Raw genomic sequence first — 54,840 nt, forward strand, 5'->3', positions numbered from 1 at the left:
GGTGGATATGGGCCTGGCCGACATGATCCTGCCCATCGAGATGGCCGACGCCATGGGGCGCAGCAAGGATCTGGCGCAGAAGGAAGGCGTCTTCGTGGGCATCACCGCCGGCGCCACCCTGGCCGGCGCCCTGCGCGTCGCGCGGGACGCGCCGCAGGGGGCCAACATCCTCTGCATGTTGCCCGACACCGGAGTGCGCTACCTCTCGACTCCTCTGTTCGCCGACATCTCCATCGAGATGACTCCCGAGGAGCTCGAGATCGCCCGCTCGTCCCCGATGTTCGCCGACGTCCCGGCGCCGGCCTGACGGCGACGTCGGTCCACCCCTGATGTTCGTCATGGCCGGGCGCAAGTCCCGGCCATCCATGACCTCCGAGTCTGCGGATTGTCCTGCGAGCCCTGAGCGTATCGATCCCCGACACGCGCATCGCGCGGTCGAGGATGACGAGCTTGAGGGTGCGATGCGTTCTTGGGCGCCCTACAGCTCGATGAAGCTCTCGAAGCCGCCAAAGATCATGCGCTTGCCGTCGAACGGCATGTTGTTCATGTCGTCCTTGATGCGGGGATCTTCCATGACCCTGGCGTTCACCGCGTCGCGCTGTTCGCGCGAGTCATAGGTGATCCAGGAAAACACCACCGTCTCGTCGTCCTTCGCCTGCACGGCGCGGGGGAAGGACGTCAGTTCGCCGTAAGGCACGTCGTCACCGACCGTCTCGACGTAGGATCTCGCCCCGTACTCCTTCCAGACCTCGCCGGCCTTGCGTGAGAACGACTTGTATTCCTCGATCCGGTCCTTCGGGACCGCCACCACGAAACCATCGACATAGGCCATCGGATATCTCCCTGGTCCCCAGCAGAGGAGGAAGTCCCGATGGCCCGGCCGGTTCCGGAACGGAGGTTTGTCAGCGCCCGTCCCGTCCGATGGGACGCATCGACGAGATGCGGTCGTTCAGCCGCCACTGCTCCAGGTTCCAGACGTCCTCACGGATGACCTCGCACTGGCCGCGGAACCAGGCGTCCGTGCAGACCTCCCAGGAACCGCGCAGCCGGATCGAACTGATGCGATCGTTCAGGCCGCTGCTGCGCAGATCGGGAATCTCGCGGCTGAAGCTCTCGGACGCGCCGCGGTACATGGCGTCCGCGAACACGGTGATCGAGGTGTTCCCCCAGCCACCGCCTCCGCCTCCGCCGCCGCCGCCGCCGCCGTCGAAGCGGCCGGGGCGAAGCGACGAGATGCGGTCGTTCATGCCCGCCGCCCGAAGGCTGCTGACATCCCCAGAAAAGCTCTGGCACTGCCCCCGGAAGTTGGCGTCGGTGCAGGCGGTCCATTGTCCCCGCATCCGCATTGAGCTGATGGCGTCATTCATTCCCACGCCGCGCAGGTCGGGAATGGCGCCGTTGAAGGTCCGGGACGCGCCCCGGAAGCCGTCGTCGCGATAGACGACGATCCCCCGGCCGTTCCAGTCGCCGTCGGGGTCCGGCCATCCGCCGCCGCCGCCGGGACGATCCTCGTACTGACCCCGGTTGGGTCCGCAAACCAGCAGGCCGTCGCGGTTGAGAATCTCGTAGTCCGAGCAGCGGTTCAGCTCGATCGACGTGCCGCGAATGCGGCCCCGGTCGTCGCGGCAGTCGGCGTAGAGCCGGCCGCGGTTCACATATTCGCCGCTGCAGCTGTCGCGATAGTCGCCGCGCGGCGCCACCCGGGCCTGGACCTCCCCATCCTGCGCCGCGGAAGCTCCACCCGAGACGGCCGCCACGGCGGCCAGCATTTCGATCAACATGGAAGTCCCTCCGGGAGTTGTCAGGACGCACAACGCGTCTGTGAGGGCAGTGTTCACCGGACCGGATGAACCTTGGCTGTACGGCGACGACGGCTTCCGTTTTCTTTTCCGGCGAATAGGCTTATATCGCCGTCATCAACGCCCGGTCGAAAGGCCGGGCGCCGTCGTATCCGGAGCCCGATTTTCGGGCTCCAAAGAAGAAACCGGAACGCCCCCATGACCGACATCCTGATGCCCAAGGCCACCGCGGTCTGGCTGGTCGACAACACGTCCCTGACGTTCGAGCAGATCGCCGACTTCTGCGGCCTGCACCCGCTGGAAGTGCGCGGCATCGCCGACGGCGACGTGGCCCGCGACATCCGCGGCGCCGACCCGCTGGTCAACGGCCAGCTGACCCGCGAGGAGCTGGACAAGGCCCAGAATGACGAGGCCTACCGCATGCAGGCGGTGGTAAGCCGTCACGCCGAATTGATGAAGGGCGGCAAGCCGGCTCCGAAATACACCCCCGTCTCGCGCCGCCAGGATCGCCCGGACGCGATCATGTGGTTCGTACGCAACCACCCCGAGGTGACCGACGCCCAGATCGCCAAGATGCTGGGCACCACCAAGTCGACCATCGAGAGCGTGCGCAACCGCACCCACTGGAACAGCCCCAACATCAAGCCGGTCGATCCGGTGACCCTGGGTCTGGTCGGCCAGCTGGCGCTCGACGAACTGGTCCGCAAGGCCGCCGACAAGAAGGCGAAGGACGACGCGAAGAAGGGCGGCGCAACCCTGCAGCCTGTCGACGCCGCCGAACCCGCCGAGCCGGAATTCGTCCCCGAGGCCCGCGAACGCCGCGGCGCCGAACCGACCGCCGCCTCGGTCTTCGGTTCCAAGGACTGAGCCTTTCCCCGACAAGAAAAACGGCCCCGGGATCGCTCCCGGGGCCGCTGTCCTTTCGGGAGACTGTCGCTAATGCGCTCGGGCCTCCAGGCTGGTGATCTGTTCCTTGAGCCGGAGCTTCTGCTGCTTGAGCTCCCTTACGCGAAGCGAGTCCGCGGACGGGTGGGTCGTCTCTCTCCGGATGGTCTCATCCAGGTTGCGATGACGGTTTCCCAGTTCGCGGATACGAGCTTCGATGGTCATGGCTTGCGCCTCCATGTCTAAGGGACCACTAGATTGAGCGCCCGGCTCGACCGGCTGTAGAATCACAATCCGGTGAGCCGCCGGCCGTCCGGACACGGACCACCCTGGAGCCCGAATTGGCCGAAGATGTGAACGGAGCGGTACGGAACCCGTCCTCGCCCGATCCCCGCCGCCTCGTGGTCGGGATTTCCGGCGCGTCCGGCGTGGCCTACGGCGTTCGAACCCTGGACGCCCTGCGCGACCTCGGGGTCGAGAGCCACCTGGTCGTCACCCGGGCCGCGCTCCTGACCCTGTCGCAGGAAACCGAAATCTCCGCCGACGACCTGATGGGCCGCGCCGATGTGACGCATCGTCTCAACAATGTGGGCGCCTCGATCGCCTCGGGTTCCTTCCGGACCATGGGGATGATCGTCGCCCCCTGTTCGGTCCGCACCATGAGCGAGATCGCCACCGGGGTGACCTCCACCCTGCTGACCCGCGCCGCCGACGTGGTGCTCAAGGAGCGCCGCCCGCTGGTGCTGATGGTTCGCGAGACCCCCCTGCACCTCGGCCACCTGCGCACGATGACCGCCCTGGCCGAGATGGGCGCGGTCATCGCGCCTCCCCTGCCCGCCTTCTATGCCCGGCCGGTCTCGATCGCCGAGATGATCGACCAGTCGGTGGGCCGGGCCCTGGACCTGTTCGGCCTCGACTGGCCGGCGGTGCGCCGTTGGGACGGACTGAAGGGCGCGACCGCCGAATGAGTCTCCGGGACTGGTCGCTCAAGGCCTGGGCCGCCGACGGCGTCGCCGACGCCTGTCTGGAGCTCCAGGACTCCGCCGGTCAGAATATTCCACTGCTGCTCTGGGCCGCCTGGTGCGCCACGGAAGGACGCACGCCGGACGAGGACGCGCTGGAGGCCGCCGCCGACACGGCCCGCGCCTGGCAGGAGACCGCCATCGCGCCCCTGCGCGCCGTTCGCCGGGCGCTCAAGCCGCGCGCCCCCGACCTTGACGACGCCGATCGGGAAGCCGTCCGGGCCCAGGTAAAGGCCGTGGAGCTGGAGGCCGAGCGCCGCCTGCTGGCCGCCCTGGAGGTCATCGCCCCGCCGCCGACCGGCCCCGCCCAGGCTTCGCTCGCCGCCCTCGTGGCCGCGGCCCGGATCTGGTCGCCGATGACGCCTCGCGCCGGACTGGTCAGGCTCGCGGAGCGCCTTCCGGCCTGACGCGACGCGCGCTATAAGCCCGCCTCCGGGGCACGACCATGAACGACGACGAACCCTTTCTGACCGAGGAAGAGCTGGCGCTCCACGCCCGTCTCAAGGTGCTGCAGCTCGAGCACGCCGACCTGGACGCCTCGATCGACGCCCTGGGCCGCATGCCGGTGCCGGATCAACTGATGATCGCCCGGCTCAAGCGCAAGAAGCTGGTCCTGCGTGACGAGATCACCAAGATCGAGGATCGCATCCTGCCCGACATCATCGCCTGAGCGTAAGTCAGCGCCCTTTCTTGCGCACCCACATGGCGGCGTCGGCCTCGGCCAGCCAGACCTCGGGATCGGTGTGGGCGGAGAAGGCGCGGACGCCGAACGAACCGCCCAGCCGGGCCTGCTCGCCCTCCCATCGGAACCCGTCGGCCTCCAGGGCCGCGGCCAGACGTCGGGCCTTCTCGCGCCCTTCCTCCAGGCCGGCATTGAGCATCAGCAGGGCGAATTCGTCGCCGCCCAGCCGCCCCACCGCGTCCGACTCGCGCAGATTGGCCTTCAGCAACTCGGCCACCTGCACCAAGGCGGCGTCTCCGGCGGCGTGGCCAAGGGAGTCGTTGACCTTCTTGAAGCCGTCGAGATCGAGATAGAGCAGCACCGCCGGCGTGCCGTGACGCTGGCAGAAGGCCATGGCGCTGCGCATGGCGGCGATGAATCCCCGCCGGTTCAACGACGGCGTCAGCACGTCGTGGTCGGCCGCCGCCTCGGCCGCCTCGGCGCGCAGGCGCAGGGCCTCGACCTCGGCGCGCAGGCGCTCGATCTCGGCTTGGGGGTCGATGACGGCCGCGTCGGTCACGAGCGAAGTGGGCTCCCCGGCCGGCGACTCAGACGCTCCGGCACACGACAAGCCTAGCGCGCTCGGTTGCGGGCGCAACGCGAGTCCTGTATCGCGCCGCTTTCGTCGGAAAGGGCTGCGACTCATGACGACCGGTACCCCGCCAGTGGCGATCATCATGGGCAGCCGTTCGGACTGGCCGACGATGAAGCACGCCGCCGACTCGCTGGACCGGCTGGGCGTGGCCTGGGAGGCGAAGGTCGTCAGCGCCCACCGCACGCCCGGACGCCTGTACGACTTCGCCACGGGCGCGCGCGGCGCGGGTTTCAAGGTCATCATTGCCGGGGCCGGGGGCGCCGCCCACCTGCCCGGCATGGCCGCCTCCATGACCGAACTGCCGGTGCTGGGCGTGCCGGTGGAATCGAAGGCGCTCAAGGGCATGGACAGCCTGCTGTCGATCGTCCAGATGCCCGGCGGCGTGCCGGTGGCGACCCTGGCCATCGGCGAAGCCGGGGCGAAGAACGCCGGCATCCTCGCCGCCCAGATCCTGGCCCTGTCGGATCCGGTTCTGGCCGGCCGCCTCATCGCCTTCCGCGAGGCCCAGACCGAGGCCGTGCCCGAGACGGTCGAGGACTGAGTGGCGACGCTTCCGCTGCCCCCCGGCTCGACCCTCGGCATCCTCGGCGGCGGCCAGCTCGGGCGGATGCTCAGCCAGGCCGCCTCGCGCCTCGGCTTCAACGTCGTCATCCTCGACCCCGAGGAGAACAGCCCCGCCGGTCGCGTGTCCCAGGGCCAGATCGTGGCCGCCTATGACAATCCCACGGCCCTGGGCGTGCTGGGCCAGACCTGCGCGGCGGTGACCTTCGAGTTCGAGAACGTGCCCGCCGCTTCTGTGGCCCGGCTGGTCGAAGGCGGCGCCGTCGTCGCCCCGGGACCGAAGGCGCTCGCCGTGGCCCAAGACCGCGTGGACGAGAAGACCTTTCTGAACAGCGTCGACGCGGCGACGGTGGACTTCGCGCCCGTCGACGGTCTCGACGATCTGCTGGCCGGGTTGGAGCGACTGGGCGCCCCCGCCCTGCTGAAGACCCGCCGCGAGGGCTACGACGGCAAGGGTCAGGTCTGGGTCCGTTCCGCGAGGATGGCGGCGGACGCCTGGGCCGCCGTCGGCGAACGCCCCGCCATCCTCGAAGCGAAGGCCCCGTTCCTGCGCGAACTGTCGGTCATCGCCGCGCGCGGCCGCGACGGCGCGATCGCCGTCTATCCTCTGGGCGAGAACATCCACAAGGGGGGCGTCCTCAAGACCACCATCGCCCCCGCCGCCGTCGATGCGAAGACCGAAAAGCGGGCCCGCGCCATCGCCAGGGCCATTCTGGAGGGCCTCGACTACGTCGGCGTGCTCGGCGTCGAGCTGTTCGATCTCGGCGACGGCGAACTGCTGGTCAACGAGATCGCGCCGCGCGTCCACAACACCGGCCACTGGACCCAGGATGGCTGCGTCTGCGACCAGTTCGAACAGCATGTCCGGGCCATAGCCGGCTGGCCGCTGGGCCCGACCACGGCCCATGCCCGGGTCGAGATGACCAATCTGCTCGGCGACGAGATCGAGCAGTGGAAGGCCCTCGCTCCGAAGGCCGACGCCCGCCTCCACCTCTACGGCAAGGCCGAGGCCCGCCCCGGCCGCAAGATGGGGCATGTGAACCGGGTGAAGCCGCTCTGAGCGGACGCCGGTCGAGGGGTCGAGAGTCTCGCATCTCCGCGAAAAAATATGGAACGCGGATTTAGCTGAACCGGCCATACCTGCAGAGGCGGCTCGCCGGCCCCTGGGGCGGTGGCGGCGACGGGTGACGGTGTCAAAGACCAGGCCCGGCGGGCATTTCACTATTGTGCACATGGGTGCGTCAGAAGCGGTCGCAGGGCCCGTGTGGAGCGGTGCGGAGACCCGGCCGATGGGGCGGAAGTAGCGAATTCCGGTCCCCGAAAGGGCGGATGGGAGGGGGCGAGAGTCCCCGTATCCCGAGCGTCCCTCTCCTGTTGGGAGAGGGTTTGCTACTCCGCCTTCGCGCCGTACCGCATCCGGGTCAGCGCCTCGCCCACCTTCCTCAGCGGCGCGTCGAAATCCTTGCCCGCCTTCCACTTCTCGAAGGCCATGACGTTTTCGATCCGCGCGGCGACGAAGGCCTCGGCGGCGTCCTTGCCGTCGAACCAGCGCATGGTCAGGGCCGGGATCAGGATGCCCGACAGGATCGCCCGCTTGGAATAGTGGTTCCAGTCGGTCGCCGTGTCCCCGGCCCAAAGCCACAGATGGTCGGCGCTCTCCCACGCCAGCTTCAGCCCCAGATCGGCGTTGGTCGGCAGGGCCAGGAAGGCGGCGCAGCGCCGGGTCGCCTCGAGGTCGGCCGCGCCCGCCTCCATCCGGGCCGAGACGGCGCGGGCGATTCGCTCGCGCATCTTCAGGGATCTGGCGTCGACCTCGCCCAGCGCCGCCAAGGCCCGGTCGTCGTGCCGTCGCGACAGCAGGGCCGCCAGATCACGCGGGCCGTTTGGCAGCAGCAGTTCCTCGTCGCCCAACGACAGGCCGCAGGCCTCGCAGGCCGCCCGGACCATCCGCCCGTTCCAGCCCAGCCGGGGCGCGAGGCCAAGGGCGGCGTCCAGCACCGTCTGCTCCATCCGGTCGCCCCAGTCGGCTTTGAGAGCCTCTCCCCCGGGCGTCTCGTTCGACAGGTGTGGCGCATCGGTCATGACGGCAGCATATCCCCGTCGCGCGGGGGTTTCGACCCTTCAGATTGAGGCGCGACGATCTGGACAGGAGGGGGGGGAACGTGTATCAGCCCGCCTTCATCCGCGGACCCCTGTCCGTCGGACCGAGATTTTATTTGTCTGCCCGTCTCCCTTTCGAGGTGCGCGGCGGGCGGCCAAAGGAGAGTTCAACCTGGTACAGATTTTCGTTCGCGATAATAACGTCGATCAAGCGCTCAAGGCCCTCAAGAAGAAAATGCAGCGCGAAGGCAGCTTCCGCGAGATGAAGCGCCACGTGCACTACGAGAAGCCCTCGGAGAAGCGCGCCCGCCAGAAGGCCGAGGCCGTGCGCCGCGCCCGCAAGCTGGCCCGCAAGCGCATGCAGCGCGAAGGCCTGCTGCCGCCGCCGAAGCCCCGGGTTCCGGGCGTGGGCGGCCCGAGCCGCGGCTAAACCCCGCTCGACAGCCGAACGAAAGGATCAAGGGCCGCCCCGGGAAGCCGGAGCGGCCCTTTTCTATGCTTCCTTCTCCCCTTGCGGGAGAAGGTGGCCGAGCGAAGCGAGGTCGGATGAGGGGTTGCGCCGGCGATTTTGCCTCATCGATAACTGATCGGCCGCAAACCCATCCAGCCGCGCGCCCCCTCATCCGTCAGTCCCGGCTGCGCCGGTCCTGCCACCTTCTCCCGCAAGGGGAGAAGGTCTCAGCCTACTTCCCCCCGCCCCGGATGGCCCCGGCGAAGCTCCGCCAGCTCAGTTTCACGTCGGACAGGGCGCCCGCCCGGAACGCCCGGCCGGCCACCCAGACCATCAGCAGGGCGAAGGCGAACATGCCCGCCATGGTGCCGACGACCTCGAACAGCGGCGGCTCGGACGGGGCCCGGGCGCTCATCAGGAAGGGCGTGAAGAAGGGTATCCACGACAGGATCTGCACCACCGGGGCGTCCGGCGTCCGCAGCGCCATCTGCATGACCAGCAGCGGCACCACCAGGATCATCATGATCGGCCCCATCAGTGTCTGGGCGTCGCGCGGCGTCTCGCAGAAGGCTCCGATAGCCGCGAACAGCACCGCGTACATCAGATAGCCGCCGACGGCGTAGGCGATGAAATAGCCGATCATCCCCCCTTCCATCAGCACCTCGGCGACCATGGCCGCCGTCTCCGGCGCCGCCGTGATCAGGCCGGCCGCGCCGATCCCGCCCCAGACCAGCATCACCGTGGTGGTCAGCATCGCCACGCCCAGCACCTTGCCGGTCAGGATCTCCGACGCCGAGGCCGAGGACAGCAGCACCTCGAGGATCTTGTTCGACTTCTCCTCCATCACGCTGTTCAGCAGGATGGAGGCGCCGGTGATGATCAGCGACCACAGGATGAAGCCCGAGGCCAGGCCGATGATCCCGGGCAGCTGATCGCGGAAGGACACCTCGCCGCCGCTCGCCGACCTCGGCGACAGCGCCGTCACGGCCGGGCGGAAGTGCTCGACCTCCTCGACCACGGCGGGGTCGATTCCCGCGGTATTGAAGGCCTCGCGCCGGTTGGCGCCCCTGAGCGCATCGCGGATGAAATCCTCGACCGTGTCGTCGGTGGCGCGGCGGGTCCAGACGCGCGCGGCCGGTTTGCCGTCGACGCGGTTGAGCAGGACGACCGAGTCCAGTTGATCCGCCTCCGGGAGGTCGTCGCCGAGATAGCGGCGGGCGATCGCCTCGCGGGCTTCGCCCGGCGCGGCGGCCTCCAGATCGGCCGGCGCGGCCACGATCTGAAGGCGCAGACCGCCCAGACGCCTGAGCGCGTCCCCGGCGGCCGAGGCCCCCGCCTTGCCGCCCTTCTTCTCCGCCTCGGCGGCGGCCTCGCGGCGGCGTTCCTCCCGCCGCTCCTGGTCCAGCCGCAGGGCGGTGTGGACCGCGGCGGTCAGGCCGGCCGCCTGCGGGCCTTCCTCGACCACCACGACCTGGCGCACCGGCTCGGACGACATCATCAGGGCCGGAATGGCCCCGCCCAGCACGCCGAAGATCGGAAAGGCCAGTAAGGACAGCCAGAATCCCACCGTCTTGGCGTAGGCGGCGAACTCGCGCCGCGCGATCAGCAGGACGCGCTTCATCGGACGGCCTCCGCGCCCGCCTTCACGGACTGGTCGATGTCGGGATTGTCTCCGGTCAGGCCGATGAAGGCGTCGTGCAAACTGGGCTCGCGCAGTTCGAACCGGCGCACGTCCAGTCCGCCCAGGAAGGCCGCCTTCAACGCCTCCTGCCCTCGGCCGCCCTGCCCCAGCCCGGCCCTCAGCACGCGCACGCCGTCGCTTTCAGAGACCACCTCGACCCCGCTGACGCCGGGCAGGGCCGCGGCCTGGGACGCGTCGATCGCGCCCTCCAGTTCCAGGAACCGCGGCGTGGTCGCCCGGGCCTCGGTCACCGTGCCCTCGAAGGCCTTCCGGCCCCGGGCCAGCAGCACCACCTTGTCGCACAGCCGCTCGGCGTGCTGCATCACATGGGTCGAGAACAGCACCGTCGCCCCGTCGGCCGCCAGCTGCCGGATCACCGCCTCCAGCCCCTGCTGATTGACCGGATCAAGGCCCGAGAAGGGTTCGTCGAGAATCACGAACTCCGGCCGGTGCACCACCGAAGCGATCAGCTGGACCTTCTGGGCCATCCCCTTGGACAGCTCCTTCATCTTCTTTTTCTTCGCCGCGCCCAGCCCCTGGGCGTCCAGCATCTCCCGGGCCCGTCGGCGGCCCTCGCCGGTCGGCAGGCCCTTCAGGGCGCCGAAGAAGGCGATGGCGTCGACAGGGGTCATCTTCTTGTACAGGCCGCGCTCCTCCGGGAGGAAGCCGATCCGGTCGCGCACCTTGCGGCCGTCGTCGGCCCCGAGGATGCCGATCCGGCCCGAGGTCACGCCCTGCAAACCCAGGATCATGCGGATGGTCGAGGTCTTGCCCGCGCCGTTCGGACCCAGGAAGCCGCAAATGGTTCCCTTTTCGACCTGGAAGCTCAGATCGCGCACGGCCTGGAAATCGCCGTACCGCTTGCTGACTCCTTCGAGCGTCAACGCCGCCGCCATGATCCCTCCGAACGCCCGTGTCTGTTCCTGACAGGGATAGGTGTGTAAAGGATGTTTGACAAGCCGGTCCCGGGCCCGCCGTGCTCCGTTGTCATGAATTCCATGTCATGTTCGCCGATACGAGTCGCGCGACCGACGAAAGCGTGAATGCCCTACGAAGTCTCTTCCTCTCCCGTGGCGCCCCCGGCCGGCTCCCGCCTGTGGACGGCCGGCGCCAGCGCGGGCGTCGCCATCGTGGTGCTCGTCGGCCTCGCCGTCCTTCACCCCGACCTGGCTCCCTGGCTGCTGGGCGGCGCGATGCTGGTCGGCCTCACCGCCTGGGCCCTGAACCGGAGCCCCGCCGCGCCGGTCCGCGCCGCCGACGGAACCGGGCCCGCTCCGGCCGCGGCGCCGCTGGAAAGCGACGCGTCGCTTCTGGACAGCGTCTTCGAGGCCCTGGCCGACCCGGTTCTGGTGGTTTCCGGCGGAGAAGCCGACGACATCGCCGGCCGCCGCATCGTGCTGGCCAACGCCGCCGCCCGCGATCTGCTGCGCATCCAGCGCGAAGGCGCCCTGCTGGTGCCGGTGCTCCGCGATCCCGCGGTGCTCGAGGCGATCGACGAAGCCCTGTTCGGCGGCCTGACGCGCACCACCGATTACGCCGGCGTCGGCGCCCAGACCCGGCACTGGCGAGCCCTGACCCGGCCGCTGTCCTCCGGGGACGGCGGCGGGCTGGCCCTGGTGGTCCTGCGCGACGAGACCGACGTACGGCGCATGGAGCTGATGCGCGTCGACTTCCTCGCCAACGCCAGCCACGAGCTCAAGACCCCCCTGGCCTCGCTCTCGGGCTTCATCGAGACGCTGAAGGGCCACGCCCGCGACGACCCCAAGGCCCGGGACCGGTTTCTCGACATCATGGCCGCCCAGGCCGACCGGATGAGCCGGCTGGTCGCGGACCTGCTGTCGCTCAGCCGCATCGAGCTGAACGAGCATATTCCGCCGGCCGGCCGGGTCGATCTGGCCCGCGCCGCCGCCGACGTGGTCGACGCCGTCAGCGTGCTGTCGGCCGAGCGCGGAGTGACCGTGCGGCTGCACGACCGCGAGACCAGCGCCCCGGTTCACGGCGACCGCGACGAAATCCTCCAGGTGGTCCAGAATCTGGTCGACAACGCCGTCAAATATTCGCCCCCGGGCGGCACGGTCGAGATCGTCATCCGGCCCGACATCACCCTGGACGAGGGTTCGGCGCCCTGGTCGGGCGAGAATCGCGGCGAGGGCGCGACGCGCCTGCCTCTCGTCACGCCGGACCGCGAGGTCGGCCAGCGCTACGCCGCCGTCACCGTGCGCGATCGCGGGCCCGGCATGGCGCGCGAACATCTGCCGCGCCTGACCGAGCGCTTCTATCGGGTCGAAGGGCAGAAGAGCGGCGAACGCCAGGGCACCGGCCTGGGCCTGGCCATCGTCAAACACATCGTCAACCGGCACCGAGGCGGGCTGACGGTCGAGAGCGCGCCGGGGCTGGGCGCCGTCTTCACGGCCTATTTCCCCGTCGCCCCGCGCCGGGACGTCGCGACGCCGGTGTGACGCTTCCGTCTCGACCGGCCCGACGACGTAACAGAACTGTCACGCGGCCGTCTTAATCCGCTGACCATTCGGGGGCAGGTTCCGCCGCGGGGCGAACCGGGCGACCGGCCGTTCCGATTCCCGCTCCCCGGACGCCCATGACCTGGCTTTTCCTGCCGATCCTGATCGCCGCAGCCTTCGCCGCCTATGTCGGCGGCCGGGCCGTGGCCGGTCGGCGGGCCGCCGGCCTGCCGTCCGGACAGCGCGCCCACTCCCGTCCCGGCCAACACGGCGCCTACGCCCTGATCTGGACGCTGATCCCGGCCCTGGTCGTGCTGATCGCGGCCTCGATCTTCTCGCCGGACATCGAACGCCAGCTCACCGCCTCCGGCGCGCCCGAGGCGGTGCAGCAGCTCGAACCCTTCCGCCGCGAAGCCTTCTTCGCCGACGCCCGGGCCGTGGGCGCAGGACGTCCGGCGGTTCAGATCTGGCCCGCGCCCCATGCGGAGCTCCTGCCCGCCGAGGGCCGGCGAGTCGCGCGCATCGGCCATATGCTGGACCTCGGCGGCCTGGTCGGGGGCGCTTTGGCCGCCCTGCTCGGCGCCCTGTTCGTCTTCGGCCAGATCCGCCCCGGCATGCGGGCCCGCAACCGGGTCGAGGGCTGGATCGTCGGCCTGCTGTTCGTCTGCTCCGCCGTGGCCATACTGACCACCGTCGGCATCATCGCCTCGCTGGTCTATGATTCGATCCGCTTCTTCTCCACCGTCCCGATCACCGAATTCCTGTTCGGGACCCAGTGGAGCCCGCAAACCGCCATCCGCGCCGACCAGGTCGGCTCGACGGGCGCCTTCGGGGCCCTGCCCCTGTTCGTCGGCACCTTCCTGATCATGCTGATCGCCATGGCCGTGGCGGCCCCGGTGGGCCTGTTCTCCGCCATCTACCTGTCGGAATACGCGGGCCCCGCCTTCCGCGCCGTGGTCAAGCCGGTGCTGGAGATTCTCGCCGGCGTGCCGACCGTGGTCTACGGCTTCTTCGCCGCCCTGACCGTCGGGCCCGCGTTTCGCGAATTCTTCAACGGCCTGGGCGCCCTGATGGTCGGCGGTCCGCTGGACGGCCTCGGCCAGTATCTGATGCTGGTCCAGAACCAGATGGCGCTCGTCGCCGGGGCGGTCATGGGCATCATGCTGATCCCCTTCGTCAGCTCCCTGTCCGACGACATCATCAACGCCGTGCCCCAGTCGCTGCGGGACGGTTCCTACGCCATGGGGGCGACGAAGTCCGAGACGGTCAAACGGGTGCTGCTGCCCGCCGCCCTGCCCGGCGTGGCCGGGGCCATGCTGCTGGCCATGTCGCGGGCCATCGGCGAGACCATGATCGTGACCATGGCGGCGGGCCTCGCCGCCCGCCTGACCCTGAACCCGCTGGACACGGTCACCACCGTCACGGTCCAGATCGTGACCTTGCTGACCGGCGACCAGGAGTTCAACAGCCCCAAGACCCTGTCCGCCTTCGGCCTGGGGCTGACCCTGTTCCTGGTCACCCTGCTGCTGAACATCGTCGCCCAGCGCATCGTCCAGACCTATCGGCAGCAATATGACTGACGTAACGCCGGAAATGCGCGCCGACCGCCTGCGCGCCGGGCTGAAGCGCCGCTACGCCCGCGAGGGCCGCTTCAAGCTGTACGGCCTGCTGGCCATCGGCGTGGCCGTCGGCTTCCTGCTGTTGCTGCTGGGCCGGATCATCGAGCAGGGCCACACCGCCTTCTACACCCACACCCTGACCGTGCCGGTCTACATGGACCCGGGCCGCGTCGACGTCGCCTATCCGCAGGGGACCAATTTCGAGCAGCTGGTCGCGGAGCAGCAACTGGCCCGCTTCGGCGTCGCCGACGACGCCGGGGGGACGAAGGCCGCGGCCATGCGCGGCCTGTTCTCGTCCGAGCTGAAGTTCGTGGCCGCCGCCCGCGTCGCCCGCCAGCCCGGCCTGATCGGCCAGACGCTGCCGATCGCCGCGCCGGTTTCGGACGACGCCGACCTGTATCTGAAGGGCGAGATCTCGCGCTCGACTCCGGCCGACCAGCGCCGTCTGTCCGACGAACAGCTCGACTGGCTGGACCGGATGAAGGCCGACGGCCTGGTCGCCGCCCACTTCAACAGCGGCCTGTTCACCAAGGGCGATTCGACCGAACCGGAGCTGGCCGGCGTGCTCGGCGCCGTAATCGGATCGGCGCTGATGCTGCTGGTCACCGCCGCGATCGCCATTCCGCTGGGCGTCGGCGCCGCCCTGTATCTTGAGGAGTTCGCGCCGCGCGGCCGGATCACCGACCTGATCGAGGTCAATATCAACAACCTCGCCGCCGTGCCGTCGATCATCTACGGCCTGCTGGGCCTGGCCCTGTTCATCAACTGGATGCACCTGCCCCGCGCCAGTCCGCTGGTCGGCGGTCTGGTCCTGGCCCTGATGGCCTTGCCGACGATCATCATCGCCACCCGCTCGTCCCTGAAGGCGGTGCCGCCCTCGATCCGCGAGGCCGCCCTGGCCATGGGCGCCTCGAAAACCCAGACCGTCTTCCAGCACACCCTGCCGCTGGCCATGCCCGGCGTCATGACCGGCGCCATCATCTCCATGGCCCACGCCCTCGGCGAGACCGCCCCCCTGCTGCTGATCGGCATGGTCAGCTTCATCCCGGGCATTCCCACCAGCATCGGCGAGCCGACCGGGGCCCTGCCCTCGCTGGTCTATATCTGGGAGAACGCCTCCGAACGCGCTTTCCACGAGCGTACGGCCGCGGCCATCCTCGTCCTTCTCGCCTTCATGATCGTCATGAACGCCGCCGCCATCTTCCTGCGCCGGCGCTTCGAACGCCGGTGGTAAGCTGAAATGAAGTTCAACATCTTTCGCGCGGCGGACGGCACCGAAGGCGGCGGCGCGGGCGGCGAAGCCCCGTCCGGCACGCCCGTCATGGCGGCCCCGCCGGTCGTGCACGGCTCCGCGCCGGTCGGTCCGACCAAGATCGCCGCGCGTGACGTCTCGGTTTTCTACAGCGGCAAGCAGGCGCTCTACGACGTCTCGCTGGACATCCCGGACAAGACCGTCACCGCCCTGATCGGCCCGTCGGGCTGCGGCAAGTCGACCTTCCTGCGGACCATGAACCGCATGAACGACACCATTCCGGGGGCCAGGGTCACCGGCCGCATCGAGATGGACGGCGAGGACATCAATGCGAAGTCGGTCGATCCCGTGCTGCTGCGCGCCCGCGTCGGCATGGTGTTCCAGAAGCCGAACCCCTTCCCCAAGACCATCTACGAAAACGTCGCCTACGGCCCCCGGATCCACGGTCTGGCGGCGTCCAAGGCCGAGCTCGATGTCGTGGTCGAGGCCTCGCTGAAGCGCGCCGGCCTGTGGGAAGAGGTCGCGGACCGGCTGCACTCGCCCGGCACCGGCCTGTCCGGCGGTCAGCAGCAGCGCCTCGTCATCGCCCGCGCCATCGCCGTCGAGCCCGAAGTCATCCTGATGGACGAGCCCTGCTCGGCCCTCGACCCCATCGCCACGGCCAAGATCGAGGAACTGATCGACGAGCTGCGCGAGCGCTACTGCATCGTCATCGTCACCCATTCCATGGCCCAGGCCGCGCGCGTCAGCCAGCGCACCGCCTTCTTCCACATGGGACGGCTGGTCGAGACCGGCGACACCGAGGACATCTTCACCAATCCGCGCGAGCGCCGTACGCTCGACTACATCACGGGACGGTTCGGATGAACCAGCACACCGTCAAGGCCTATGGGGACGAGCTGAACCAGCTGACCGCGGAGGTCGCCCGCATGGGCGGCCTGGCCGAGGCGCAGGTGGCCGACGCGGTGGACTCCGTGGCCCGCCGCGACATCGCCCTGGCCCGCGCCGTGGTCGATCGTGACGCCAGGCTCGACGCCATGCACCGCGACATCGAGCGCAAGGCCATCCGTCTCATCGCCCTGCGCCAGCCCGTGGCCTCGGACCTGCGCCGCGCCCTGGCCTCGATGAAGCTGGCGACGGACCTGGAGCGCACCGGCGACCTGGCCAAGAACATCGCCAAGCGCGGCCTGATCCTGGCCGAGGGCGAGCCGATGCCGCCCTTGACCCGCTCGATCGAGCGGATGGGCAAGCTGGTTTCGATGCGCCTGCGCGACGTGCTCGACGCCTACGCGGCCGCCGAGGTGGACCGCGCGGTGGCCGTCTGGAACACCGACGACGAGGTCGACGAGCACTACAACGCCCTGTTCCGCGAACTGCTGACCTACATGATGGGCGATCCTCGCACGATCACGGCGGGCACCCACCTGCTGTTCATGGCCAAGAACCTCGAACGGATCGGCGACCACGCCACCAACATCGCCGAGACCATCTACTACGAGATCACCGGCCAGGAATTCGCCGGCGAACGCCCCCGCTGGAATCCCGACCCGGACGAGGACGGTTCGCCTCCCGCGCCGGATCCGACGACGCCTGCCTGACTGGAGAGACCGCCGTGCAGCCCTATGTTCTGGTGATGGAAGACGAGGACGCCTTGGCGACCTTGCTCTCGTACAACCTGGAAAAGGAAGGCTATCGCGTCGTCGTCGCCTCCGATGGCGAGGAGGGGATGCTGCAGATCGACGAGCGTCTGCCCGACCTGGTCCTGCTCGACTGGATGCTGCCCAAGCTGTCGGGCATCGAGGTCTGCCGCCGGATTCGCGGCAAGGCCGAGACGCGCAACCTGCCGATCATCATGCTGACCGCGCGCGGCGAGGAGAGCGACCGCATCCGCGGCCTGGACACCGGCGCCGACGACTATCTGACCAAGCCCTTCTCGATGTCGGAACTGATCGCCCGCATTCGCGCCGTGCTGCGCCGCATCCGTCCGGGCCTGGCCGACGACAGCATCAACCACGGCGACATCGTCATCGACCGCGTCGCCCACCGCGTCCGCCGCTCGGGCCAGGAGATCCACCTCGGCCCGACCGAATTCCGCCTGCTCGACCATCTGATGCAGCACCCGGGGCGTGTGTTCAGCCGCGAACAGCTGCTGGACGCGGTCTGGGGTTCGGACGTCTATGTCGAGGCCCGCACGGTCGACGTCCACGTGGGCCGCCTGCGCAAGGCGCTCAACGTCGAGGGCACGGTCAACCCGATCCGCACGGTGCGGTCGGCGGGCTATTCGCTGGATCTGGGCGGCTAGGCGCCGATCAGGAGAAGGCGCCCGCGCCGGCGGCGTCCGGGGCGACGCCCCAGCCCGGTCCGGCGGGCGGCGGATCCATCATGCCGCGCCGGTCGAAGCTCACGGCCGGAACGAACGGGTCATGGGCCAGCAGGTGCGGCCCATAGCCGATCTCGACGGCCCTCAGCGCCTCCCCGCAGGCCGCCGCCGCCAGCAGGCCGGCGCGGGCGGCCAGGCTGGTCTCGCCGACATGGGCTCCCACGATGAGCGGCAGGCCGCGCGCCCGCGCCGCCGCGATGGCCGCAAGCGTACGCATCACCCCGCCGAGCTTCGACACCCGGACATTGGCGATCCACCGCGTCCCCGAGGGCGCCGCCTCAAGGTCGTGGAGGGTGAGAAAACTCTCGTCCAGGACAATGGCCAGACCGGTCCCGCGGGCCGCCGCGACCATGGCGGGCCAGTCGCGGGCCGCCACGGGCTCCTCGACGGCCCACGCGCCGGCCGAGGCCGCGACCGTCAGTCCGGCGATGGCCGATCGGGCGTCCGGCCACAGGTTGTTGGCGTCCAGCCGCACCGGCCCGCGCCGCGCCAACCGCCGCACGCGCGCACCGTCGATCTCCGGCCGTCCGGTCAGTTTCAGCTTGGCGTCGCCCAGGCCCGCGCGGCCGAACCGCCAGGCCAGGACGTGAAAGGCCATGTTCGACCGCACGCCGTAGACGGCCGACACCTGCATCGGCGTCGTCAGGGGCGCCACGCCCAGCAGCGCCTCCACCGAACGGCCGGCCCGGCGGGCGAACAGATCCAGCAGGGCCATTTCGAGCGCGCAGACGGCGCTGGGCCGGGCATCGACCAGAGGTTCGTGGGCGGCCAGCCAGCGGCGCAGCTGGTCGACGTCGCCCACCTCGGCCGCGATGGACGACGCCCGATCGGCGAGAAAGGCCATGGCCCCCTCCACGGTCTCGCCGGTCACATAGGCGCGGGGCGATCCCTCGCCGTAGCCGACGCAGCCCGCTCCGTCCTCGACCCGGACCAGCACATTCGCCGCGCGGCGACGCACCGCCGAGGCGTGGGCGAAGGCGTGGCGGAACGGAATATCCAGGCTGGCGAGGCTAACCTTCGGCGGCATAGGCCCCCTCCTCAAGCCGCCAGGGCGTGAAGTCGAAACCGCATTCCCGCGCGGTCTGCAGGGTCAGCACCTTGAACTGGGAATCCCGCTGCCCGCCGGCGACGCACCAGCGGCGATAGGCGGCCCCGGCCCCCGGCCGCAGGCGGCGCACCTCGACGGGGGCGAGCCGGCCGCTCCTGCGTTTGGCGGCATATTCGATGTTCAGCCGGACAAGCGCCCGCTCGACATCCTGCGCGAGGTCATCCCCGGCGCCCTCGACTTCCAGCCACGCGACATAGACAGCGCGATCCTCGTCGGCGAGGACGAGGTGGAACAGCACGTCGCACCCGGCCGGCGCCGCGGCCTCGGCCAACGCCAGGTTGATCTGGGTTTCCGACAACTTCTCGCCGGTGATGTTGGTCACGCCGCGGCCCTTGCGCTGGAAGGACAGGGTCGGGGTGGCGCCGATGATCGGGCCCGCCCGCAGGATGTCGTTGATGCGATAGCGGTAGAGGCCGCCCGTGGTGGTGATGATCACCTGATAGTCGCGCCCCGGCTCCAGTTCGTGCGCCAGCCGGGTGTCGCGGCGCCCCGCCTCCCAGTCGTCGGCCTCGACGAATTCGTAAAACGTATCCTCCAGCAGGGGCAGGGCCAGGTTCCGGCGCGCATCGACCACCACCGTGCCGCGCAGCTCGCTGGCGACGTAGCCCGCGTCGATCATCAGCGTCTCCGGCGCGAGCGAACGGCGCACCGCCGCCGCGGCCAGGGCGCAGCTGCCCCCCGTCCAGGTCACCACTCCCGCGAGGTTCGGCCACAGGGCGGCGATCGAGGGTTCGCCGGGCTCGGCCGCGCGGGCCAGGGCCCGGGCCCGCTCCGGCGCCGGAAACAGGGCGGCCGTCATCGCCCGGGCCTGCGCCGGCGTCAGCGATCCCGTCCCGGCGAAAGTCCCGTCCGCCACCTCGGCCAGCAGCTTGCCCCAGTTGGCCCGGCTATGGTCGCGCAGGCGCAGCAGGGTCGAGGGGTTGGCGGTGGAGACGGCGGTGAGGTCGGCGTGCTGCAGGGCCAGCCGGGTGACGGCGGCGTATTTCAGCTCCGCGTCGGCGATCGAGAAGACCTCGGGCGGGACGACGTATTTGCGGCGAACCACGGCCGGCATTGTCTCGTAGATCAGGCCGGTGACCGAGCCCGCCGGAACCCCGCCCGCCAGGGTCTCCTCGCAACGCGCGCCGCCCAGCGCCAGGATGCGTCCGGAGAACAGCCGGCAGGCCCGATGCTGGACGAAGCTCATGACCCGCTGGGCGCGCTTCATCTGCGCCAGGCCGGTCGGGGTCACCGGCAGGTATTTGGGCGCCGCCGTCGTGCCGCTGGTCCGGGCGTACATCAGCGGCCGTTCCGCGACCAGGGCCGCCTCGTCGGCGATCTGCCGCTCGATCCACGGCCGCAGGTCCTCGTATTCGACGATGGGCGCGGCGGCGCGCCAGGCGTCCGGACCGGCGATCCCGGCGAAGCCATGCGCACGGCCGAAGGTCGTGTCCCGGTTGGCTTTCAGGATCGCCGCCAGCGCCCCCGCCTGCGCCGCCGCCGGCCGCCCGGCTGCGCGCATGAGGCGGTCGAGGGCGGCGCGGCCGCTGACCGCCATGGCCGCCTCGAAGGCGAGGTCCGCGAAGGCCAGGGTCAGTCCTCCCGCCGCGGAGCCCGGAACGGCGCGAGCAGCTGGGTCCCGAAGCGGACCGGATAGTCGGTCCCGATCAGCCCCAGGTCGCCCACCTGCCGGTCCCGCGGCCGGTAATAGGTGCCGAAGAGCAGGTCCCAGACGACCAGGGTGTGGGCGTAGTTGTGGTTCGATATCTCCGGCTCGCGCGCATGGTGCCAGCGATGCACTTCCGGCCCGCTGACGAGATAGTTCAGGACTCCGAGGCGCAGGTCGATGTTCGAATGCTGGAACAGGCCGCTGACCGCATAGACCACGAAGTAGAAGGCCAGCACCTCGGGCCCCACGCCCAGCAGGATGAACGGCAGGGTGTCGGCGAGAAACTGCAGCGCCTTGTCGGCCGGATGAAAGCGGAAGACGTTGGCCGAATAGAGCTTGGCGGGCTGGTGGTGCGGCGCGTGCAGTCGCCACAACCACGGGACCTGATGGCACCAGCGGTGCAGCCAGTAGCGCAGCAGGTCCCCCGCCGCGAGCTTGAGCAGGACCTGGGCCCACAGCGGCCAGGCGACGGGCCATACCTCGAGAGTCAGGCCGGCGCCGGCCAGCAGACGCTGGCCCGGGAGGGTCAAGGCCCAGACCAGGACCAGCGGCACGAGCAATTGGACGAACACCAGATAGAGACCGTCGTCCGCCAGATCCGTCGCCGTCGGCGCCCAGCTCCGCCGGTACGGAATCCACAGCTCCAGCAACAGGATGGCCGCGCCGCCCGCCGCCACCGCCACATAGGGCGCCCAGGCCAGTCCGGCGCCCCGGTCCAGCAGGGCCCAGAGCAGCAGGACGGCCACGGCGACGACCGTCGGATAGGCCGCCCGCCGGGCCACGCGCCGCATGAGAGGCGTGACGGACGCGGTTTCGGGGACGCGGGCGGGAGCAGTCATGTCGAGCCGACGGAGTTCCCGGACGACGCGCGGAGGGGCGACGGCGGGAGGTTAGCGGGTTCCGCCCGCTTGGCCAGCCCGACGGTCGCCGCGCGCGCTTATCCCGCTTCACAGGCCACGTGAACGGGCTAGGGTCCTTTCGCACCCGACAGGAGTCCGCCATGCGCCGTCGCACCTTCCTTTCGACCCTCCCCGCCGGCGCCCTTCTGGCCGGCGCGACCGGTGCGGCCGCCGGCGCTCCTCCCGCGAATCCCGCCGCTCCTCCGCGCCAGGTCGAGCCCGCCGACCCGTTCGCCGACGTCGGCCCCGGCGACCGCAACAGCGGCCTCCAGTTCGTCAGCCGCTCGACCGTGTGGGGCGCGCACGGGGCCGCCGCGACGGCCCACCCGCGCGCCACCCTGATCGGCATCGAGACGCTGCGTCGCGGCGGCTCGGCCATCGACGCGGCCATCGCCATCAACGCCGCCCTCGGCTTCCTCGAGCCCACGGCCAACGGCATCGGCGGCGACGCCTTCTGCATGCTGTGGGACCCGGCGCAGAGGAAGGTCGTGGGCTTCAACGGCTCGGGCAACAGCCCCCGCGGCCTGTCGCTGGAGACGGCGCGGTCGAGGAAGGCGGAGGACGGCTATCTGCCGCCCTATGGCGCCGTCACCATCAACGTCCCCGGCACGGTCGACGCCTGGTGGAGCGCCCACCAGCGCTACGGCAAGCTGCCGTGGAAGGACGTCCTGCTGCCGGTCGCCGAGCTGTGCGAGGAGGGCGTGCCCATGCCCCAGCTGATCGCCTGGTACCTCGAGCGCAACATGGCCAATTTCGATCGCCGCGCCGCGATCATCGAGGAGAACGACAACCGCAGGAAGGTCTACGCCCCTGGCGGCCGCACTCCGGCGGTCGGCGAGGTCTTCGCCAATCCGGACCTCGGCCGCACGCTGCGACTGATCGCGGAAGGCGGGCGCGACGCCTTCTACGACGGGCCGATCGCCGACCACATCGAACGCTATTTCCGCCGCGTCGGCGGCTGGATGACCCGCGCCGACCTGGCCCCGCACCGCACGGAATGGGTCGAGCCGATCCGCACCGACTATCGCGGCGTCGACGTCTACGGCCTGGGTCCCAACACCCAGGGCCTGTCGACCAATCAGATCCTCAACATCTGCGAACAGTTCGACCTCAAGGGCATGGGCTTCCAGTCCGCCGCCTCGATCCACCACCAAGCCGAGGCCAAGCGGCTGGCCTTCGAGGACCGGGCGAAATGGTTCGCCGACGAACGCTTCAGCCGCACCCCGGTCGAGTGGCTGAACTCGAAAGCCTACGCCGCCGAACGCGCGCGCCTGATCCGCCCCGACCGGGTCATGGACCGGGTCTTCCCGGGCGACGCCCCGACCCAGGGCGACACCACCTATTTCAGCGTCGCCGACAAGGACGGCATGATGGTCAGCTGGATCCAGTCCAACTACCGCGGCATGGGCTCGGGCCTGGTGTCCGACGGCCCGGACGGCGGGACCCTCGGCTTCATGTTCCAGGACCGGGGCGAGCTGTTCAACCTGACCGACGGCCACCCCAACGTCTATGCGCCGGCCAAGCGGCCCTTCCACACCATCATTCCCGGCTTCGCCTGCAAGGGCGGCGAGCCGTGGATGGCCTATGGCGTCATGGGCGGCGGGATGCAGCCGCAGGGACAGGCCCAGATCATCATCAACATGGTCGACTACGGCCTCGATCCGCAGGAGGCCGGCGACGCCCCGCGCTGGCAGCACGAAGGCTCGTCGGAACCGAGCGGACACCCCGCCGAAGGCGTGGGGACCCTGTTCCTCGAGACCGGCGTGCCGGCAGCGTCGAAGGCGCAGCTGGAGGCCATGGGCTGGGTTCTGGGCGGACCCAACGGCGGCTTCGGCGGCTATCAGAACGTGGTGCGCCAGGCGAACGCGCGCGGTCCGTGGACCTACGGCGCGGCCTCGGAGATGCGCAAGGACGGGCTGGCGCTGGCGTACTGACCCGCCACGCGACCGCCGCAATCGGGCGTCAACCCTTGCACACGCACAGGTACGGTACGTGACCGGGGGGCTCATGATTGCACTGTTCGCCGCCGCGACGATTCTCGCCGCCGCTCCCTGTTCGCCTCCGTCCGGGCACGAGGCCTTGTGGACGCCGGAGACCCGCTTCGTGATCGTGGGCGAAATCCACGGCACCGCGGAGACGCCCGCCGCCTTCGCGCAACTGGTCTGCGCCGCGGCGGAACAGGGACCGGTGACCGTGGCGCTGGAGCTGCCTACGGAAATGCAGCCCCGACTGGACGCCCTCCTCGCGGCTCCGGACGACACGACGGCCGCGGAGGCTCTGCGGGACACCATTTTCCAAAATGCGACCGTGGCGGATGGTCGGACCAGCCTGGCCATGCTGGAGATGATGCAGTCGATCCGCCGGTTGAAGGCTGGCGGGGCCGATGTGGCGTTCCGCGCCTTCCAGCCCTCCAGCCCGAGGCCGGCCGCCTTCGACCAGAACTACTATGAGCTGGACATGGCGGTGGAGCTGTCGCGGGCGGCGACCGGCCGGCCGGAGTCCCGGGTGCTGGTCCTGGTCGGCAACATTCACGCCAGCAAGACGCGCTTCGACCGGTTTGACCTCATGCCTGCCGCGGCCCACCTGCCGCCCAAGGAGACCATCACCCTCAACGTCGCCCAGCAGGGCGGGCAGTCGTGGAGCTGTCAGACGGACGGCTGTCGGGCCCATGACTCCATGACCCGATACGACGCCGAAGCGCGGGGCGTCGTCATGGGCCCCGTCAGCGACGGCGCCTATGACGGCGTCATCGCCATCGGACCATGGACCGCATCTCCGCCGGTCGCGGCCCAGGCTTCAGCGGCTCCGTAGAGCCCTCTCGATCAGCCGGTCCGCCGTGGCGCCCCGGGGCGCGAACGCCAGGGCGGGCCAGTCCGGCGTCAGACGGTCGATGGCCAGCATGATCCCCAGCCCCTCGTCCTGGCTCCAGTGATGGCCTCCGCCCCGCACGAAGGCCGTGGCGTCGGACGGATCGAGACGGCCGCCGCGCGCATCGGTCAGCCACATCCAGGCCGCCCAATTGCCCGTGCCCTCCAAAGTCAGGAACACGTCGTCCGCCTCGGCGTAGAGCGCGTCCGCTTCACGGAACCATCGCCCGCGCCGGATCTCCATCGCCCGTGCGGCCGACGCGAGGCCCGCACGCGCGGCCTGGGCGTCGGGGACTGCGGCGGCCTGGTAAAACAGGTTCCGCTCGATCTCGTAGGCGGCCGGATAGTCCGGCCGCTCGCCGAACCGGTTCTGGATCACGTCGTCGTCGCTGTCCTCGGGCAGGCCTCGCGCCAGCAGGCCGTCGATCCGGACACCCAGGCTCGCGGCCTGCTGGGTGTGGGCGAACTCATGCATGAAGACGACCATCGACAGCCGGCTCCAGTCGCGCGGCTCGCTTGGGTCCGCGCGCCAGACAGACGGAAGGGCCATGATGAAGAACATCCGTCCGTCCGACATTGGCGAGGCGAAGGCCAGTTTCCGGGCTGGAACAGCCCCGCCGTCGGGCAGGCTCACCTGTCCCGAATGGGCGGCGCCGGCCGTGCGATAACGCCGCGCGCCGACGCGGAAATCGCCGCGGTCATCGGGGGTCAGCGTCCAGGCGCAGGCCTCGTCGAACAGGGTGATGACCGGAGTCACCGGTTCGGCGATCCGCAGCCGTTCACGATCCAGCCGGTCCCAGGACGCGAGGGCTTCGCTCGTCCAGGCGCGCGGCTCGCCCGCGAAGCGGCACGGCGGCGGCGCGGGCGTGGCGGCGGTCAGGAAGACGGAGGCGAGCGCGGCGATCATGGTTCGCCCAATGACGGGCCGGGACCGGGATTTCAAATTAACTCGCGGTCATGCCGTCGGACGATCAGCTCGCCGCGATCTCTTCCGGCTCCAGCTCATAGACAGTCGCGCAGTATTCGCAGGTCACCCGGATCTTGCCGTCGGCCTCGACCATCCCGGCGCGCTCCTCCGGCCCGAACGAGGTCAGCACCCCGGCGATGCGCGCGCGCGAGCAGCGGCATTGCGCCACCAGGGCGCGCGCGTCCTCCAGCCGCACCCCGTCCTCGTGGAACAGGCGGAACAGCAGGGTCTCGGGCGTGATGGTCGGGTCCAGCAGCTCGTCGTCGGCCAGGGTCTGGAACAGGGCCCGCGAGCGGTCCCACGCCTCCTCGGTCGGACCGCGCGCGTCGTCGCCCGCGATCAGCTGGATCAGCGCGCCGCCGGCGCGCCAGCCCACGCCCGCGTCGGTGACCACCGAGCCAACGGCCAGCCGCACCCTGGTCGGGATCTGCTCCGACTGCTGGAAATAGTGCTCCGCCGCCAGCGACAGGCTCTCGCCCTCGATCGGGGTGATGCCCTGGGTGCGTTCGAAGTCGGGGCCCCGGTCCAGCGTCATGACGAACACGCCCTGCCCCAGCAGCGAGCGCGCGCCCGGCCGGGCGAAGCCCTGCGAAACCGCCGCCACCTCATCCTCGTCGAAGCGGCAATAGCCGCGCATATGGCCCTGCGTGTCGTAGTCGGCGACGACATAGCGGACGGGACCGTCGCCCTGCGCCTGAACGATCAGCCGGCCCTCGAACTTGAGGCTCGATCCCACCAGCGCCGCCAAGGCGCAGGCTTCGCCGAGCAGGGCCGCCACCGGCTCCGGATAGGCGTGGGCCGACAGAATGGCGTCGATGGTCTCGCCCAGCCGCACCAGCCTGCCGCGCACAGGCCAGCCCTCGATCTGGAAGGCGGCGGCCAGGTCGTCGGACGGCGTGGAGTTCGAGTGTGCGTGATCGGTCAAGGACGTCCCTGCGAGGCGGCGATGGTCGGAAGCGCCGTCAGATAGGCGTCCGTATCGCGAATGGTAAGGCCTGCATGCTAGAGCAGGAACCGGCGCGGTCCCGACCCCGTTCCAGCAAGCCCGATCAAAGCCCACCGACCCGGCGATTTCATGACCAAAGCGACGCTCAAGCCCCTGAACGAACAGGCCATCGTCATCACCGGCGCCACCTCCGGCGTCGGCCTGGCCACGGCCCGGCGGGCGGCGCGGGCGGGGGCCTGCGTCTTCCTGATCGCGCGGGGGGAAAACGACCTGAAGGCCCTGACCGAAGAGTTGCAGGCGACCGGCGCCCGCGCCGCCTGGGCCGTCGCCGACGTGGCCGATCACGACGCCCTGGCCGAGGCGGCCGAAAAATGCGTCCGCCTGTTCGGCGGCTTCGACACCTGGGTCAACAACGCCGGCGTCTCCATCTACGGCGCCATCCGCGAGACCACGCTGGAGGACCAGCGACGCCTGTTCGAGACCAACTACTGGGGCGTGGTCAACGGCTCGCTGGTGGCGGCCGAGCACCTTCGGCAGCGGCCCGGCGGCGGGGCCATCGTCAATGTCGGCTCCATCCTGTCGGACGCCCCCCTGCCGATCCAGGGCGTCTATTCGGCCTCGAAGCACGCGGTGAAGGGCTTCACCAACGCCCTGCGCATGGAGCTGATGCGGGAACAGGCTCCGGTCACCGTCAGCCTGGTCAAGCCGGGGGCGATCGACACCCCCTACAGCAGGCACGCCCGCAACCTGACCGGCCAGGCCGTGCACAATCCCCAGCCGGTCTACGCCACCCATGTCGTGGCCGACACCATCCTGTACTGCGCGAGCCATCCGATCCGCGAGATCACCGTCGGCGGCGGCGGCCGGCTGATCGCCAGCTTCTATTCCGCCCTGCCCGGTCTGGCGGAACCTCTTTTCGCGCGGTTCGCTCCTTCCCTGATGCGGGACAGGGGTTCCGCCTATGAGCCGTACGACGACGGGCTGTACGACCCGACCGACGACGGTCTCGACGAAGAGGTCTACTATCCGATGGTCCGCCAGTTCTCCGCCCTCGCCGAAGTCCGCAAACACCCGGGAATCACCGGCGGCGTCATCGCCGTCCTGGCCGGGATCGGCATCGCCGCCCTTCTGCTGAACCAGCGCAGCGGCCCCACCCGCTACGAGCGCCTCCGGGGCCGCCTGGATCCGCGCGGCTGGATCGACGCCGGGGCCCTTCGCACCCGCTTCGACGACCTGACGGAAACCGTGCGCCACGGCCTGGCCGACGCCGGAGAGCGCGCGTCCGAGTTTGGCGACGACGCCCGTCACCGGTCGGAACGTATCCTCCACGGCGCTCGACATTCGTCCCGCAAGGCCTTGAAGAAGCACGGAAAGACAGCCCGACGCTATGCGCATGACGCCGGCGCCTACGCCAGGGACCATGCGAAGGAAGGCGGCGCCCTTCTGGCCCTGGCGACCATCGCCGCCGCCGTCGGCGCCGCCGCCCTGGACGCCCGCCGCCCCGACAGCCGTATCCGCAGCCTCGGCAAATTCTAGGCCCTGCAGCCGAACGTGGACGGCTTAGGGAACGGAAAAGTCCGTCACCCAAAGCTCCCATCCACCGAACTCACCCGCCGGTCGAAGTTCGCCGACGAAGATGATCGGTACGGCTATCCAGCCTCCATAGCGGCCGTTTCGAGCGCTGCTGAGATGCCCGTTCAAGGCCTCTCGCCGTTCCGGCGAAATGGCTCCCATTCGAACGCCGAAACCGAGGTTGGGGCAATCGGCTGAGGTAAAGTGGGTGTGCAGCTGGTCCGACTTGTAGACGCCTTCGACAGCGACGGTCCTTCCGCCAAACGACGCTCGTTCAGCATAGGCTAAACACAAGCTGATTGGAGCGGGAGCGGGAGGTGCTTGATCCTGTGTCCCAGCTCCGGCCGTCGATGCCACGACGTTTACGGCCGCGACGAAAGACACCAACGAAAGTCGCCTGTTCATGAGTCCGAACTCCGGGCGTCAAAAACGAGAAGCAGGGACACCGACCTTCCCGACTTGCCCAGCCTCGCATGGCTCGAGATCGCGCGCATCCCATTTCAGAGGGGCAACCTAGCCTTCCCCATTGCTGCAACTGCGAAGGTGAGCCAAGGTCGCCGGATGGCTGAGCCGACCACCTACGTCTTCGACTTCGATTCCACCCTCGTGCGCATCGAGACGCTGGAGGCCCTCGCCGACATCGCCTTGGCCGGCGCGGCCGACGCCGCGGCGGTCCGCGCCGAGGTCGCCGCCCTGACCGATCAGGCCATGACCGGCGACCTGCCCTTCGGCGAGGCGCTGCGCCGCCGCCTCGCCCTCCTGCCGCTGACCCGCGGCCATGTGGCCGAACTGGCGGCCCGCATCCTCGACGAGGGCACGCCGTCCGTGCGCCGCAACCTGCGCTTCTTTCGTGAGAACGCCGACCGCATCGTCATCCTGTCCGGCGGCTTCCGGGAGATCATCGCCCCCCTCGCCGCCCATCTGCACATCCCGCCCGAGCGGGTCCTGTGCAACGACCTGATCTATGACGCCGAGGGCCGCGTCGCGGGCGTCGATGCGGCCAATCCCCTGTCGGAGGCCGGCGGCAAGCCCGCCGTCATCCGCGCGCTGGACCTGCCGGGCCCCGTGGTCATGGTCGGCGATGGCTGGACCGACGCCGAGGTGAAGCTCGACGGCGCCGCCGACCGCTTTTATGCCTTCACCGAGGTCGTCCGCCGCGAGCGGGTCGTCGCCGCCGCCGACGCCGAGGCCCCGTCGATGGACGAGTTCCTCCACGCCGAGGGCCTCGCGGGCCGCTGGTCCTATCCGCGCGGCCGCATCCGCATCCTGCTGCTCGAGAACATCCACCCCGCCGCCGTCGAGCGGCTCGAGGAGGCGGGCTACACCGTCGAATCGCAGAAGGGAGCCCTGGATGAGGACGCCCTGGTCGCGGCCCTCAAGGGCGTCCATGTGCTGGGCGTTCGCTCCAAGACCCAGGTCAGCGCCCGCGTGCTCGACGCCGCCGACCGGCTGATGGCCGTCGCGGCCTTCTGCATCGGGACCAACCAGATCGACCTCGACGCCGCCGCCGACCGCGGCGTGGCCGTGTTCAACGCCCCCTATTCCAATACCCGTTCGGTGGTCGAGCTGGCCGTCGGCCTCACCATCGCCCTGATGCGCGACGTGGCGGACAAGTCCGCCGCCATGCACCGCGGCGAATGGAACAAGTCCGCGACCGGCTCGCGCGAACTGCGCGGCAAGACCCTGGGCATCGTCGGCTACGGCGCCATCGGCTCGCAGCTGTCCGTGCTCGCCGAGGGACTGGGCATGCGGGTGGTGTTCCACGATCTGACCGAGCGGCTGGCGCTGGGCAACGCGCGCCGCATGGCCTCGCTCGACGCCCTGCTCGCCGAAAGCGACGTGGTCAGCCTGCATGTCGACGGCCGGACGGACAACACCGCCCTGATCGGCCCGGCCCAACTGTCCCGGATGAAACCCGGCGCCTTGCTGCTGAACCTGTCGCGCGGCCATGTCGTCGATATCGGCGCCCTGGCCCAGGCGCTGGGTTCGGGCCGGATCGGCGGCGCGGCCCTCGACGTCTTCCCCGACGAGCCCGCCACCAACGCCGACCCCTTCGACAGCCCCCTGCGCGGCCTGCCCAACGTCATCCTGACCCCTCACATCGGCGGCTCGACCGAAGAGGCCCAGGAGGCCATCGGCGAATTCGCGGCGGAACGTCTGCTCGCCTATCTGAACCGCGGCGACACCACCTTCTGCGTCAACCTGCCCAATGTGCAGCTGGCCGAGGTGTCCGGCGCCCACCGCATCCTGCACATCCACCGCAACCAGCCCGGCGTGCTGGCGGCGCTGAACCGGGCCCTGACGGACGCCGGCCTCAACATCCTGGGTCAGCATCTGAAGACCGACGAACGGACCGGCTACGTCATCACCGACGTCGATCGGGACTACGATCCCGCGGCCCTCCGGTCGCTGCGGAGTGTGGCCGGAACGCTGCGCTTCCGCATGCTCCACTGACAAGCTTCCCCGACGGCATCTTGCGCGGGTGCGAAAGGCGCGCGCAGTATCCCGCAACGGTCGCATGATGACGGCCGAGGGAGGATCATCGATGTCTCGTTTCCTGCGCAGCGCGGCACTCGCCGCCCTGACCGTGGCCGCCGCCGGCGCCATGGCGTCAGCCGCCAGCGCCCAAGCCTACAACCGCCTCATCGTGTTCGGCGACAGCCTCAGCGACAACGGCAACCTGTACGCGATCTCCGGCCAGCCCACCTCGCCGCCGTACTTCCAGGGCCGCTTCTCCAACGGCCGGGTCTTCACCGAGCTTCTGGGCTTCAACGCCGGACGCTACACGGCCGGCGCGCCGGTGACCGGCAGCGTCAACTACGCCTTCGGGGGAGCCCGGACAGACAGCTCGGCCGTCCCGCCCGGCATGCGCAACCAGCTGCTGGCCTATACCGGCGCGGGCGGGACCTTCGGCGCCAATGACCTGGTCAGCATCCTGGGCGGCGCGAACAACATCTTCCAGGCCGTCGGGCCGGCCTCCGTGTCCCCCAACCCCACCGGCTTCATCCAGCCGGTGGCCCTGGCCGCCGCCGCCGACATCAACTTCATCGTCAACAGCGTCGCGGGCGCCGGCGCCGGGACCATCCTGGTCAGCAACCTGCCCAATCTGGCGCTGACTCCCCAGTTCAACCAGGGCCCGGGCGCGCCCGCCGCCCCGCTGGCCGACTACGCCGGCACCCAGTTCAACGGCGCCCTTCTGAACGGTCTGATGGCGACGGCCGCGGCGCGGCCGGGGACCAACATCATCCTGCTGGACCTGTACAAGATCGGTCCCGCCCTGGTGGCCGATCCCGGTCGCTTCGGCCTGACCAATGTGAGGGACGCCTGCTTCAACGGCGTCACCGTCTGCGCCAGCCCGGACAGCTATCTGTACTGGGACAGCGTGCACCCGACCGCCGCCGGTCACCGGCTGCTGGCCGCCCTCGCCGACGACTATCTCTACTATGGCGACCAGGGCGCGCAGTCGGCCGTCCAGGCCGAAACCGCCTTCCGCCAGCGCGAGGACCTGCTGGACCTCGCCAGCGAAGGCCTGTCCGGGCGCGAGGCCTGGGAGCCGGGCTCCCACCTGACCTTCGGCGCCATCGCCGACAGCGTCGAGACCGACGCGCGGGGCGTGGTGGCCGCGGCCGAGGCGACCGGCTGGGGTGTCCGGGGGGGACTGGATCACGCCCTGTCCGAACACATGCGCTTCGGCCTGGCGGCGACCTTCCGCAAGGCCGAGGTCGATGCCGGCCCGATGGCCTTCGAGGTCGACAGCTACGCCTTCGACCTCTACGCCGGCTGGCGCTCGGGCGGGCATTTCATCAACGCCACGGTCGGCGGATCGATCGACCAGTATGACGAGATCACCCGCGTGACCTCCCTGACCCCGGTCATTCATACCGGCGAGACAGACGGCGGCAGCGTCGGGGCCCGCATCCAGGGCGGCGTCTGGTTCGACATGGGCGGGATCGGCCTGTCGCCCCGCGTGGCGGTCAACTACGTCTCGACCGACGTCAACGGCTACATCGAACAGGGGCCGGCGGCCCAGTACGCCTATCAGGACCGTACGGTCCAGGCAGCCAGCGGCGAGGTCTCGCTGCGGGCCGAAGGCGGCGGCGGCGGCGTCAGCTTCTATGTCGAGGGCGGCTATCGCGATTCCTTCGGCGACAGCAGCGATGCGGTCCGGACCGGAATCGCGGCCAACCCGGCCCATATCCTGGCTCGCGAGGTGGAGGATCCGTTCGGCGGCTCGCTGCTGGCCTCGGCCGGCGTCGAGGCCGACCTCGGCCCCGTAAACGTGTCGTTCGGCTATCGCGGCCGTTTCGGCGACGCCGCCGACAGCCACGTGGGCGCGATCACCTTCCGCCTGCCGCTGTAACAGGCGGAGCCGGCGCGACGGAACGGGCGCGCGATCCCTGGATCGCGCGCCTTTTCGTTCCCTGCCTGCGACGACCTGCCGCCCCTCGCCGCCCCAAAGCGGCCCCACAAAACCTTAGAACGGCGCTCTCCCGGTCGCTGGCCGCAGTGCGTCGCTCCTCGCGACCTGCCGGCGCCTTCCCTGCTCAGCTTGAGCCGAAAACGGAGCCGACGCCGCCATGCGACGCCTGTTGCCGACCGTCCGGTCGTTTCTCATCCATTCCGGCCAGGCCGCCGCCTTGGGCGTTGTGGCCGTGCTGGCCATGGCCGCTGCGCCCCTGCCCGCCGCGACCGCCGAGCCCTCGGCCGCCCCGGAAGCGCCGCCCGCCACCGCCGTGGCCGAGCCCGCCGGGCCGGTGACGCGCGAGATCGCCTTCGAAAGCCCGGTCAAGGGCTATGCCGTCAACTCCGCCTTCGGCATGCGCCGCCTGCCCGGTCAGGCCATGCGCCGGCATGACGGCGTCGATATCGCGGCCCCGCGCGGCACCGGAGTCTACGTCGCCGCCGAGGGCGCCGTGACGCGCACCGGATACGACCCCGCCGGCTACGGTCGTTTCATCGAAATCCGCCATCCCAACGGCATGACCACGCTCTACGGCCACCTCAGCCGGCTGGACGTCCGGTCGGGCGACCGGCTCGACGCCGGCGAGCGCATCGGCCTGGTCGGCAACACCGGCCGATCCACCGGACCCCACCTGCATTTCGAGGTTCGCCGCGGCGACCGGCAGGTCGATCCGGTCAAGGTCATGGGGCAGGCGTTCGAGGTCGTCGTCGCCGCCGTAGCCTGAATCTTCGCCCGCCCACGGTTTCTTCACCCCTTTCCGGGATGATCCGCGCCTGAGAGGGGGCGACTTGAACCGGATTCTCTACTGCATCGCGCTCGAGCATGACTGGCGCTGGACGCTGGCCGCGGCGCTGGTCTGTGTGATCGGCATCGGCACAGCCCTGCGCTTGCTCGGCCACGCCCGTGAGATGTCCGGCCATCGACGCCGCAACACCGCCCTTCTGGCCGCCTTTGTCGGCGGGCTGGCGATCTTCTCGACCCACTTCCTGGCCATGCAGGGTTATCAGGCTGGCGGCGAGATCCGCTACGGCGTGTGGCCGACCCTCGCATCCCTCGTCGCCGTTCTCGGCAGTTTCATCCTGGCCGCCGGCGTCGTCCTGGTTCAACCTCGACGGGCAAGCCGCGCGATTGGCGCGATTCTGGCCATGGCCGGCGTGGCCGCCATGCATTTTATCGGCATCGCCGCCCTGGAAATGTCGGGAGAGATCGTGTGGCGGCCGGAACTCGTCGTTCTGGCCATCGTCGGAGGCATGACGATCGCCGGCCTTGCCGGGGCCTTCGTCTATGGCCCTGGCCTGAAGCGGCTGATCGCGACCACCCTGTCCGGCGCCGCGGCGGTCGTCGTGCTTCACTTCGTGTCCATGAGCGCCATGACCGTGATCCCGCGGGCCGTGAGCATGAGCGCAGCGACGGTTTCCGGGACGGTCATGACCGGCGTCCTCGTCGCCATGGTGGCCGGGATCGTGACCATCGCCGCCATGATCGCCTGGATGAGCTGGATCGCCCGGTCCAGCGCCCTGGGCCATGTCCGGGAGGCCATCGACGCCATGCCCGACGGCCTTGCCTTCTATGACGCCGACGACCGGCTGGTGCTGTGGAACCACCGCTACGCCGAGGTGAATCCGGAGCTGTCGTCCACCCTCCAGGCCGGCATGACCTTCCGGGAGATCATCCAGATCGGACTGGGCGAGGGTTTGTACGCTGACGCGGTCGGCCGGGAAGAGGCGTGGATCGCCGAGCGACTGGAGTCGCGCAAGGCCCTGTCGAACACGATGGAGCAGCATATCGCCGGCGACCGCTGGCTTCGTGTGGCTGACCGGCGCACGGCGGCGGGCGGCATCGTCACCGTCTGCACGGACATCACCGACCTCAAGCACGGCGCGCGATCCCTGGCCGAGGCCCGTGACGCGGCCCAGGCGGCCAGCACCGCCAAGAGCCAGTTTCTCGCCAATATGAGCCACGAGATCCGCACGCCCCTGAACGGCGTCATCGGCGTCGCCCAGGCCCTTGCCCGGACCGATCTGTCATCCCAGCAGCAAGAGATGCTGCAACTCATCCAGTCTTCAGGCCAGACGCTTCAGGTCCTGCTCAGCGACATTCTGGACCTGGCGCGCGTCGAATCCGGTCGGCTGGAACTGGCCGACGACGCCTTCGACCTTGGCCGGGCCGTGCGCGAGGCGGCCCAGCTGTACGAAACCTCGGCCGAGGCCAAGGGTCTGCAATTCTTCGTCGAGATCGCGCCCGAGGCTGACCGCTGGATTTCCGGTGATCCGGTGCGCATCAAGCAAATCCTGACCAATCTGGTTTCCAACGCGGTGAAATTCACCAACGAGGGCTTTGTCAGCCTGACCGCCGCGCCGGGTCCGGACCACGGCGCGGGACCGACGCTTCGCTTCTCGATCGAGGACACCGGCATCGGCTTCGACAGCGACACGCGCGAACGCCTGTTCAGCCGCTTCGAACAGGCCGACGGCGCCATCACCCGCCGGTTCGGCGGCTCGGGCCTGGGTCTCGCCATCTCGCGTCAACTGGCCGAGATGATGGGCGGCGACCTGGACTGTGAAAGCGAACCGGGCGGCGGTTCAGCCTTCATCCTGACCATCCCCTTCCGGCCGGTCGAGATGCCGACGGCAGCGGTTCCGGCCGCGATGGAAGCTCGGGACGACGAACGGCCCGCGATCCGGGTGCTGCTGGCCGACGACCATCCCGTCAACCGCAAGGTGGTCGAGATGATCCTGGCCCAGGCCGATGTCGAACTGACCGCGGTCGAGAACGGCGCCGAGGCGCTTCAGGCCTGCCGCGACGCCGACTTCGATCTGATCCTGATGGACATGCAGATGCCGGTCATGGACGGACTGACCGCGACGCGTGAAATCCGGCTGCATGAAGCCGCCATGGGCCTGGACCGCACCGCCATCGTCATGTTGACCGCCAACGCCCTGCCCGAACATATCGCCTCGGCCGAGGCCGCGGGCGCTGACCGCCACCTGGCCAAGCCGTTCGACGCGGCCGAACTGCTGGGCCTAGTGGAGACCTTGCCCAACACCGCCATCCGCATTGCGGCCTGACGGGCCCTATTCGTAGCCGTGGGCGGCCTCGTTGATGACCTGCGAGGGCATCGATGAGAAGTCGACGCTGACCGGCTGGGCCGCCTTGGCGCGGAAGGTCTTGATGACGTGCTCGAGACGGCGACGCACCTCGCGCTCGGCCTCGGTTCCGTCCGTCAGGTTCAACGGAGCCAGGCAGAAGTCGATGATGGCCGTGGGACTGTTCAGGGGTTGCATGGTCTCTCTCCTGCCTATTCGGCCGCCACGAACTGGGCGGTCTCGGTGGAATCCTTGAGGGCCGTCGTCGAGGACTGGCCGTTCGAGATGACGGTGGCGACCTGGTCGAAATAGCCGGTGCCGACCTCGCGCTGGTGGCGGGTGGCGGTGTAGCCGGCGGCCTCGTTGGCGAACTCGCGCTGCTGCAGCTCGGAATAGGCCGCCATGCCGCGGTCGCGGTAGCCATCGGCCAATTCGAACATGGCGTTGTTCAGGCTATGGAAGCCGGCCAGGGTCACGAACTGGAATTTGTAGCCCATAGCGCCCAGTTCGCGCTGGAATTTGGCGATGGTGGCGTCATCGAGTTTGGCCTTCCAGTTGAAGCTGGGCGAGCAATTGTAGGCCATCAGCTTGCCGGGATGCTCCTTGTGAACGGCCTCGGCGAACCGACGGGCGTCGTCCAGATCGGGGTGTGAAGTCTCCCACCACAGGACATCGGCATGTTTGGCGTAGGACAGGCCGCGCGCGATGCAGTGGTCCAGTCCGGTGCCTTCCTTCAGGCGGAAGAAGCCCTCGGGCGTGCGGTTCTCGCGGTCGATGAAGGGCCGGTCGCGCGCGTCGACGTCCGAGGTGATCAGCTGGGCGCTTTCGGCGTCGGTGCGGGCCACGATCAGGGTCGGGGCGCCCATGACGTCGGCGGCCAGGCGCGCGGCGATCAGGTTGCGCTCATGCGCCTGGGTCGGGATCAGAACCTTGCCGCCCAGGTGGCCGCATTTCTTCTCCGAGGCCAGTTGGTCCTCGAAATGGACGCCCGCCGCGCCCGCCTCGATGAAGGCCTTCATGATCTCGAAGCTGTTCAGGGGCCCACCGAAGCCTGCCTCGGCGTCGGCGACGATCGGAACGAACCAGTCGCGTTTGGCCCCTCCCTCGGCATGCTCGATCTGGTCGGCGCGCTGCAGGGTGCGGTTGATGCGGCGGCACAGCTCGGGCGCGGCGTTGGCGGGGTACAGCGACTGGTCCGGGTACATGGCCCCGGCGGTGTTGGCGTCGGCGGCGACCTGCCAGCCCGACAGATAGATGGCCTTGAGACCCGCCCGGACCATCTGCATGGCCTGGTTGCCGGTCACGGCGCCGAGCGCGTTCACGAACGGCTCGTCGTGCAACAGTTCCCACAGCCGGTTGGCGCCGCGTTCGGCCAGGGTATGGGTGATCGGGATCGAGCCGCGCAGGCGCAGGACGTCTTCCGGCGTATAGGGGCGTTCGATGCCGTCGAAGCGGCCGACGGGCGACGGAACGAGATGGGCGAAGCTGGTCATGTCGGTCTCGGCTCGGGTGTGCGGGCATCGCCGCGGGTCTCGAAGAGCAGAACACGCATCAGTCACGAATGACACAGCTCGGCCACTAGATTTCGTGTCATTCAGTCATGATGTGACATGGATTGTTAAGTCATAGTATGACTACATCCACTCATGGACGCCGCCGCCGACCGCAAGCTGTTCCTCGGAGGCCGCCTCAAGCGGCTGCGCCGCGATCTGGCCCTGACCCAGACCGCCATGGCGGCCGATCTCGGCGTCTCCCCCAGCTACCTCAACCATATCGAGCGCAACCAGCGCCCCGTCTCGGCCCAGCTGCTTCTGCGCCTTGCGGACACCTATGACGTCGACCTGCGCGCCCTGGGCCAGTCCGCCGGGCCCGCCTCGGAGGCCGAACTGGCCGAGGCCTTCGCCGACCCGCTCTTCCAGGGCCTGGCTGTGCCACGCCACGAGATCGTGCAACTGGCCGAGGACCAGCCTGCCGCCGCCGACGCCCTGCTGCGCCTGTACCGCGCCTTCTCCGACCGCCGGGCCCGCGACGGCGCCGAGACAGGCGCCGCCGACGACAGCCCCGCCGACTGGGTCCGCGAATACGTCCAGTCGCGCCGCAACCACTTTCCCGAGCTGGACGCCCTCGGCGAAACCCTGGCCGACGCCCTCGCCGACGCGTCGCCAGGCGAACCCTTCGAGACCCGGGCCCGCGCCCGTCTCCAGTCCGGTCACGGCCTCGACGTCCGCACCCTCCCCGCCGAGGTCATGGTCGAATGGACACGCCGCTACGATCCGCACCGCAAACGGCTCCTTCTGTCAGAGACCCTGGGCCCCGCCTCCCGCGCCTTCGCGGTCGCCTTCCAGCTGGCCCTGTCCGAGCACGACGCCGAACTGACCGCCCTCGCCGACGCCGCCGCGGCCCCCGATGAGCCCACCCGCCGCCTGCTCAAGGTGTCCCTGACCAACACCCTCGCCGCCGCCGTCCTGATGCCCTACGGCCCCTTCCAGCGCACGGCGGAGGAGACCGGCTACGACCTCGGCCGGCTGCAGGCCCGCTTCGGCGTCAGCTACGAACAGGCCGCCCACCGCCTGACCACCCTGTCGCGGCCCACGGCGCGCGGCGTGCCCTTCTTCCTCATGCGGGTCGACCAGGCCGGCAACATCTCCAAGCGGTTCGCCTCGGGCGCCTTCCCCTTCTCGCGCTTCGGCGGCGCCTGCCCGCGCTGGCGGCTGCACAGCGTCTTCCGCACGCCCGGACGGGTCGTCACCCAGATCATCGAAACTCCGGACGGCGGCCGCTGGTTCACCCTGGCCCGCACCGTGGATCGTCAGGGCCATGACGCCTTCACCGAGGGCCAGGACCTGGCCATCGGCCTCGGCTGCGAGCTGAAATACGCCCATCGTCTGACCTATGCCCGGGGCCTCGACCTGGCCGCGCCCGAGATCACCCCCATCGGCCCGGCCTGCCGCCTGTGCCACCGCCACCCCTGCGCCGAACGGGCGGCGCCGCCGATCGACCGGCCGCTGGTGGTGGACGACTGGACCAAGTCGGTCAGTCCGTACCCGTTCGCGGGGGGTTAGGCGGGGCCCGGGCCACGGGAAGGCGGACATCGAGCTTGGACAAGCCGCTATCCGACCCTACCTGCGGAACTGTTGGCGAGGGAGGCGGCGAGTTTTGGACATTCACGACTTCCTGCATCGCTACGTCCCCTGGCGGTATGCTCGCCTCTACTATCTGGCCTTTGCGAGACTACACCGCCTCGTCCGCCCGATCCGGTATCGGCGCATGCCCGCGGGCGGGTGGGGCAAGGGCTGGCGGGTGTTGGTTTTCCGCTACCGGCCGGGATCGCGTCGGCAGCTTCACGTACTGGCTCCCGTCGACGGAGATCAGTTCGACTGGGAAGTGTTGCGGCGGCACGTCCGGGGCGAGCCCTGGCCGGACCATGCACACGACCCCGGACATCAGAAGGGCGTCATGGCGTGGGCCGGTCACCACACCGCTGTCGTCACGGAGGAGTTCGGACCGCAACGGCTCTCGATGGGAAAGCTTGTACCCGGCGAGTTCGGAGGCGGCGTCGATGTCGGCTTCATCCTGATCGACGTTCGGAACGCGAACATTTGAGCCGGCCCCGGTATGATCGGCGTCGAAGCCAGATGTCCGCGATCGGCCGATAGGGAAGGCCCGCGCCTACCCCAACACCACCCGCCCCTCTTCGCGCCGCACCGCCACCCCCGCCTGTTCCAGCAAACCCGCGACCACTTCCGCCGCCTGTGGCGATCCTTCGTCCAGCAGCGTCTCCACATCCCGCCGCAACGACGCATCGCCCGATGCCGCGTCCAGCGCGTCCAGCCATTCGTCCCGCGTCAGCACCCCGTCCGCGCGGCTGGCGTCGATCAGGGGCCTGAGGAAGTCGAACCAGTCCCCGCCGGTCGCCCGGTGCTGGGCGCCCTCGGCGACCATGGCGAAGACCGCACCGCAGGCGTAGAGCGCGCGATGCTCGCCCCGACCGGCCGCCTCGGCCACCGGCGCGTCGGCCAGGTTGATGCAATCGTCGACCTCGCGCTGCAGCTCCGCCCGCGCGTCATACGTCGGATCGATCGCCTTCGAGGCCCGGATCGCCATCAGATCGGCCCCGCCCTCGGTGATCCAGGCATCGCGCGCGCGCTCGTAGCGGACCACCTGCCCCAGCCAGAAATGCGCGCTCTCGTGGCCGATGAACCAGCGGGACGAGTTGAGCACCCGCGCCGTCGGCTGCAATACGCCCTCGCCCTCGAACCGCATGACGATCAGGCCCGGCATGACGCTGCCGCCCATGGAGGTCATGCCCGACGTGGGCCCGGCCCAACTGAGCATGATGGTCGGCCGGTCGGTCTGGCCGGCCCCCAGCCGGGCGGCATAGTGGGCGGCCACCCGCGGCGCGAAGTCCTGGATGGCGCCGCCGATCCATGCCGGCAGCCCGGGGTCCGTCACCGTGACCAGCCGGGCGCTCTCGACCATGTCGGCCCGGCCGAACAGCACATAGGTGTCCGCTTCGGCGGCTGTGGCCTCCGCCAGCCGTTCGCCCCGGAACAGCACCGGTCCCGCGCGGTCGCGCCAGGTCACCGTCGCCGGATCGCCCTGCAGGCGATAGCCGTTGAGGTCGAGCGGGACCGCTTCCGCCTCGGCGACGGACCCGAGCGGAAAGACGTCGAACTGACCGCTGGGCAGGGCCACCGACCCGTCCGTGAACGTCAGCACGCCGTAGTCGGCCTCGAGGTTCTCGGACTTCGGAGTGAAGGCGACGCGGACGCGCCGCGGCACGGAGCCGCCGTCGGCGGCGCGCAGGATGTCGCGGTTTCCGGCCCGCTCCAGCACCACGCCCGGAGTCTCGACCCGCCATTGGTCAGGCCGCCACGGCCGCCGCGATTCCTGGATCAGGGCCGAGCGGAAGAAGGCCCAGACCGGGGCGTCCCGGTCCAGCGCGTATTCCGCCGTCCACGCATCCCCGTCGCGGGTGACGGTCACGGCGGGTCGGGAGGGTCCGGTCGGGTCCGGCGCCGCCTGGCGCGCCGAGGCCCCCGGCGCGCCCGCCGCAAACGCAACAGCGGCCACGACCGCGATCGACACCGGACGCATAGGCCCCTCCCCGTCTGAAGCTCCGCCGTAGCGCGGGCCGGCGGGGGCGTCAGCTTAAGCTTTGGTCAGGCTTGGGTCCGATCAAGGGCGTCCTGCGCCGCCTTCAGCGCATCGCGCATCACGGCCTTCAGTCGCTCAGGGGCGACGATTTCCACCTGGTCCCCCCAGCTGAACAGGTGCCAGGCCAGTTCGCGCATGCCGCTGGCCCGGAAGCGCACATCGACGCCGCCGTCCGGCCGGTCCTCGACCGCCTGGGTCGGGTGCCACCGCCAGGCCCGGGCCTCCGCCGCGCCCTCGGGCGTGACCCGCAGCGTCACGTCCTCGATCTCGTCCTGGTAGATGCCGAACGACTGGCTGGCGAAGGCCTGCAGATCGAAGTCCGCGGGCGGGGCGGCGACGCCGTCCTCGGCGCGCACGGCGCTCATCCGGTCGAGGCGGAAGGTCTGGATCCGGCCGCTCTCCCGGTCGGCGGCGACCAGATAGTTGGCCCGGCCGAACATCACCCCGCAAGGGGCCACGCTGCGGCTGCGCGCCTCGGCCCCGGGGCGACTGTAGATGAAGCCCAGCGGCCGCCCCGCCAGGATGGCCTGGCGGATCTCGGCCAGCACCGCCTCGTCGGCCGAGGGGCGCGGCCCGGCCTGCACGGCGATGGTCTCGGCCCGGACCAGCGCCTCCAGATCGGGAGCCAGCCGGTTCAGCGTGGTCGAACGCATGGCCGACTTGAGCTTGCGCTCCAGCCCCTCCAGCGCCGCCGCCCGCCCGGGTTCGCCCGTCGCCCTCAGTCCCTGCGCCGCCCGGGCCAGCTCGACCAGTTCCTCGGTCGTCGGGGCCTGTTCGAAGGCCGACAGCCCGCCGCGGATGCGCCAGCGCTTGGTCGGCGGGTCCGACACCTCCTCGGCCTGGGGGAACAGCGCCAGCACCGCATCGCGCAGCCGTTCGGCCGAGCGTCGTCCCACGCCGGACTCGCGCGACATCTCGTCCAGCGTCAGGCCTTCGGCGCTGGCCGCCATGCGCCGCGCCAGCTCGAGCACCAGGGCCGCCTTGTTGTGTCTCATGAGTTCAATTTCGCATACGACCGTTTTTGACGCAACGCTGCTTCATGGTCGGACTCAACAGAGACCCCGCACCCGGAGACATCCCATGGCCCGCCCGTTCGCTCCCCACGCTTCCGTCGCCGCCAGCCGCTATCTGATCGTGCCCTGCGAGGCCGACGGCTGCGGCGATCTGGCCGTTATCTGGGACCGGCTGGAGGAACAGGTCATCGACGTCATCGACGCCCGCCTGTCCGCCCGCTACGCCGACGAGGACGCCCTGTGGGACGAGGCCCGCCCGGCGTTCGATCCGTCCGAAGACTTCCGCCTGGCGGCCTGAGGGCGGACTATTCAGCCGCAGCGGCGGGCCGGGTCCTGCGATCGATCCAGCGCTGGGCCGGAATCTCGACGAACCGGTGCGCCAGCAGGGCCAGACCCACGATGCCGACGAACAGGGCCACGGAGAACAGGTCGTTCAGCCAGACCGAGCCGAAATCGATGCGTCGACCGCCGGGCAGCCAGTCCAGCTTTCGCGCCACGATCAGCACGACCACGATGACGAACATGTGGACCATGTAGATGGCGAACGACCACCGCCCCAGGGTGACCAGGGGCCGGGCGGCCAGCAGACGCGACAGGCCCCCCTCCTCGCCCGCGAAGACCCAGACGACGCCGACGAACAGCAGGGTGACCAGCACCGTCGCCGGCCCGGTCGCCCAGGCGACGAACAGACAGATAGCCAGCACGGCGCCGATCTCCAGCAGGGTCGCCCCGTTCCCTTTCGGGCGCGGGATCCGCGGCCACAGCCCCTGCAACAGGCACCCCAGGAAGAAGCCGTACACGGCCCGTGGAAAGGCCAGGTCATATGTGGTGTTCATCCACCGCCGGGCGAACATCAGCACCATCACCGCGCCCACGACCGCCAGCCCTGCCCCGACCCAGCGCCACCGGCGGGGGGCCAGCAGCAACAGGGCCGCGAACACCACATAGCAGCCGACCTCGACGCTCAGCGTCCACGACGGACCGTTCCACGTCAGATGGGGGTGGATGTTGAAGGCCTGGATCAGCAGCAGGTTGGTGAAGATGGCCTCGACCGACCGGTCCCGCGTGAACGGGGTGGCGCCGTCGAAATGGGTCCACAGCCTCAGCAGCTCCAGCCCGACGAACGCGGCCAGCATCAGCGCATGCAGGGGCCAGACCCGTCCCAGACGCCGAACCATGAAGCGACCGGCGTCGCGCGGCGTCGTCAGCCGCTCGGCATAGGCGTGGGCGATGACGAAGCCCGACAGGACGAAGAAATAGTCGACGAACAGATAGCCGTGCTGGACCAGCCCCCAGTCCCGCCAATGACTGGCCACCGGCATGTGGAACATGACCACCAGGATCGCACAGACCCCCCGCAGGGAATCAAGCGCCTCGAAACGGCGATGCGGGATGGCGGTCGGGGCGGCGGGCGTGTTCACGGGCGCTTGATAGGGCCGTCGACCCGTCCGGCATAGAGCCGTCAGCGGCCGATCGGATACCGCTCCCGCATCCAGCCCACCGACCGCGTCGCCATTTCGCGCAGTACGTCCAGATCGATGTCCGACAACCGGTTCAGATACAGGCACGACACGCTGGCCTTGTGCTTGCCCAGCCGCCCCAGCAGGTCGGCGTACCCGCTGAAACCCGGCATGATGTAGACTGTCAGGTTCGCCTTGCGCGGCGAAAAGCCGATGATCGGCCAGTCGGCGGGCTTCCTGGTGGAGTTCACATAGGTGTAGCGGCCGAACCCCACGATCGACGGGCCCCACATCACGGCCGGCTCGCCCGTCACGTCGGACAACAGGGCCGCCAGCGTCGCGGCGTCCGCGCGACGACCCGCAGGCTCGACCGCCGCGATGAAATCAGCGACGGAGGCGTCGGTCGGTTGGGTCTTCAGTTCAGCGGCCATATCTCGCCCCTCCTCGTCAGGGAACTCCGGCCCCCGACCCGTTCGCCGGCGGTATGGCGCGGATTGTCGGCCACCTCACGCGCGGCGAAGGCCGGGCATGGCGGCATTGCGGTCATGCGGCCCATCCCCGGGGCGTCCAGCCTTCGGGAGCCAGCTCGAAGCCGGCGAAGTCGAAACCGGGCGCGACGGTGCACCCGACCAGGGTCCAGTCGCCCAGACTCTCGGCCGCCTGCCATTTCCCCGCGGGAACCACGCCCTGCGGCCGCTCCCCCGTCGCCAGATCGGGCCCCAGCGTCACCCGGCCCTGCCCCTCGATGTCCAGAGCCAGCGGAGCCCCGGCGTGGAAATGCCAGACCTCGACCGCGTCCACGCGATGCCAGTGCGAGCGCTCTCCGACCGCCAGCAGGAAATAGATGGCCGTCGAGGCCGCCCGTCCGTCCGCCGGACGCGGATCGCGGAAGGTCTCGCGATAGTGGCCGCCTTCGGGATGGGGCTGCAGATCCAGCAGGCGGATGATCTCGGCGGCGGTCATGGGCATGTCCTCGGCACTTCCGCCCGCGCCTCGACGATCGCCCGGCCGGAGGCGTGTTCGCTCTCGACGGCTTCGTCGATGGCCTTGAACAGCCCAGGACGGCTGCGCTGCCGGCCGATCGACTGGAAGCAGACGAAGCGGACATAGGTCTTTTCGCCGACGCTCACAGCGCCTTCACGATCCCCTCGACCATCTTCTTGGCGTCGGCGAACAGCATCATGGTGTTGTCGCGGAAGAACAGCTCGTTCTCGACGCCGGCATAGCCCGCCGCCATGCCGCGCTTGATGAACAGCACCGTCCCCGCCTTCTCCACGTCCAGCACCGGCATGCCGTAGATCGGGCTCTGCGGATCGGTCTTGGCGGCGGGATTGGTGACGTCGTTGGCGCCGATGACGAAGGCCACGTCGCAGCTCGAGAATTCCGAATTGATGTCCTCCAGCTCGAACACCTCGTCATAGGGCACATTGGCCTCGGCCAGCAGGACGTTCATGTGGCCGGGCATGCGGCCGGCGACGGGGTGGATGGCGTATTTCACTTCGACCCCCTCCTCCTTCAGCTTGTCGGCCATCTCGCGCAGGGCGTGCTGGGCCTGGGCCACGGCCATGCCGTAGCCGGGCACGATGATGACCTTCGAGGCGTTCTTCATGATGAAGGCGGCGTCGTCGGCGCTGCCCTGTTTGACCGGCCGGGTCTCGACCCGGGCCTCGCCCCCGGCGGCGTCTGTACCGCCGAAGCCGCCCAGGATGACGCTGATGAAGCTGCGGTTCATGCCCTTGCACATGATGTAGCTCAGGATCGCGCCCGAGCTGCCCACCAGCGCCCCGGTGATGATCAGGGCGATGTTTTCCAGCGTGAAGCACAGGGCCGCCGCCGCCCAGCCCGAATAGGAGTTGAGCATCGACACCACCACCGGCATGTCCGCCCCGCCGATGGGGATGATCAGGGTGGCGCCGAGGACCAGGGCGATCAGGAACACCCCCCAGAAGGCCCAGGTCGCCGTCCCGCCCGAACCGATCATCACCCCGATCAGCAAGACCAGCGAAAGGGCCAGGGCGATGTTGATCAGATGCCGGGCGGGAAGGATGATCGGCGCCCCGCTCATGTTTCCGTTCAGCTTGGCGAAGGCGATGACCGAGCCGGTGAAGGTCACGGCCCCGATGGCCACGCCGAGGCTGAGCTCGATGATCGACAGGGTCTTGATCCCGCCCGTCGCCGTGGCGATGCCGAAGCTCTCGGGCGCATAGACGGCGCCGATGGCGACCAGACAGGCGGCCATGCCGACCAGCGAGTGGAAGGCCGCCACCAGCTGGGGCATCTGGGTCATCTGAACCCGGCCGGCGATCAGGGCTCCCGCCCCGCCGCCGACCACCACCCCGCCGGCGATCAGGCCCAGGGTCAGCGGATCCAGCGTCCCCGTCGACCACAGCGTCAGCAGGGTCACTCCGACCGCCAGGGCCATGCCGACCATGCCGAAGGTGTTGCCCCGCCGGCTCGTCTCCGGGCTGGACAGGCCGCGCAGGCTGAGGATGAACAGGACGCCGGAGACCAGATAGGCCAGGGCCGCGAAGGATGCGTTCATGCGGTCAGTCTTCCCTCAATCTCATCGTCCGGGCGGCGGACAGGCCGTGCGCGCCAGTCGCCAAAGAGCGGCGGCGATGAACAGCGGGGCGATGAAGATCATGGCCCAGTCCCACATGCTCATCGGCTTTTCCTGGGCCACGATCCGCAGCAGGATGGAGGCGAACAGCAGCACCACGCCGCAGTCGAGGAACCGCAGCTTGCGGATGGCGTCCTTTTCGCGGAGCCAGCTCCACAGCCACAACCCCGCCCCGATCGCCGTAGCGGCCCAGGACGCGCCGACCGCGAGCTGGAGGACGTCGAAGGTCACGGCCTGGCGGCCTCCGCCTTCGGCCGTTCCTTCTTGCGGTACATGGCCAGCATGCGCCGGGTGACCATGAAACCGCCGAAGATGTTGACGCTGGCCAGGGTCACGGCGGCCACGCCCGCCCCCTTGGCGATCCAGCCGTTCGGCCCCGCGTCGCCGCTGAAGGCCGCCGCCGCGATCAGCCCGCCGACCACGATCACCGAGGAGATGGCGTTGGTCACCGCCATCAGCGGCGTGTGCAGGGCCGGCGTCACCGACCAGACGACATAGTAGCCGACGAAGATGGCCAGCACGAAGATGGCCAGGCGGAAGATGGTGGGATCGACGTGTTCCATCAGGACCTCCCTTCAAGTCTTGCATCAATGCTCGTCAGCAATCGAAGGACGCCGCCTGCGATCAAGCTGCCGAAGAAGATCTTCAGCGCAGCTCCAAATGCGAGGCCGATCCGTATGTCGCTGTCGAGGAAGAAGGCCAGAAATCCCAATACCGCCAGGATTGGTCCACCGATGATGACCATCATCGCCGCAGCGCTCAGTGCATCCCTGAGTTTCGTCGAGATCATCCTCGAACCCCCTCATGCACCACGGCCCCGCCATGCGTCACCGCCGCCGCCTTGAGGATCTCGTCCTCCATATCCAGCGCCAGCGCCCCGTCCCTGATCATCAGCCCGACGAAGGCGACCAGGTTCTTGGCGTAGAGGGCCGAGGCGTCCGCCGCGATCCGGCCCGGCAGGTTGGTGTGGCCGACGATCTGGACGCCGTTGGCCGTGGTCACCACCTCGCCGGCCTTCGCCCCCTCGACGTTTCCGCCCGCCTCGACGGCGAGATCGATCAGCACCGAACCCGGCTTCATCGTCGCCACCTGGGCCGCGCTGACCAGCACGGGCGCGGCGCGGCCGGGGATCAGGGCGGTGGTGATGACGATGTCCTGCTTCCTGATGTGCTCGCCCGTCAGCGCCGCCTGCTTTGCCTGGTATTCGGGCGACATCGGCTTGGCGTAGCCGCCGGCGGTCTGGGCGTTTTTGAACTCCTCGTCCTCGACCGCGAGGAATTTGGCGCCCAGCGATTCGACCTGCTCCTTGGTCGCGGGCCGCACGTCGGTGGCCGTGACCACCGCCCCCAGGCGCCGCGCGGTGGCGATGGCCTGCAGCCCCGCCACGCCCACGCCCATGACGAAGACCTTGGCCGGCGCCACCGTGCCCGCCGCCGTCATCATCATCGGAAAGCCCTTGCCGTAGGCGTACGCCGCCTCGATCACCGCGCGATAGCCGGCGAGGTTCGCTTGCGACGACAGGGCGTCCATCACCTGCGCCCGCGAAATCCGCGGCACGAACTCCATGGCGAAAGCGGTCGCGCCGGCCTGGGCCAGGGCCTGGACCGTCTCCTTCTCCCGATAGGCGTCCAGCAGGGCCACGACGACGGCGCCCGGCTTCAGGGCGCTGGTCTCCTGCGCCGTCGGCCCGCGCACCTTGAGCACGATGTCGGCGCCCGACAGCACCGCCTTGGTGTCCTTGGCCACGGTCGCGCCGGCCTCGACATAGTCCGCGTCGGGCAGCGACGACCCCGCCCCCGTCCCGGCTTCCACCGTCACGGTCGCGCCCATGGCGACGAGCTTCTTCACCGTTTCCGGAGTGACGGCGCAGCGCGTCTCGCCGTCTCGGCGCTCGCGGGTCACGGCGATGGCGACAGCCAAGCGAATCCCTCCATCCAGTCCTGCGGAAACGTTAGGCTGTTCCGGCGCGGCGCGTCAAAAGCCGCCCCGCATGGACAGTGGCGGCCGGCTCGACCATAGACGCCCGCGTGACCAGGACCCCCATCCCGAGCGCCCGTCGCAACGACCTGGACTGGATCCGGGTCGCGGCGTTCGGCCTGCTGATCCTGTATCATGTCGCCCTGGTCTATGCGCCCTACGATTGGCACGTCCACAGCGCCCACACCTTTGGATGGCTGCACGAGGCGCTGCTGCTGACCAATCCGTGGCGGCTGACGCTGCTGTTCCTGGTCTCGGGCGCGGCGCTCCGGCTCATGACGGCGCGTCGGACGCCCGGGCGCACGCTGAGGGATCGGGCCGGGCGTCTGTTGCCGCCCCTGATTTTCGGGACCCTGGTGCTGGTGCCGATCCAGTCGTGGATCGAGGCCCTCGACAAGGGCGGCTTCACCGGCGGCTTCATGGACTGGCTGGGGCATGAGTTCGGGCCGACCGGCCTGTCGAACGGGGTGCCGGTCAACCATCTGTGGTTCATCGTCTATATCGCGGTCTACAGCGGGGTGGCCGTCGCCCTGATGACGCGGCCGGCGCTGATGGCGCGGATGGAGGCCTGGCTGGTTCGAGCCACCGCGGGGTGGCGGGTGCTGATCGTGCCCATCGCCTGGCTGATGGTCATCCGCATCGTGCTGTTCCCGATCTTCGGCATCACCAACCGTCTGACCTGGGACGGCTACAATCACTTCCTTTCACTCGGGGCCTTCCTGTTCGGCTTCCTGCTCGTGCGCCAGGACAGCGTATGGGCCGGGTTGGAGCGCCACCGGCGCGCCGCCGCGCTCATCGCCCTGACCGCCCTGCCGATCATGATGGCCCAGGCCGCCCATCCGGGTGGAGGCGCCTGGTTGGGTGTTCCGCGCGCCGTCGTTTTCGCCATTGACCAGTGGGCCGTGATGGCGGCCATCCTGGGCTATGGCAGCCGCTATCTGCGCCGGGCCTCGGGACCGGCGCTTCGCTATCTCGTCGACGCCACCTTCACCCTGTATCTGGCTCACCAGACGGTGCTGGTCGTCGCGGTCTGGTTCATCCGCCCGGCCAACCTGCCCGCGCCGCTTGAGGCGCTGACCCTGGTCGGGATCACCTTCGGGGTCAGCCTGCTGATCTATGAAGTCGTCAAACGGATCGGACCGATCCGGCCCCTCTGGGGACTGAAACCCCTGCCCGCCCCCGTTGAACGGACACCGTACGCCCGCCGACGCCGATTGCTGATCGTCGGCATGGCCGCGCCCCTGCTGGCGCTCGCTGCGGTTCTGGTCGGGGTGGCGACCTACCCCGGTTTCGATCACGCGCGGCAGTATCTGAGCGAACTGGGCGGAGCCTCGGCGCCCCTGCCCCTGATTTTCAACGGCGGGATCTTTATCGCCGGACTGATGTGCATGGCGGCGGGGCTGGGGTTCGGTCTGGCCATCCACGGCCTGACCGGACGATGGATCGTCGCCTCCCTGACGGCCGTGGTCTTCATCCTGGCCGGCGTCGGCCTGTCGGTGTCCAGTCTCTATCCCTGGCCCGATCCGCGGCACATGGCGATCAACCTGGGCCTGGGCATCCAGCTGGCCCCGCTGCTGCTGCTGTGGGGATTGTGGAGCCATGTCGACCTGCGTCGGCTGAAGATCTTCCTGTTCATCACCTTCGTCGTCATGGCCATCCTGACCGTCCTGACCAAACATCTGGTCCTGCCGGGAACGGTCAACGACGCCAATGTCGGCTGGTGGGAGCGGGCCTATGCGATCATTCTGGTCGGATGGGTCGGCGTCGCCGCCTTTGTCGTGGAAAGACGGCTCAAGACCCACGCCGGGCGCCACAATCCGGAGGATTGAGCGCCCTGGAGCGGTCTGGTTCCATATTTTTTTGCTTCCTCACCATTCCGTGATTGAAAATCGCGCGGAAGTGATCGACAAAGCGATTTGCTGCAATGCAGCAATCCCGCCCGGTCCTCTGACCGACGTTGGATCAGAGGCCCGAACCGAGAATGACCTTTCAAGCGACCTGGATCGACACCGCCAATGCGCCGCTGGACGTCGAGTCCGCGCGCCCCGCATGGACCTGGTTGCCCGAGGAAGCGCCTCTGGCCATGCCGCGTCAGTCGCTGGACCGCCATGCCGCGGTCCCGGCGTCTGTGCCCGCGACCTCGCCCGTGTCGATCGTGCGCCGCCGCCTGGTGCTGACCGCCCTGACCGTCATCGTGACCGGCCTGGCCGCCATCGCGCCCGTGGCCCTGTATGCGCGCCATGGCTTCGACGTGCTGGAAGTCGTGTCGCTGGGCCTGTTCATGGTCCTGATCACCGCGATCGCCTGCTGGTTCTCCAGCGCCGCCATCGGGTTCTGGATCCTGGTGACGGGCCGCGAGCAGGACGACCTCAAATTCACCCCGCATCCGCCCGAGCCGACCCGGCGCACGGCCCTGCTGATGCCGCTGTACAATGAGGACGCCCGCGCCGCCTTCGCGCGCCTGGCCGTGATCGACGGCTCGCTGGCCCGACTGGGCGTGTCCGAGGCCTTCGACATCTTCGTGCTCAGCGATTCGACCAGGGTCGAGGCGGCCGATCTGGAGCACCAGGCCTATCTGGGCTTCCGCGCCCACGCCCACAGCCGCGTCTTCTATCGCCGCCGCGAGAAGAACATCGAGCGGAAATGCGGCAACATCGCCGAGTGGACCCGCCGGTTCGGGGGGGCCTATCCCTTCATGCTGGTCCTTGACGCCGACAGCACCATGGCCGGCGAAACCATCCTGCGCATGGTCGACGCCATGGAACGCAATCCGGGCATCGGCCTGCTGCAGACCACGCCGACCATCATCAAGGGCCAGACCCTGTTCGCGCGCGTCTCGCAGTTCAGCGTGCGCCTCTATGGCCGCGTCGCCGCCGCCGGCCTGGCCTGGTGGGCCGGTTCCGAGGCCAGCTACTGGGGCCACAACGCCATCCTGCGTACCGAGGCGTTCGCCTCGTGCGCCCATCTGCCCGTCCTGCCGGGCCGCGAACCCTTCGGTGGCGCGATCCTGAGCCACGACACGGTCGAGGCCGCCCTGCTGCGTCGTGGCGGCTGGGCCGTGCACGTCACAGCCGCGCTGGACGGCAGTTGCGAGGAAACGCCGTCCACCATGCTGGACTTCATCCGCCGCGATCACCGCTGGTGCCAGGGCAACATGCAGCACCTGGGCCTGCTGAAGACCCGCAGCCTGACGCTGATGAACCGCACCCAGATGGTCATGGGCTTCATGGCCTATTTCTCGTCGCCCCTGTGGCTGGCGTCGCTGATCGCCGGCATGGTCATCCAGCTTCAGTATCCGGTCGACTGGGCGTCGTTCTCCTACATGCTGCACCCGGAGTTCTCGCCCTTCATGCTGGCGACCCTGCTGTCGGGCGTTCTGCTGATCGGGCCCAAGATCATGGGCGCCCTGCTGGTCCTCAGCCGTCGCGGCGAGCGTCGCGCCTTCGGTGGCGCGCCAACCATCATCAAGGGCATGGCGCTTGAAATCCTGCTCTCGGCCCTCATCGCGCCGATCATGATGGTCGCCAGCACCAGGGCCATCATCCAGATCGCCCTCGGCCACGATGCCGGCTGGCAGACCCAGGACCGCGACACCGACGGCGTCAGCTGGTCCGCGGCCTTCAGGTCGATGCGCTGGCAAATGGCCACGGGCCTGCTGTTCTGCGCCGGCCTTTGCTTCCGCCCCGACATGGCCACATGGTTCGCGCCGGTGGTCCTGCCCCTGCTGTTCGCGGCCCCGCTGGTCGTGCTGACCTCGCGCCGACGCCTCGGCGAGGCGGCGGCCAGGGCCGGCTATCTGGCCATTCCGGATGAAGCCGGCGTCAGCGTCAGCGCCATCCCCAGCGCCTCGCACCTGGTCCAGATCCGGTCGGCCGCCGTCGCCTGAGCCTCCCCCGGCCTCCACCAGGGGCCGGGCGATGCATCCGCGCAACACGGTTCGTACTATATGCTGCGTCGCAGCATGAATTGTGCGCTTGCGTCTGGTGTGGCGAAAACCCGCTGATACGCTGGTCAGGCTTTCAGAAGGCGGGACGCGGCCCGACGCCTTGTGCACTTCATCCCTGTATGAAGATCACCTGTCGGGCCGCAGACCCCCCGCCTGGCCACGCCTCGCCTTCGTCATCCTTGGACAAGCGGCGCAGACCGGCGGCCTCGATGACATGCAAATTCCCCGTCATATCTCGACGAAGGAACCGTCAGGCTTCCGGAGCGACCGCGCAACAGCGGCGCGGCCGTCGAAAGGGCTCAGTGCTTGCTGTTCGACTTGAGCAGGAACCAGCCCGCGACCAGCAGCACCAGGGCCGAGATCGCACCTCCGATGAAGCTGCCGCCGGGCTGGAACCAGAGGGTCAGGAACAGCACCAGGGCGGCGAGGATCAGCGATCCCCATTTCGACATGCCGATGAAGGCATGGAAGGTCTGCACCTGTTCGCCGATCTCCTGCGAGCCGCGAACATAGTCGTCATGAGCATCGGCGTGGTGCGGGTCGGCCATGGTCGGGTCCGGGAATCTGGAACGGCGGGTGGCGTCCTTATAGCGGGCCCTGCGGTCCGCTCAAGCCGCCCGGGCCAATTCGGCTTCACTCCAGGGCGGCCAGGACGTCGCGGGTGAAGGCGATGAAGTCGAAGCGCTTTCCGGCGGGGTCCTCGCCCCGCCGCACGATGACGATGTCGCGGCTCGGCACGATGACCACATACTGGCCGCGGTTGCCGTTGGCCGAAATGGTGTCGGGCGGCACGCCCTCCGAACGGTTCATCAGCCAGAAGGTCGCGCCATAGCCCTGGGCGCCGTCCGGCTGGGGCCCCGACGGCCGCGAGACATGGTCGCGCCAGCCCTCGGGCAGGACGCGTTCCCCGTCGAGGACGCCGTCGTTCAGGTACAGCCGGCCGAACCGGACCAGGTCGCGCGCCGTGGTCCAGACCTGGCTGGACAGCATGTAGTTGCCGCGCCAGTCGGTCTCGGCCCAGGTGTCGTACATGCCCAGCCGCCGGAACAGTTCAGCGGGCGGATGCCGCTCGAACGTCGGCGCGATCGACAGCACCGCCAGCAGGATGTCGTTGTTGGCGTAGCGATAGCGCGACCCCGGCGGCGCGATCAGCGGCCAGGTCGTGGCCTGCTCGTCGATCCCCACGCCGCCGAAATACAGGGCGTCGGTCCGGTTGCCGGCCGTGTCGCTGGTCAGGCCCGAGGCCATCCGCATCAACTGGTCCAGGGTGACGGCCGCGCGCGGATCCCCGTCCCGGCTCCAGTCGGCGATCGCCGCCGGCGCGTCCACATCCGCTTCGCCGCGGTGTACGGCCGCGCCGATGATCGTCCCGGCCAGGCTCTTGCCCACCGACCAGGTCCGCTGCGGGGTGTCGACGCCGAAGCCGAGGGCGTACTCCTCGGCCACCAGCCGGTCGGCCTGCAGCACCAGCACGGCGGTCGTGTTGACCCCCTCGCCGTAGCCGCCCTCGAACGCCTGTTCGACGGCCTCGTTGAGCAGGGCGAGGTTGCCCCGCGCATCGGCCACGACAAGGGGTTCGTTCACCCGCACGCCGGGGAGGAACATCTCCGGGCTCTCGCCCGTCCAGCCGACCGGCATGATGGCGCAGCCCCGCCCCGGCGAATACACCGCCGTCCGGGGCGGCATGGCCTCGTCCCAGGGCACGGACACCTGCCGCTCGCCGATCTCGACCGGCATCTCGCGGACCAGCCCGTCCAGCTCCGGATAGACCCCGACCAGTTCGTTGGCCTCGACGCTCTCCAGCGTCCTCGCCCCGCCCGCCGCCTCGGCGGTCTTCAGGGCGCTGCACACGGTCAGGGCCTTGTACCCGGCCGCCATGGCCCGGACGGCGGGACCGGGCGCGACCGCCTCCTGGGCGACGGCGGCGAAGGGCGAGGCGACCGCGACGGCCGCGGCGAGGATCAGGATGCGCATGCGGGGACGCTCGCGCCGGCGGGCGCTCCCGTCAATGGCGCGGGCGGCTCAGAAGGTCGCCTCGAACCGGTCGATCAGCCCCTCGAGCCGTTTCGTGCCGATGGTCCAGAAGGCCGGATCGCGCGGGTTCAGGCCGAACGGCGCCAGGGCCTCGACGTAACCCTTGGACCCGCCGTCCGCGAGCAGCTGGCGATACAGCGGCGTGAACCCCTCGGGGTCCCTGACCCGCGTCTCCATCAGCGCCGCCACCAGCAGGTCTCCGAAGGCGTAGGCGTAGACGTAGAAGGGCGAGTGGACGAAATGGCTGACGTAGCTCCACCAGTGTTCGTAGCCGGGGTTCAGCGTCACCGCGGGCCCCAGCGACCCGCCCATCTCCTCCATCCAGATCTCGCCGATCCGCTCGACCGGAACCTCGCCGGCCGCGCGCGCGTCATGGAATCGGGTCTCGAACCGGTGGAAGGCGATCTGGCGCACCACGGTGTTCAGCCCGTCCTCGATCCGCCCCGCCAGAAGGCCGCGCTGCTCGGCCTTCGGCGCGGTCCTGAGCAGCCGGTCGAAGGTCAACCCTTCGGCGAAGATCGAGGCCGTCTCGGCCAGGGTCAGGGGCGTGTCGGCCAGCAGGCTCCCCTGCCCGGCCGCCAGGGTCTGGTGCACCCCGTGGCCCAGCTCGTGCGCCAGGGTCAACACGTCGCGCCGCTCGCCCATCCAGTTCAGGAACACATAGGGATGCCGATCCGAGGTCACCGGATGGGCGTAGGCCCCCGACTGTTTCCCCGGCCGGGCCTTGCCGTCGATCCACGGCCGGTCGAAGAAGCCGCCGGCCCGTTCGGCGAATTCCGGCCCGAGATCGGCGAAACTCTCCAGCACCAGGGCCTTGCCCGCCGACCAGTCGTATCCGCGCGGCGCCGTCGCCTCGATCGGGGCGTTGCGGTCCCACTGGTCCAGCTTCGCCTTGCCCATCGCGCGGGCCTTGAGGGCGTAATACCGGTGCGACAGCCTCGGATAGGCCGCCGCCACCGCCTCGGCCATGGCGTCGACCGATTCGCCGTCGACCTCGTTGGACAGATGCCGTCCGTCGGCGGGACGTTTGAAGCCGCGCCACCGGTCTTCCAGCGCCTTGTCGGCGGCGACCGTGTTCATCACCAGCGCCATGGTCCGGGTCTGCGCCGCCAGCGCCGCGTTCAGCCCTTCGGCCGCCGCCTTGCGCCGCGCCGCCTTCGGATCGGAAAGTCGGTTCAACGCCTCGGCCAGGGTCAACTCGTCCTTGCCCGCCTTCACCTTCATGGCCGCCAGGGCTTCGTCGAACAGGCGCGGCCACTGGGCGTTGATAGGGGCCCGCTCGGCGAGGAAGGTCTCCAGTTCGTGCGACAGCTCGTGCGGCTTCATCGCCCGCACCCGCCGCAGCCACGGACGCCAGCGCGCCGCGCCCGGATGCGCCGCCAGCGCCCCCTCGACCTCGGCCTCCTCCAGCTGGTTGATCTCCAGCGTCACCCAGACCGTCGGCGTGGCGATGGCGCTGATCTTCTCGCGCATCGTGGCCTCGAAGCCCTGCGCCGCCGCGTCGTTGCGGTCGGTCGAGGCGGCCAGGAAGGCATAGGCTCCGAGCGCGCCGA

The 54,840-nt window shown here is 69.6% G+C and carries 53 protein-coding genes and 2 pseudogenes (1 of these 55 only partly in view); 27 read left to right on the plus strand and 28 right to left on the minus strand.

The genetic code is table 11. The features are described from left to right. A pseudogene (locus Q8Q71_RS02630) lies at nt 1-307 on the plus strand (hypothetical protein); the annotation flags it as partial. A 171-nt stretch (nt 308-478) separates the two neighbouring features. Here the strand turns inward: Q8Q71_RS02630 and Q8Q71_RS02635 are convergent. Together Q8Q71_RS02635 and Q8Q71_RS02640 are read right to left on the minus strand one after the other, a co-directional pair. After that, complete coding sequence (locus Q8Q71_RS02635; RefSeq protein WP_305758086.1) at nt 479-832, minus strand: DUF1428 domain-containing protein; 354 nt, start codon at nt 830-832, stop codon at nt 479-481. A gap of 70 nt (nt 833-902) precedes the next feature. After that, entirely contained in the window at nt 903-1,781 is an 879-nt protein-coding gene (locus tag Q8Q71_RS02640) for a beta/gamma crystallin-related protein (protein ID WP_305758087.1), read from the minus strand. Between the two features lie 216 nt (nt 1,782-1,997). Between Q8Q71_RS02640 and Q8Q71_RS02645 the strand changes: the two genes are divergently transcribed. Then, nucleotides 1,998-2,666, plus strand: coding sequence for a DUF1013 domain-containing protein (locus Q8Q71_RS02645; protein ID WP_305758088.1), 669 nt, complete (start codon nt 1,998-2,000; stop codon nt 2,664-2,666). 69 nt (nt 2,667-2,735) lie between these two features. Here the strand turns inward: Q8Q71_RS02645 and Q8Q71_RS02650 are convergent, their stop codons facing one another. Continuing rightward, entirely contained in the window at nt 2,736-2,909 is a 174-nt protein-coding gene (locus tag Q8Q71_RS02650) for a YdcH family protein (protein ID WP_305758089.1), read from the minus strand. A gap of 128 nt (nt 2,910-3,037) precedes the next feature. Here Q8Q71_RS02650 and Q8Q71_RS02655 point away from each other — a divergent pair, with 128 nt between their 5' ends. Genes Q8Q71_RS02655 through Q8Q71_RS02665 form a run of 3 tightly spaced genes read left to right on the plus strand, consistent with a single transcriptional unit; the run spans nt 3,038 to nt 4,376 of the window. Further along, a complete protein-coding gene (locus Q8Q71_RS02655) occupies nt 3,038-3,652 on the plus strand; it encodes a UbiX family flavin prenyltransferase (RefSeq protein ID WP_305758148.1) in 615 nt (204 codons plus the stop codon). Continuing rightward, nucleotides 3,649-4,113: a TIGR02444 family protein gene (locus tag Q8Q71_RS02660; protein WP_305758090.1), complete on the plus strand. Its 465-nt coding sequence runs from the start codon at nt 3,649-3,651 to the stop codon at nt 4,111-4,113. The genes Q8Q71_RS02655 and Q8Q71_RS02660 overlap by 4 nt, the downstream gene beginning before the upstream one ends. A 38-nt stretch (nt 4,114-4,151) precedes the next feature. Next, nucleotides 4,152-4,376, plus strand: a complete 225-nt coding sequence (locus Q8Q71_RS02665) for a YdcH family protein (protein ID WP_305758091.1) — start codon at nt 4,152-4,154, stop codon at nt 4,374-4,376. A gap of 7 nt (nt 4,377-4,383) precedes the next feature. Here Q8Q71_RS02665 and Q8Q71_RS02670 read toward each other — a convergent pair whose 3' ends face one another. Further along, a complete protein-coding gene (locus Q8Q71_RS02670; protein ID WP_305758092.1) occupies nt 4,384-4,947 on the minus strand; it encodes a GGDEF domain-containing protein in 564 nt (187 codons plus the stop codon). 124 nt (nt 4,948-5,071) lie between these two features. Here Q8Q71_RS02670 and purE point away from each other — a divergent pair, with 124 nt between their 5' ends. Continuing rightward, the gene (gene purE / locus Q8Q71_RS02675; RefSeq protein ID WP_305758093.1) at nt 5,072-5,563 is read left to right on the plus strand and encodes a 5-(carboxyamino)imidazole ribonucleotide mutase; all 492 of its coding nucleotides are present in this window, start codon (nt 5,072-5,074) and stop codon (nt 5,561-5,563) included. Next, on the plus strand, nt 5,564-6,643 hold the full coding sequence (locus tag Q8Q71_RS02680; RefSeq protein WP_305758094.1) for a 5-(carboxyamino)imidazole ribonucleotide synthase: 1,080 nt from the start codon (nt 5,564-5,566) through the stop codon (nt 6,641-6,643). 329 nt (nt 6,644-6,972) lie between these two features. Here Q8Q71_RS02680 and Q8Q71_RS02685 read toward each other — a convergent pair whose 3' ends face one another. Further along, complete coding sequence (locus Q8Q71_RS02685; RefSeq protein ID WP_305758095.1) at nt 6,973-7,665, minus strand: COQ9 family protein; 693 nt, start codon at nt 7,663-7,665, stop codon at nt 6,973-6,975. 190 nt (nt 7,666-7,855) lie between these two features. On the opposite strand from Q8Q71_RS02685, the gene rpsU reads away from it, so the two are divergent. Then, nucleotides 7,856-8,113, plus strand: a complete 258-nt coding sequence (rpsU, locus tag Q8Q71_RS02690; protein WP_056621430.1) for a 30S ribosomal protein S21 — start codon at nt 7,856-7,858, stop codon at nt 8,111-8,113. A 253-nt stretch (nt 8,114-8,366) separates the two neighbouring features. Here rpsU and Q8Q71_RS02695 read toward each other — a convergent pair whose 3' ends face one another. Continuing rightward, nucleotides 8,367-9,755: an ABC transporter permease gene (locus tag Q8Q71_RS02695; RefSeq protein WP_305758096.1), complete on the minus strand. Its 1,389-nt coding sequence runs from the start codon at nt 9,753-9,755 to the stop codon at nt 8,367-8,369. After that, nucleotides 9,752-10,711, minus strand: coding sequence for an ABC transporter ATP-binding protein (locus Q8Q71_RS02700; protein ID WP_305758097.1), 960 nt, complete (start codon nt 10,709-10,711; stop codon nt 9,752-9,754). Before Q8Q71_RS02700 ends, Q8Q71_RS02695 begins: the two co-directional genes overlap by 4 nt. Before the next feature lie 147 nt (nt 10,712-10,858). On the opposite strand from Q8Q71_RS02700, the gene Q8Q71_RS02705 reads away from it, so the two are divergent. The 6 genes from Q8Q71_RS02705 (at nt 10,859) to phoB (ending at nt 17,447) form a co-directional block, all read left to right on the plus strand. Next, nucleotides 10,859-12,274: a cell wall metabolism sensor histidine kinase WalK gene (locus Q8Q71_RS02705; RefSeq protein WP_305758098.1), complete on the plus strand. Its 1,416-nt coding sequence runs from the start codon at nt 10,859-10,861 to the stop codon at nt 12,272-12,274. A 137-nt stretch (nt 12,275-12,411) separates the two neighbouring features. Further along, entirely contained in the window at nt 12,412-13,854 is a 1,443-nt protein-coding gene (gene pstC, locus Q8Q71_RS02710) for a phosphate ABC transporter permease subunit PstC (RefSeq protein ID WP_305758099.1), read from the plus strand. Further along, nucleotides 13,847-15,127: a phosphate ABC transporter permease PstA gene (gene pstA / locus Q8Q71_RS02715; protein WP_305758100.1), complete on the plus strand. Its 1,281-nt coding sequence runs from the start codon at nt 13,847-13,849 to the stop codon at nt 15,125-15,127. The genes pstC and pstA overlap by 8 nt, the downstream gene beginning before the upstream one ends. Before the next feature lie 87 nt (nt 15,128-15,214). Continuing rightward, a complete protein-coding gene (gene pstB, locus Q8Q71_RS02720; RefSeq protein ID WP_305758149.1) occupies nt 15,215-16,012 on the plus strand; it encodes a phosphate ABC transporter ATP-binding protein PstB in 798 nt (265 codons plus the stop codon). Continuing rightward, the gene (phoU, locus tag Q8Q71_RS02725) at nt 16,009-16,743 is read left to right on the plus strand and encodes a phosphate signaling complex protein PhoU (protein ID WP_305758101.1); all 735 of its coding nucleotides are present in this window, start codon (nt 16,009-16,011) and stop codon (nt 16,741-16,743) included. The genes pstB and phoU overlap by 4 nt, the downstream gene beginning before the upstream one ends. A 14-nt stretch (nt 16,744-16,757) precedes the next feature. Next, complete coding sequence (phoB, locus tag Q8Q71_RS02730) at nt 16,758-17,447, plus strand: phosphate regulon transcriptional regulator PhoB (protein ID WP_305758102.1); 690 nt, start codon at nt 16,758-16,760, stop codon at nt 17,445-17,447. Nucleotides 17,448-17,454: 7 nt separating this feature from the next. On the opposite strand, the gene Q8Q71_RS02735 is transcribed toward phoB, so the two are convergent. The 3 genes from Q8Q71_RS02735 to Q8Q71_RS02745 are packed head-to-tail and all read right to left on the minus strand — an operon-like array spanning nt 17,455 to nt 21,120. Beyond that, nucleotides 17,455-18,552, minus strand: coding sequence for a mandelate racemase/muconate lactonizing enzyme family protein (locus Q8Q71_RS02735; protein WP_305758103.1), 1,098 nt, complete (start codon nt 18,550-18,552; stop codon nt 17,455-17,457). After that, nucleotides 18,536-20,170, minus strand: a complete 1,635-nt coding sequence (locus tag Q8Q71_RS02740) for a GH3 auxin-responsive promoter family protein (protein WP_305758104.1) — start codon at nt 20,168-20,170, stop codon at nt 18,536-18,538. The genes Q8Q71_RS02735 and Q8Q71_RS02740 overlap by 17 nt, the downstream gene beginning before the upstream one ends. A gap of 35 nt (nt 20,171-20,205) precedes the next feature. Next, on the minus strand, nt 20,206-21,120 hold the full coding sequence (locus tag Q8Q71_RS02745) for a sterol desaturase family protein (protein WP_305758105.1): 915 nt from the start codon (nt 21,118-21,120) through the stop codon (nt 20,206-20,208). A 161-nt stretch (nt 21,121-21,281) separates the two neighbouring features. Here Q8Q71_RS02745 and Q8Q71_RS02750 point away from each other — a divergent pair, with 161 nt between their 5' ends. Next, the gene (locus Q8Q71_RS02750; protein ID WP_305758106.1) at nt 21,282-23,114 is read left to right on the plus strand and encodes a gamma-glutamyltransferase family protein; all 1,833 of its coding nucleotides are present in this window, start codon (nt 21,282-21,284) and stop codon (nt 23,112-23,114) included. A 73-nt stretch (nt 23,115-23,187) separates the two neighbouring features. Beyond that, nucleotides 23,188-23,991 (plus strand): hypothetical protein, encoded by an 804-nt coding sequence (locus Q8Q71_RS02755; RefSeq protein ID WP_305758107.1) that lies wholly within the window; start codon nt 23,188-23,190, stop codon nt 23,989-23,991. Here the strand turns inward: Q8Q71_RS02755 and Q8Q71_RS02760 are convergent. Then, entirely contained in the window at nt 23,977-24,954 is a 978-nt protein-coding gene (locus tag Q8Q71_RS02760; protein WP_305758108.1) for a hypothetical protein, read from the minus strand. The genes Q8Q71_RS02755 and Q8Q71_RS02760 overlap by 15 nt on opposite strands. Nucleotides 24,955-25,018: 64 nt before the next feature. Then, nucleotides 25,019-25,939 (minus strand): Hsp33 family molecular chaperone, encoded by a 921-nt coding sequence (locus Q8Q71_RS02765; RefSeq protein ID WP_305758109.1) that lies wholly within the window; start codon nt 25,937-25,939, stop codon nt 25,019-25,021. A gap of 150 nt (nt 25,940-26,089) precedes the next feature. Here Q8Q71_RS02765 and Q8Q71_RS02770 point away from each other — a divergent pair, with 150 nt between their 5' ends. From Q8Q71_RS02770 to Q8Q71_RS02790, 6 genes and pseudogenes are all read left to right on the plus strand, one after another. Further along, the gene (locus Q8Q71_RS02770; RefSeq protein ID WP_305758110.1) at nt 26,090-27,496 is read left to right on the plus strand and encodes an SDR family oxidoreductase; all 1,407 of its coding nucleotides are present in this window, start codon (nt 26,090-26,092) and stop codon (nt 27,494-27,496) included. Between the two features lie 597 nt (nt 27,497-28,093). Then, nucleotides 28,094-28,621: pseudogene (locus Q8Q71_RS17185) on the plus strand (HAD-IB family phosphatase); the annotation flags it as partial. Nucleotides 28,622-28,729: 108 nt separating this feature from the next. Beyond that, nucleotides 28,730-29,986, plus strand: coding sequence for a phosphoglycerate dehydrogenase (serA, locus tag Q8Q71_RS02775; protein WP_371315921.1), 1,257 nt, complete (start codon nt 28,730-28,732; stop codon nt 29,984-29,986). A 91-nt stretch (nt 29,987-30,077) separates the two neighbouring features. Continuing rightward, nucleotides 30,078-31,892, plus strand: a complete 1,815-nt coding sequence (locus Q8Q71_RS02780) for an autotransporter domain-containing protein (RefSeq protein WP_305758112.1) — start codon at nt 30,078-30,080, stop codon at nt 31,890-31,892. 217 nt (nt 31,893-32,109) lie between these two features. After that, complete coding sequence (locus tag Q8Q71_RS02785) at nt 32,110-32,718, plus strand: M23 family metallopeptidase (protein ID WP_305758113.1); 609 nt, start codon at nt 32,110-32,112, stop codon at nt 32,716-32,718. 64 nt (nt 32,719-32,782) lie between these two features. Continuing rightward, nucleotides 32,783-35,062 (plus strand): ATP-binding protein, encoded by a 2,280-nt coding sequence (locus Q8Q71_RS02790; protein ID WP_305758114.1) that lies wholly within the window; start codon nt 32,783-32,785, stop codon nt 35,060-35,062. A 6-nt stretch (nt 35,063-35,068) separates the two neighbouring features. Here the strand turns inward: Q8Q71_RS02790 and Q8Q71_RS02795 are convergent, their stop codons facing one another. Next, the gene (locus Q8Q71_RS02795) at nt 35,069-35,278 is read right to left on the minus strand and encodes a hypothetical protein (RefSeq protein WP_305758115.1); all 210 of its coding nucleotides are present in this window, start codon (nt 35,276-35,278) and stop codon (nt 35,069-35,071) included. A gap of 14 nt (nt 35,279-35,292) precedes the next feature. Beyond that, nucleotides 35,293-36,573 (minus strand): isocitrate lyase, encoded by a 1,281-nt coding sequence (aceA, locus tag Q8Q71_RS02800; protein WP_305758116.1) that lies wholly within the window; start codon nt 36,571-36,573, stop codon nt 35,293-35,295. Nucleotides 36,574-36,726: 153 nt separating this feature from the next. On the opposite strand from aceA, the gene Q8Q71_RS02805 reads away from it, so the two are divergent. Beyond that, nucleotides 36,727-38,142 (plus strand): short-chain fatty acyl-CoA regulator family protein, encoded by a 1,416-nt coding sequence (locus Q8Q71_RS02805; RefSeq protein ID WP_305758117.1) that lies wholly within the window; start codon nt 36,727-36,729, stop codon nt 38,140-38,142. 94 nt (nt 38,143-38,236) lie between these two features. Then, complete coding sequence (locus tag Q8Q71_RS02810; RefSeq protein ID WP_305758118.1) at nt 38,237-38,683, plus strand: hypothetical protein; 447 nt, start codon at nt 38,237-38,239, stop codon at nt 38,681-38,683. A gap of 66 nt (nt 38,684-38,749) precedes the next feature. On the opposite strand, the gene Q8Q71_RS02815 is transcribed toward Q8Q71_RS02810, so the two are convergent. Continuing rightward, nucleotides 38,750-40,177 (minus strand): hypothetical protein, encoded by a 1,428-nt coding sequence (locus Q8Q71_RS02815; protein ID WP_305758119.1) that lies wholly within the window; start codon nt 40,175-40,177, stop codon nt 38,750-38,752. Between the two features lie 65 nt (nt 40,178-40,242). Then, a complete protein-coding gene (locus tag Q8Q71_RS02820) occupies nt 40,243-41,232 on the minus strand; it encodes a YafY family protein (RefSeq protein WP_305758120.1) in 990 nt (329 codons plus the stop codon). A gap of 85 nt (nt 41,233-41,317) precedes the next feature. On the opposite strand from Q8Q71_RS02820, the gene Q8Q71_RS02825 reads away from it, so the two are divergent. Beyond that, nucleotides 41,318-41,548: a hypothetical protein gene (locus Q8Q71_RS02825; RefSeq protein ID WP_305758121.1), complete on the plus strand. Its 231-nt coding sequence runs from the start codon at nt 41,318-41,320 to the stop codon at nt 41,546-41,548. A 7-nt stretch (nt 41,549-41,555) separates the two neighbouring features. On the opposite strand, the gene Q8Q71_RS02830 is transcribed toward Q8Q71_RS02825, so the two are convergent. The 9 genes from Q8Q71_RS02830 to Q8Q71_RS02870 all read right to left on the minus strand — a co-directional run bounded on the left by Q8Q71_RS02830 (nt 41,556) and on the right by Q8Q71_RS02870 (nt 47,250). After that, the gene (locus Q8Q71_RS02830) at nt 41,556-42,671 is read right to left on the minus strand and encodes an acyltransferase (RefSeq protein WP_305758122.1); all 1,116 of its coding nucleotides are present in this window, start codon (nt 42,669-42,671) and stop codon (nt 41,556-41,558) included. A gap of 41 nt (nt 42,672-42,712) precedes the next feature. Further along, complete coding sequence (locus Q8Q71_RS02835) at nt 42,713-43,141, minus strand: DUF1801 domain-containing protein (RefSeq protein WP_305758123.1); 429 nt, start codon at nt 43,139-43,141, stop codon at nt 42,713-42,715. A 112-nt stretch (nt 43,142-43,253) separates the two neighbouring features. After that, entirely contained in the window at nt 43,254-43,673 is a 420-nt protein-coding gene (locus Q8Q71_RS02840; protein ID WP_305758124.1) for a cupin domain-containing protein, read from the minus strand. Then, nucleotides 43,670-43,840, minus strand: a complete 171-nt coding sequence (locus tag Q8Q71_RS02845) for a hypothetical protein (protein ID WP_305758125.1) — start codon at nt 43,838-43,840, stop codon at nt 43,670-43,672. Before Q8Q71_RS02845 ends, Q8Q71_RS02840 begins: the two co-directional genes overlap by 4 nt. Continuing rightward, nucleotides 43,837-45,252 (minus strand): NAD(P)(+) transhydrogenase (Re/Si-specific) subunit beta, encoded by a 1,416-nt coding sequence (locus Q8Q71_RS02850; protein ID WP_305758126.1) that lies wholly within the window; start codon nt 45,250-45,252, stop codon nt 43,837-43,839. Before Q8Q71_RS02850 ends, Q8Q71_RS02845 begins: the two co-directional genes overlap by 4 nt. A 21-nt stretch (nt 45,253-45,273) precedes the next feature. Next, on the minus strand, nt 45,274-45,561 hold the full coding sequence (locus tag Q8Q71_RS02855) for a hypothetical protein (RefSeq protein WP_305758127.1): 288 nt from the start codon (nt 45,559-45,561) through the stop codon (nt 45,274-45,276). Then, entirely contained in the window at nt 45,558-45,893 is a 336-nt protein-coding gene (locus tag Q8Q71_RS02860) for an NAD(P) transhydrogenase subunit alpha (RefSeq protein WP_305758128.1), read from the minus strand. The genes Q8Q71_RS02855 and Q8Q71_RS02860 overlap by 4 nt, the downstream gene beginning before the upstream one ends. Then, nucleotides 45,893-46,120 (minus strand): hypothetical protein, encoded by a 228-nt coding sequence (locus Q8Q71_RS02865; RefSeq protein ID WP_305758129.1) that lies wholly within the window; start codon nt 46,118-46,120, stop codon nt 45,893-45,895. The genes Q8Q71_RS02860 and Q8Q71_RS02865 overlap by 1 nt, the downstream gene beginning before the upstream one ends. Further along, nucleotides 46,117-47,250, minus strand: a complete 1,134-nt coding sequence (locus tag Q8Q71_RS02870; protein ID WP_305758130.1) for a Re/Si-specific NAD(P)(+) transhydrogenase subunit alpha — start codon at nt 47,248-47,250, stop codon at nt 46,117-46,119. The genes Q8Q71_RS02865 and Q8Q71_RS02870 overlap by 4 nt, the downstream gene beginning before the upstream one ends. A gap of 107 nt (nt 47,251-47,357) precedes the next feature. Here Q8Q71_RS02870 and Q8Q71_RS02875 point away from each other — a divergent pair, with 107 nt between their 5' ends. Continuing rightward, nucleotides 47,358-49,136: an acyltransferase family protein gene (locus tag Q8Q71_RS02875; RefSeq protein WP_305758131.1), complete on the plus strand. Its 1,779-nt coding sequence runs from the start codon at nt 47,358-47,360 to the stop codon at nt 49,134-49,136. Between the two features lie 152 nt (nt 49,137-49,288). Next, nucleotides 49,289-51,193, plus strand: a complete 1,905-nt coding sequence (mdoH, locus tag Q8Q71_RS02880) for a glucans biosynthesis glucosyltransferase MdoH (RefSeq protein ID WP_305758132.1) — start codon at nt 49,289-49,291, stop codon at nt 51,191-51,193. Between the two features lie 359 nt (nt 51,194-51,552). Here the strand turns inward: mdoH and Q8Q71_RS02885 are convergent, their stop codons facing one another. The 3 genes from Q8Q71_RS02885 to Q8Q71_RS02895 all read right to left on the minus strand — a co-directional run. After that, nucleotides 51,553-51,801: an aa3-type cytochrome c oxidase subunit IV gene (locus Q8Q71_RS02885; RefSeq protein ID WP_305758133.1), complete on the minus strand. Its 249-nt coding sequence runs from the start codon at nt 51,799-51,801 to the stop codon at nt 51,553-51,555. An 85-nt stretch (nt 51,802-51,886) separates the two neighbouring features. Continuing rightward, the gene (locus Q8Q71_RS02890) at nt 51,887-53,227 is read right to left on the minus strand and encodes a serine hydrolase (protein WP_305758134.1); all 1,341 of its coding nucleotides are present in this window, start codon (nt 53,225-53,227) and stop codon (nt 51,887-51,889) included. Nucleotides 53,228-53,275: 48 nt separating this feature from the next. Then, on the minus strand, nt 53,276-54,840 hold the 3' portion of the coding sequence (locus Q8Q71_RS02895) for a M3 family oligoendopeptidase (RefSeq protein WP_305758135.1). It continues 238 nt past the right edge of the window; only the last 1,565 of its 1,803 coding nucleotides appear in the window; its start codon lies off the right edge, out of view — the gene reads right to left on this strand; the stop codon is at nt 53,276-53,278.

This window comes from Brevundimonas sp., assembly GCF_030704825.1.
Lineage (GTDB): Bacteria > Pseudomonadota > Alphaproteobacteria > Caulobacterales > Caulobacteraceae > Brevundimonas.

Excerpts from the sequence above, each read along its gene's own strand:
- Q8Q71_RS02635 (WP_305758086.1), bottom strand. The coding sequence starts at position 832 with ATGGCCTATGTCGATGGTTTCGTGGTGGCGGTCCCGAAGGACCGGATC.
- Q8Q71_RS02640 (WP_305758087.1), bottom strand. The coding sequence starts at position 1,781 with ATGTTGATCGAAATGCTGGCCGCCGTGGCGGCCGTCTCGGGTGGAGCT.
- Q8Q71_RS02645 (WP_305758088.1), top strand. The coding sequence starts at position 1,998 with ATGACCGACATCCTGATGCCCAAGGCCACCGCGGTCTGGCTGGTCGAC.
- Q8Q71_RS02650 (WP_305758089.1), bottom strand. The coding sequence starts at position 2,909 with ATGACCATCGAAGCTCGTATCCGCGAACTGGGAAACCGTCATCGCAAC.
- Q8Q71_RS02660 (WP_305758090.1), top strand. The coding sequence starts at position 3,649 with ATGAGTCTCCGGGACTGGTCGCTCAAGGCCTGGGCCGCCGACGGCGTC.
- Q8Q71_RS02665 (WP_305758091.1), top strand. The coding sequence starts at position 4,152 with ATGAACGACGACGAACCCTTTCTGACCGAGGAAGAGCTGGCGCTCCAC.
- purE (WP_305758093.1), top strand. The coding sequence starts at position 5,072 with ATGACGACCGGTACCCCGCCAGTGGCGATCATCATGGGCAGCCGTTCG.
- Q8Q71_RS02685 (WP_305758095.1), bottom strand. The coding sequence starts at position 7,665 with ATGACCGATGCGCCACACCTGTCGAACGAGACGCCCGGGGGAGAGGCT.
- Q8Q71_RS02695 (WP_305758096.1), bottom strand. The coding sequence starts at position 9,755 with ATGAAGCGCGTCCTGCTGATCGCGCGGCGCGAGTTCGCCGCCTACGCC.
- Q8Q71_RS02700 (WP_305758097.1), bottom strand. The coding sequence starts at position 10,711 with ATGGCGGCGGCGTTGACGCTCGAAGGAGTCAGCAAGCGGTACGGCGAT.
- Q8Q71_RS02705 (WP_305758098.1), top strand. The coding sequence starts at position 10,859 with ATGCCCTACGAAGTCTCTTCCTCTCCCGTGGCGCCCCCGGCCGGCTCC.
- pstC (WP_305758099.1), top strand. The coding sequence starts at position 12,412 with ATGACCTGGCTTTTCCTGCCGATCCTGATCGCCGCAGCCTTCGCCGCC.
- pstA (WP_305758100.1), top strand. The coding sequence starts at position 13,847 with ATGACTGACGTAACGCCGGAAATGCGCGCCGACCGCCTGCGCGCCGGG.
- pstB (WP_305758149.1), top strand. The coding sequence starts at position 15,215 with ATGGCGGCCCCGCCGGTCGTGCACGGCTCCGCGCCGGTCGGTCCGACC.
- phoU (WP_305758101.1), top strand. The coding sequence starts at position 16,009 with ATGAACCAGCACACCGTCAAGGCCTATGGGGACGAGCTGAACCAGCTG.
- Q8Q71_RS02735 (WP_305758103.1), bottom strand. The coding sequence starts at position 18,552 with ATGCCGCCGAAGGTTAGCCTCGCCAGCCTGGATATTCCGTTCCGCCAC.
- Q8Q71_RS02740 (WP_305758104.1), bottom strand. The coding sequence starts at position 20,170 with ATGGCGGTCAGCGGCCGCGCCGCCCTCGACCGCCTCATGCGCGCAGCC.
- Q8Q71_RS02745 (WP_305758105.1), bottom strand. The coding sequence starts at position 21,120 with ATGACTGCTCCCGCCCGCGTCCCCGAAACCGCGTCCGTCACGCCTCTC.
- Q8Q71_RS02750 (WP_305758106.1), top strand. The coding sequence starts at position 21,282 with ATGCGCCGTCGCACCTTCCTTTCGACCCTCCCCGCCGGCGCCCTTCTG.
- Q8Q71_RS02755 (WP_305758107.1), top strand. The coding sequence starts at position 23,188 with ATGATTGCACTGTTCGCCGCCGCGACGATTCTCGCCGCCGCTCCCTGT.
- Q8Q71_RS02760 (WP_305758108.1), bottom strand. The coding sequence starts at position 24,954 with ATGATCGCCGCGCTCGCCTCCGTCTTCCTGACCGCCGCCACGCCCGCG.
- Q8Q71_RS02770 (WP_305758110.1), top strand. The coding sequence starts at position 26,090 with ATGACCAAAGCGACGCTCAAGCCCCTGAACGAACAGGCCATCGTCATC.
- serA (WP_371315921.1), top strand. The coding sequence starts at position 28,730 with ATGGACGAGTTCCTCCACGCCGAGGGCCTCGCGGGCCGCTGGTCCTAT.
- Q8Q71_RS02780 (WP_305758112.1), top strand. The coding sequence starts at position 30,078 with ATGTCTCGTTTCCTGCGCAGCGCGGCACTCGCCGCCCTGACCGTGGCC.
- Q8Q71_RS02785 (WP_305758113.1), top strand. The coding sequence starts at position 32,110 with ATGCGACGCCTGTTGCCGACCGTCCGGTCGTTTCTCATCCATTCCGGC.
- Q8Q71_RS02795 (WP_305758115.1), bottom strand. The coding sequence starts at position 35,278 with ATGCAACCCCTGAACAGTCCCACGGCCATCATCGACTTCTGCCTGGCT.
- aceA (WP_305758116.1), bottom strand. The coding sequence starts at position 36,573 with ATGACCAGCTTCGCCCATCTCGTTCCGTCGCCCGTCGGCCGCTTCGAC.
- Q8Q71_RS02805 (WP_305758117.1), top strand. The coding sequence starts at position 36,727 with ATGGACGCCGCCGCCGACCGCAAGCTGTTCCTCGGAGGCCGCCTCAAG.
- Q8Q71_RS02815 (WP_305758119.1), bottom strand. The coding sequence starts at position 40,177 with ATGCGTCCGGTGTCGATCGCGGTCGTGGCCGCTGTTGCGTTTGCGGCG.
- Q8Q71_RS02820 (WP_305758120.1), bottom strand. The coding sequence starts at position 41,232 with ATGAGACACAACAAGGCGGCCCTGGTGCTCGAGCTGGCGCGGCGCATG.
- Q8Q71_RS02825 (WP_305758121.1), top strand. The coding sequence starts at position 41,318 with ATGGCCCGCCCGTTCGCTCCCCACGCTTCCGTCGCCGCCAGCCGCTAT.
- Q8Q71_RS02835 (WP_305758123.1), bottom strand. The coding sequence starts at position 43,141 with ATGGCCGCTGAACTGAAGACCCAACCGACCGACGCCTCCGTCGCTGAT.
- Q8Q71_RS02840 (WP_305758124.1), bottom strand. The coding sequence starts at position 43,673 with ATGACCGCCGCCGAGATCATCCGCCTGCTGGATCTGCAGCCCCATCCC.
- Q8Q71_RS02850 (WP_305758126.1), bottom strand. The coding sequence starts at position 45,252 with ATGAACGCATCCTTCGCGGCCCTGGCCTATCTGGTCTCCGGCGTCCTG.
- Q8Q71_RS02860 (WP_305758128.1), bottom strand. The coding sequence starts at position 45,893 with ATGGAACACGTCGATCCCACCATCTTCCGCCTGGCCATCTTCGTGCTG.
- Q8Q71_RS02865 (WP_305758129.1), bottom strand. The coding sequence starts at position 46,120 with ATGATCTCGACGAAACTCAGGGATGCACTGAGCGCTGCGGCGATGATG.
- mdoH (WP_305758132.1), top strand. The coding sequence starts at position 49,289 with ATGACCTTTCAAGCGACCTGGATCGACACCGCCAATGCGCCGCTGGAC.
- Q8Q71_RS02885 (WP_305758133.1), bottom strand. The coding sequence starts at position 51,801 with ATGGCCGACCCGCACCACGCCGATGCTCATGACGACTATGTTCGCGGC.
- Q8Q71_RS02890 (WP_305758134.1), bottom strand. The coding sequence starts at position 53,227 with ATGCGCATCCTGATCCTCGCCGCGGCCGTCGCGGTCGCCTCGCCCTTC.